At 73.6% G+C, this 50,767-nt stretch carries 47 protein-coding genes; 22 read left to right on the plus strand and 25 right to left on the minus strand.

All coding sequences use genetic code 11. The features are described 5' to 3' along the window. Positions 1-348: 348 nt before the first annotated feature. From ONA70_RS07685 to ONA70_RS07710, 6 genes are all read left to right on the plus strand, one after another. Positions 349-675 (plus strand): hypothetical protein, encoded by a 327-nt coding sequence (locus tag ONA70_RS07685; RefSeq protein WP_265005639.1) that lies wholly within the window; start codon positions 349-351, stop codon positions 673-675. A 255-nt stretch (positions 676-930) separates the two neighbouring features. Continuing rightward, positions 931-1,464 carry a hypothetical protein gene (locus tag ONA70_RS07690; RefSeq protein ID WP_265005640.1) on the plus strand — a complete coding sequence of 178 codons (534 nt, stop codon included), beginning with the start codon at positions 931-933 and terminating at the stop codon, positions 1,462-1,464. Between the two features lie 449 nt (positions 1,465-1,913). After that, entirely contained in the window at positions 1,914-2,201 is a 288-nt protein-coding gene (locus ONA70_RS07695; RefSeq protein ID WP_265005641.1) for a hypothetical protein, read from the plus strand. Further along, entirely contained in the window at positions 2,194-2,709 is a 516-nt protein-coding gene (locus ONA70_RS07700; protein WP_265005642.1) for an SMI1/KNR4 family protein, read from the plus strand. The genes ONA70_RS07695 and ONA70_RS07700 overlap by 8 nt, the downstream gene beginning before the upstream one ends. A 459-nt stretch (positions 2,710-3,168) precedes the next feature. Then, a complete protein-coding gene (locus ONA70_RS07705) occupies positions 3,169-5,010 on the plus strand; it encodes an AfsR/SARP family transcriptional regulator (protein WP_265005643.1) in 1,842 nt (613 codons plus the stop codon). A gap of 70 nt (positions 5,011-5,080) precedes the next feature. Further along, positions 5,081-5,767: an AMIN-like domain-containing (lipo)protein gene (locus tag ONA70_RS07710; RefSeq protein ID WP_265005644.1), complete on the plus strand. Its 687-nt coding sequence runs from the start codon at positions 5,081-5,083 to the stop codon at positions 5,765-5,767. Between the two features lie 51 nt (positions 5,768-5,818). Here ONA70_RS07710 and ONA70_RS07715 read toward each other — a convergent pair whose 3' ends face one another. From ONA70_RS07715 to ONA70_RS07735, 5 genes are all read right to left on the minus strand, one after another. After that, positions 5,819-6,094, minus strand: a complete 276-nt coding sequence (locus tag ONA70_RS07715; RefSeq protein ID WP_265005645.1) for a hypothetical protein — start codon at positions 6,092-6,094, stop codon at positions 5,819-5,821. Between the two features lie 47 nt (positions 6,095-6,141). Continuing rightward, positions 6,142-6,576, minus strand: coding sequence for a RusA family crossover junction endodeoxyribonuclease (locus ONA70_RS07720; protein ID WP_265005646.1), 435 nt, complete (start codon positions 6,574-6,576; stop codon positions 6,142-6,144). A 226-nt stretch (positions 6,577-6,802) separates the two neighbouring features. After that, on the minus strand, positions 6,803-7,504 hold the full coding sequence (locus ONA70_RS07725) for a VOC family protein (protein ID WP_265005647.1): 702 nt from the start codon (positions 7,502-7,504) through the stop codon (positions 6,803-6,805). Positions 7,505-8,078: 574 nt separating this feature from the next. After that, entirely contained in the window at positions 8,079-8,360 is a 282-nt protein-coding gene (tnpA, locus tag ONA70_RS07730) for an IS200/IS605 family transposase (RefSeq protein ID WP_406601162.1), read from the minus strand. Positions 8,361-8,564: 204 nt separating this feature from the next. Continuing rightward, positions 8,565-8,840 (minus strand): hypothetical protein, encoded by a 276-nt coding sequence (locus tag ONA70_RS07735; protein WP_265005648.1) that lies wholly within the window; start codon positions 8,838-8,840, stop codon positions 8,565-8,567. Here ONA70_RS07735 and ONA70_RS07740 point away from each other — a divergent pair. Further along, positions 8,721-9,032 carry a transposase gene (locus tag ONA70_RS07740; RefSeq protein WP_265005678.1) on the plus strand — a complete coding sequence of 104 codons (312 nt, stop codon included), beginning with the start codon at positions 8,721-8,723 and terminating at the stop codon, positions 9,030-9,032. The two genes, ONA70_RS07735 and ONA70_RS07740, sit on opposite strands and share 120 nt — an antisense overlap. A gap of 3 nt (positions 9,033-9,035) precedes the next feature. After that, positions 9,036-9,182, plus strand: coding sequence for a hypothetical protein (locus ONA70_RS07745; RefSeq protein ID WP_265005649.1), 147 nt, complete (start codon positions 9,036-9,038; stop codon positions 9,180-9,182). A 38-nt stretch (positions 9,183-9,220) separates the two neighbouring features. Here the strand turns inward: ONA70_RS07745 and ONA70_RS07750 are convergent, their stop codons facing one another. Genes ONA70_RS07750 through ONA70_RS07760 form a run of 3 tightly spaced genes read right to left on the minus strand, consistent with a single transcriptional unit; the run spans position 9,221 to position 12,857 of the window. Continuing rightward, the gene (locus ONA70_RS07750; protein ID WP_265005650.1) at positions 9,221-11,320 is read right to left on the minus strand and encodes a xanthine dehydrogenase family protein molybdopterin-binding subunit; all 2,100 of its coding nucleotides are present in this window, start codon (positions 11,318-11,320) and stop codon (positions 9,221-9,223) included. Beyond that, positions 11,317-12,309 carry an FAD binding domain-containing protein gene (locus ONA70_RS07755; RefSeq protein ID WP_265005651.1) on the minus strand — a complete coding sequence of 331 codons (993 nt, stop codon included), beginning with the start codon at positions 12,307-12,309 and terminating at the stop codon, positions 11,317-11,319. Before ONA70_RS07755 ends, ONA70_RS07750 begins: the two co-directional genes overlap by 4 nt. Next, positions 12,306-12,857 carry a 2Fe-2S iron-sulfur cluster-binding protein gene (locus tag ONA70_RS07760; protein ID WP_265005652.1) on the minus strand — a complete coding sequence of 184 codons (552 nt, stop codon included), beginning with the start codon at positions 12,855-12,857 and terminating at the stop codon, positions 12,306-12,308. The genes ONA70_RS07755 and ONA70_RS07760 overlap by 4 nt, the downstream gene beginning before the upstream one ends. Before the next feature lie 78 nt (positions 12,858-12,935). Here ONA70_RS07760 and ONA70_RS07765 point away from each other — a divergent pair, with 78 nt between their 5' ends. Continuing rightward, positions 12,936-14,036, plus strand: coding sequence for an XdhC family protein (locus tag ONA70_RS07765; RefSeq protein ID WP_265005653.1), 1,101 nt, complete (start codon positions 12,936-12,938; stop codon positions 14,034-14,036). Then, a complete protein-coding gene (locus ONA70_RS07770) occupies positions 14,033-14,611 on the plus strand; it encodes a nucleotidyltransferase family protein (RefSeq protein ID WP_265005654.1) in 579 nt (192 codons plus the stop codon). The genes ONA70_RS07765 and ONA70_RS07770 overlap by 4 nt, the downstream gene beginning before the upstream one ends. A gap of 58 nt (positions 14,612-14,669) precedes the next feature. Here the strand turns inward: ONA70_RS07770 and ONA70_RS07775 are convergent, their stop codons facing one another. Next, a complete protein-coding gene (locus ONA70_RS07775) occupies positions 14,670-16,052 on the minus strand; it encodes a DHA2 family efflux MFS transporter permease subunit (protein ID WP_265005655.1) in 1,383 nt (460 codons plus the stop codon). 221 nt (positions 16,053-16,273) lie between these two features. Between ONA70_RS07775 and ONA70_RS07780 the strand changes: the two genes are divergently transcribed. Beyond that, on the plus strand, positions 16,274-16,924 hold the full coding sequence (locus ONA70_RS07780) for a TetR/AcrR family transcriptional regulator (protein ID WP_265005656.1): 651 nt from the start codon (positions 16,274-16,276) through the stop codon (positions 16,922-16,924). A 71-nt stretch (positions 16,925-16,995) separates the two neighbouring features. Here ONA70_RS07780 and ONA70_RS07785 read toward each other — a convergent pair whose 3' ends face one another. Then, positions 16,996-18,126, minus strand: a complete 1,131-nt coding sequence (locus ONA70_RS07785; RefSeq protein WP_406601165.1) for a winged helix DNA-binding domain-containing protein — start codon at positions 18,124-18,126, stop codon at positions 16,996-16,998. A gap of 71 nt (positions 18,127-18,197) precedes the next feature. Continuing rightward, positions 18,198-18,929: a YsnF/AvaK domain-containing protein gene (locus ONA70_RS07790; protein ID WP_265005657.1), complete on the minus strand. Its 732-nt coding sequence runs from the start codon at positions 18,927-18,929 to the stop codon at positions 18,198-18,200. Positions 18,930-19,302: 373 nt separating this feature from the next. Between ONA70_RS07790 and wrbA the strand changes: the two genes are divergently transcribed. After that, the gene (gene wrbA / locus ONA70_RS07795; protein WP_265005658.1) at positions 19,303-19,920 is read left to right on the plus strand and encodes an NAD(P)H:quinone oxidoreductase; all 618 of its coding nucleotides are present in this window, start codon (positions 19,303-19,305) and stop codon (positions 19,918-19,920) included. A 64-nt stretch (positions 19,921-19,984) separates the two neighbouring features. Here the strand turns inward: wrbA and ONA70_RS07800 are convergent, their stop codons facing one another. Further along, a complete protein-coding gene (locus ONA70_RS07800; RefSeq protein WP_265005659.1) occupies positions 19,985-21,904 on the minus strand; it encodes a chorismate-binding protein in 1,920 nt (639 codons plus the stop codon). Positions 21,905-22,155: 251 nt separating this feature from the next. Here ONA70_RS07800 and ONA70_RS07805 point away from each other — a divergent pair, with 251 nt between their 5' ends. The 3 genes from ONA70_RS07805 (at position 22,156) to ONA70_RS07815 (ending at position 26,767) form a co-directional block, all read left to right on the plus strand. After that, a complete protein-coding gene (locus ONA70_RS07805) occupies positions 22,156-23,559 on the plus strand; it encodes an FGGY family carbohydrate kinase (RefSeq protein WP_265005660.1) in 1,404 nt (467 codons plus the stop codon). A 107-nt stretch (positions 23,560-23,666) separates the two neighbouring features. Further along, positions 23,667-26,348, plus strand: coding sequence for a sensor histidine kinase (locus ONA70_RS07810; protein ID WP_265005661.1), 2,682 nt, complete (start codon positions 23,667-23,669; stop codon positions 26,346-26,348). Next, positions 26,345-26,767, plus strand: coding sequence for a roadblock/LC7 domain-containing protein (locus ONA70_RS07815; protein WP_265005662.1), 423 nt, complete (start codon positions 26,345-26,347; stop codon positions 26,765-26,767). Before ONA70_RS07810 ends, ONA70_RS07815 begins: the two co-directional genes overlap by 4 nt. Before the next feature lie 43 nt (positions 26,768-26,810). Here ONA70_RS07815 and ONA70_RS07820 read toward each other — a convergent pair whose 3' ends face one another. Continuing rightward, positions 26,811-28,310: a GH1 family beta-glucosidase gene (locus ONA70_RS07820; protein WP_265005663.1), complete on the minus strand. Its 1,500-nt coding sequence runs from the start codon at positions 28,308-28,310 to the stop codon at positions 26,811-26,813. Positions 28,311-29,162: 852 nt separating this feature from the next. Between ONA70_RS07820 and ONA70_RS07825 the strand changes: the two genes are divergently transcribed. Then, positions 29,163-32,060: a glycoside hydrolase family 48 protein gene (locus tag ONA70_RS07825; protein WP_265005680.1), complete on the plus strand. Its 2,898-nt coding sequence runs from the start codon at positions 29,163-29,165 to the stop codon at positions 32,058-32,060. Positions 32,061-32,344: 284 nt separating this feature from the next. On the opposite strand, the gene ONA70_RS07830 is transcribed toward ONA70_RS07825, so the two are convergent. Continuing rightward, positions 32,345-33,028 carry a DUF3159 domain-containing protein gene (locus ONA70_RS07830; protein ID WP_265005664.1) on the minus strand — a complete coding sequence of 228 codons (684 nt, stop codon included), beginning with the start codon at positions 33,026-33,028 and terminating at the stop codon, positions 32,345-32,347. A gap of 97 nt (positions 33,029-33,125) precedes the next feature. On the opposite strand from ONA70_RS07830, the gene ONA70_RS07835 reads away from it, so the two are divergent. Then, the gene (locus tag ONA70_RS07835) at positions 33,126-34,013 is read left to right on the plus strand and encodes a phosphatase PAP2 family protein (protein ID WP_265005681.1); all 888 of its coding nucleotides are present in this window, start codon (positions 33,126-33,128) and stop codon (positions 34,011-34,013) included. Between the two features lies 1 nt (position 34,014). Here the strand turns inward: ONA70_RS07835 and ONA70_RS07840 are convergent, their stop codons facing one another. Further along, on the minus strand, positions 34,015-34,464 hold the full coding sequence (locus tag ONA70_RS07840; RefSeq protein ID WP_265005665.1) for a YbhB/YbcL family Raf kinase inhibitor-like protein: 450 nt from the start codon (positions 34,462-34,464) through the stop codon (positions 34,015-34,017). Positions 34,465-34,574: 110 nt separating this feature from the next. Here ONA70_RS07840 and ONA70_RS07845 point away from each other — a divergent pair, with 110 nt between their 5' ends. Beyond that, complete coding sequence (locus ONA70_RS07845) at positions 34,575-35,300, plus strand: maleylpyruvate isomerase N-terminal domain-containing protein (protein ID WP_265005666.1); 726 nt, start codon at positions 34,575-34,577, stop codon at positions 35,298-35,300. Between the two features lie 45 nt (positions 35,301-35,345). Here ONA70_RS07845 and ONA70_RS07850 read toward each other — a convergent pair whose 3' ends face one another. Beyond that, positions 35,346-36,182, minus strand: coding sequence for a DUF1028 domain-containing protein (locus ONA70_RS07850; protein ID WP_265005667.1), 837 nt, complete (start codon positions 36,180-36,182; stop codon positions 35,346-35,348). A gap of 424 nt (positions 36,183-36,606) precedes the next feature. Here ONA70_RS07850 and ONA70_RS07855 point away from each other — a divergent pair, with 424 nt between their 5' ends. Then, positions 36,607-37,584: an LLM class F420-dependent oxidoreductase gene (locus ONA70_RS07855; RefSeq protein ID WP_265005682.1), complete on the plus strand. Its 978-nt coding sequence runs from the start codon at positions 36,607-36,609 to the stop codon at positions 37,582-37,584. A gap of 1 nt (position 37,585) precedes the next feature. Then, positions 37,586-38,377 (plus strand): SDR family oxidoreductase, encoded by a 792-nt coding sequence (locus tag ONA70_RS07860; RefSeq protein ID WP_265005668.1) that lies wholly within the window; start codon positions 37,586-37,588, stop codon positions 38,375-38,377. Between the two features lie 44 nt (positions 38,378-38,421). Here the strand turns inward: ONA70_RS07860 and ONA70_RS07865 are convergent, their stop codons facing one another. Continuing rightward, positions 38,422-39,075, minus strand: a complete 654-nt coding sequence (locus ONA70_RS07865; protein ID WP_265005669.1) for a class I SAM-dependent methyltransferase — start codon at positions 39,073-39,075, stop codon at positions 38,422-38,424. A 162-nt stretch (positions 39,076-39,237) separates the two neighbouring features. Here ONA70_RS07865 and ONA70_RS07870 point away from each other — a divergent pair, with 162 nt between their 5' ends. Next, a complete protein-coding gene (locus ONA70_RS07870; RefSeq protein ID WP_265005683.1) occupies positions 39,238-40,137 on the plus strand; it encodes an aminoglycoside phosphotransferase family protein in 900 nt (299 codons plus the stop codon). 29 nt (positions 40,138-40,166) lie between these two features. On the opposite strand, the gene ONA70_RS07875 is transcribed toward ONA70_RS07870, so the two are convergent. The 8 genes from ONA70_RS07875 to ONA70_RS07910 all read right to left on the minus strand — a co-directional run bounded on the left by ONA70_RS07875 (position 40,167) and on the right by ONA70_RS07910 (position 49,673). Continuing rightward, the gene (locus tag ONA70_RS07875; protein WP_265005670.1) at positions 40,167-40,748 is read right to left on the minus strand and encodes a carboxymuconolactone decarboxylase family protein; all 582 of its coding nucleotides are present in this window, start codon (positions 40,746-40,748) and stop codon (positions 40,167-40,169) included. Beyond that, positions 40,748-41,074, minus strand: coding sequence for a carboxymuconolactone decarboxylase family protein (locus ONA70_RS07880; protein WP_265005671.1), 327 nt, complete (start codon positions 41,072-41,074; stop codon positions 40,748-40,750). Before ONA70_RS07880 ends, ONA70_RS07875 begins: the two co-directional genes overlap by 1 nt. 154 nt (positions 41,075-41,228) lie before the next feature. Then, positions 41,229-41,486, minus strand: a complete 258-nt coding sequence (locus ONA70_RS07885; protein WP_265005672.1) for a hypothetical protein — start codon at positions 41,484-41,486, stop codon at positions 41,229-41,231. A gap of 31 nt (positions 41,487-41,517) precedes the next feature. Further along, positions 41,518-43,866 carry a DUF3488 and transglutaminase-like domain-containing protein gene (locus ONA70_RS07890; RefSeq protein ID WP_406601163.1) on the minus strand — a complete coding sequence of 783 codons (2,349 nt, stop codon included), beginning with the start codon at positions 43,864-43,866 and terminating at the stop codon, positions 41,518-41,520. Further along, entirely contained in the window at positions 43,842-45,035 is a 1,194-nt protein-coding gene (locus tag ONA70_RS07895) for a DUF58 domain-containing protein (protein ID WP_265005673.1), read from the minus strand. The genes ONA70_RS07890 and ONA70_RS07895 overlap by 25 nt, the downstream gene beginning before the upstream one ends. Positions 45,036-45,045: 10 nt before the next feature. Then, a complete protein-coding gene (locus tag ONA70_RS07900) occupies positions 45,046-46,041 on the minus strand; it encodes an AAA family ATPase (RefSeq protein WP_265005674.1) in 996 nt (331 codons plus the stop codon). Positions 46,042-46,071: 30 nt separating this feature from the next. After that, positions 46,072-48,699 carry a fibronectin type III domain-containing protein gene (locus tag ONA70_RS07905; RefSeq protein WP_406601164.1) on the minus strand — a complete coding sequence of 876 codons (2,628 nt, stop codon included), beginning with the start codon at positions 48,697-48,699 and terminating at the stop codon, positions 46,072-46,074. 152 nt (positions 48,700-48,851) lie between these two features. Continuing rightward, a complete protein-coding gene (locus ONA70_RS07910) occupies positions 48,852-49,673 on the minus strand; it encodes a fibronectin type III domain-containing protein (RefSeq protein ID WP_265005675.1) in 822 nt (273 codons plus the stop codon). A 349-nt stretch (positions 49,674-50,022) separates the two neighbouring features. Between ONA70_RS07910 and ONA70_RS07915 the strand changes: the two genes are divergently transcribed. Further along, positions 50,023-50,421 (plus strand): hypothetical protein, encoded by a 399-nt coding sequence (locus ONA70_RS07915; protein WP_265005676.1) that lies wholly within the window; start codon positions 50,023-50,025, stop codon positions 50,419-50,421. Positions 50,422-50,767: the final 346 nt, after the last annotated feature.

The raw sequence follows: 50,767 nt of genomic DNA on the forward strand, positions 1-50,767 counted from the left end.
TGGCTCCGCGCTTCTGGTTCACAACGCCAGCTGCCCGGTTCCCGACCATGCGACCAAGTGCAAGTGCACCAGCGGCGGGACGTCAACCCCGGCGGTGAAGGAAGGGATCACGCAGCGATCGTGATGACCCATCCAGATCACCTACTGACGTCTACCTATGGTCCGGCAGGAAGGGACCAAGCGTCTGGACGCCAACCTGGCCTACCGGAAGGTACTGGCGAAGGATCTGAAGAATCTCCGTCAGATCGGAGAGAGGAGCTACGGCGATCCGGGCCACTTCAACAAGCAGATCAAGGAAATCTTGGGGTATTACAGAACAGACTATCCTGACCTGATGAAGAGGTAGATGTGACTGTCAGGGATGAGGTAACAGCCTTCGCTCGGCTGGGGCCGCTGCCCTCTGAGGACGACGACTCCGAGAGCGGGGACGAGGAGTTCGAGGAGAGAACCCGGCTGCTTCATGCCATCGAGTCGCCGGTCAGCGATGAGGAGGCCCAACTTTTGGCGAAGTGCTTCGGAGTCGACAACTGCTTCGGGCTGTCGTGGACTCTGCTGCACCTGGTGGAGTCGACACCCTCGCCGGTGGTGACTTCCGAGCCGGAACCAGGGGCCAACCCGTGGCTCGCCATGCTGTGGCAGCGGTATCAGAACAGCTTGAGTGATCAGGCGAACTGAGGCCTATGGATCGAGCAAGATGAGAACCCTGCCGGGATCTGTTCCCGGCGGGGTTCCTCGTTGTCAGGTCGTAGTCCTTTGAACAGGAGGAAGCATGGCCTCCGGCGTCTTCGAGCAGCCGGGCGGCGGGTTTGTGCTGTACTCGCAGGTCAGCGGAGCCGCGACGGCTGCCCGGACGCCGGCATGTGGGCCCAGGTCTATGCGGCAAGAGCATGGTCCACCCCTGGTGCCAGGATTGTCGGATTGGGTCGATCAGTGAGAACCCTGTGGGATCGCGAAGTGGCGGACGAGGCTGAGCTTGTCGGCCGGCTCTCTCCAGCGGCTCGGATGCAGCTGGCACGGCAGGTCGTCGACTGGACGATTGAGGCGTTGCCGAGCGATGCTCGGCAGCTCCTGGTCGGACGCCCAAGCGAGGTGGTCGGGGCCGCCATCAGCGATATCCGTGCCGTAGCCGACGGTGCGGAGCCGACGGAGGAGGCGGACGAGATCGAGGACGAACTCCTTGAGCTGTCCGACGAGGTCGAGTTGCGGCCGCTCTGGCAGCTCTTCAATGCTCTGTCGTACTGCATCGGGCTCGACCCATCCGAACTGGAGACAGCGACCACACAGGAAACGATGTCCGCCTGCTACGACGTCATTCGTGACTGTGAGGACCTGCCTGAGTTCCCTGTGGGCACTGACGAGGCAACGGTTCTGGCAGCGGAGCGAGCGAACGACAACTGCATGCGAGCCATCAACCAACAGAAGGAGCTGATCGCCGAGGCGCTACGTCGTGACGCCGGTCAGTAATCTCGACCTGGCCGTGGCATTGCGAGGTCGCCGAGATGGTTGCTGATGGTTATCACTCGCTCCGCGGTGGTTGCGGCCGGTCTTCGTAGTCCGGCACTACGTCGGGTTGTGCCGAGCGGGCGAGCGGGTCCTGCTCTGGGTGGTCTCCACGACTGGCCGACGCGACGACCTGGACCGCTACCACGGGACATGCACAGCGTGCTGGCTGATGAGGGTGTCGACCAGATCCGGGACAATGCTCGACATCACGGGCGCGAGCGCTTGCGCCTGCTGTATGCGTGCTATCGCCGCCCGAATCCGGGTACGGAGATGCCGGGTGGGCAGTGACGGAGCGGGTCTGGTTTCTCGGCAGGGGTGCGGCGGTTGGCGCTTTGCTGGTAGGCGGGAGGGGAGGACTGGATTGCTTCAGAGAACGGACCCCGTTGAGATCGCCGGGAGAACCGGCGGGGGTGCACGCCCGTCCCAAGGACTTCGGCCGGGCCCTGGACCTGTGGTGTTACCAGGCCCAGAAGGCGGGCTGGTCCGTGTCGGTTCTCGACCGGGACCGCGACACCGGCCGGGAGGGACGGTGCGGGATGGTCGAGGTCGAGGGTCTGCGGTACGAGATACGTTACGGCCCGCGGACTCGTACGATCCGGCTCGACGACAGCAGCGGGGTGGACGTGTATCGGCCCGCCTTCGCCTACGCGGTCTGGGCCGAGCCGGTCGTGCTCGAGGTCTTCCTGGTCGATGAGTAGCTCGTCGGGCGCCGGCAACCGCCCGGCTTCTCCGTTCGAGGAGGAGCCGTCGTCGTGGACCGGGCCACCGCTCACCGAGGACATGGTCCGTCGGGCGGAGGAGGCTCTCGGCGTTCGGTTGCCCGGGAGCTATCTGGAAGTGCTGTACCGGCAGAACGGTGGTGTGCTGAAGAAGACCTGCCATCCCACGAGCTTCCGGACGTCTTGGGCCGATGACCACTTCGCGGTGGACGTCATCATGGGCATCGGGTACGAGGAGGGGATCGACGTCCAGTCGGACTATCTGGTGGCCGAGTGGGGCTACCCGAACATCGGGGTGGTGTTCGGTGTGACGCCGGCGGCCGGCCCGGACACCGTGATGCTGGACTACTCGGCATGCGGCCCGGAGGGGGAACCCGCCGTCGCGTACGTCGGCGAGGACCGGGTGCCTCGCCGGGTGGCCGAGTCTTTCGGCGAGTTCCTCGCCGGTCTCGTCCCGTCCGAGGCGGATGAGGACCAAGACCGCTGAGCGCGGATTGCGCGCGTCTCCCGATGCGGGACGGCCGCATGATCGTCTGTTCGGCTGTGCGCTACCGATACGTAACGCCAGCTTCCGGAGGCCGACTGGATCACCACGGCAGCCATCCGGCAGGCGATGACGGACCGTAAGGGGTATCACGGGTACCCCTTCGGTCGCTTGGCGTGGATCTTCTTTCGCTGTGGACTGATCCGATCGCTGTCGAGCAGGTTTCGTGCGGAGACAGCGGGGTAGCAGGAGCGCGACGACGACCAGAAGGCGCGGCCGTCGAGGCGGTCACTCTCCGTCATGAGCCGCCGGGAGCGTTCCCCGCGGCGTTTCTGTTACCGTGACACGCCGTACGGTGATATTGATGTTCGTCACGCTTAACTGTCTGGTTTGTTCCTTGTTGACCGGGGAAGCGAGCACTTAGCCTGGGCCCGCTCGAGGTTCAACGGGGGAGCGAGCGTGATGGACCTGCAGATTCGGCTTCTCGGCACGGTGGAGCTGTGCGTCGACGACCAGATTGTCACGCCCGGCGCGGCCAAGCGACGGGCCGTCCTGGCCGCGCTGGCGATCGAGGCGAACCATTCGGTCACCCTGCCCCGGCTGGCCCAGATGGTCTGGTCGGACCACCCGCCGGCCTCCGCCGTGGCAAATCTACGTAGTCACGCCGCTGGGTTGCGCCGCACGCTGGGCGACCGGTTGGTCGCCCGGCCACAGGCATACGAACTGCGGCTCGCGCCGCACGAGCTGGACGTCACCGAATTCCAGCGGCTGGCCGGGGAGGGAAGGGCGCTGCTCGCCTCGGCCGACCCCGCCGGCGCCATCGAGACGCTGGCCGCCGCGTTGTCCAGGTGGCGCGGCCCGGCCGGCGACGGCCTGCCCCGCGGCACCGGGCTGGACAACCGGTGGGCCAGCCTCGACGAGCAGCGGCTGCAGGTCTTCGAGGAGTTGGCCGAGGCACGGCTGGCCGCCGGGGAGCACGCGCACCTGCTGTCCGAGCTGCGGGGGCACCTGGCCACCCACCCGCTGCGCGAGCGGGCGTGGGGGCAGCTGATGCTCGCCCTCTACCGGTGCGGGGACGTGCCGGCCGCGCTCACCGTCTTCCGGGACGCCCGGGCCGTCCTCGGCGAACAGCTCGGCCTTGAGCCCGGCGAGGAGTTGACCAATCTGCACCGGGCGATGCTGGACCGGGCCCCGGAGCTGTCGTACGCGCCGCTGGCCGTGCCGGTCGTCACCGCACCGGTCACGGTTGCCGAGGGGCGACCCGCGGTCGGTTGGGCGGTGCCCCGGGAACTGCCGGCGGATCCGGTCACCTACGTCGGGCGTACCCGGGAGACCGCCGACGTGGTGGCGACCGTGACCGCCGGGACGCCGGCCGCGGTGGTCGTGACCGGTGCCGCCGGCAGCGGCAAGACCAGTCTCGCGGTACGCGCCGGGCACGCCGTCTCCGCCGAGTTCCCGGACGGGCAGGTCTTCGTCGACCTCGGCTACCGGACCTCGGTGAAGGCGGGCGAGGTGCTGGCGCGGGTGCTGCGCGCACTCGGCGTGCCCGCCGCCGACGTCCCCGAGAACACCGACGAACGGGCCGGCTGGTTCCGCTCCCTGGTGGCGGGGCGCCGGCTGCTGCTGGTTGTCGACGGCGTGACCCGGGCAGCCCAGGTGCGCCCGCTGCTCCCGGCCGGCCCCGGCCCGGCGCTGATCGCGGTCGCCCAGCGCCACCTCGGCAGCCTGGATGGCGTACGCCGGGTGGCGCTGCGCCCGGTGGGGGTCGCGCAGGCCCGCGAGCTGCTGGCCGCGTTCGCCGGGCCGGAGCGGCTGGCCGCGGAGCCGTCCGCCACCGCCGAGCTGGTGCGGCTCTGCGGGGGCTCGGTGCTGGCGCTGCGGATCGCCGGCGCCCGGCTGGGTCAGCGGCCCGGCACGTCGGTGTCCACGCTGGTCGCCGAGCTGGGCGACGGGCGGGGCCGGCTGGACCTGTTGGCGTACGAGGATCTGTCCGTGCGGGCGAGCCTGGCCACCGGCGTGGCGGCGGTCCGCTCCGACGACGAGGTGGCCGGCCGGATGCTCGAACTGCTCGCCGCGCAGCCGGGCACGCCGGTGGAGACCGCCGCGACCCAGCTCGGGGTATCCCCGCAGCGGGTGCACCGCGCCTTGGACGACCTGGTCGACGCGCACCTGGCGCAGCAGGACGGCCACGGCGACTACCGGCTGCCGGCGCTGGTCCGGGACTACGCCGCGGAGCTGGCCGCGGTGGGGCAGGTCCCCACCCGGAAGCTAACCAACCGGCGGTTCGACCCGCTGGCGGCGTGAGCGCCCGGGCGGCTGCCGACCCGGGATGATCGGCTCTGGTGGGGGTGCGTCCACCGGGTGACACTGAGTCATGACACCTCAGCGCGTACCACTGCTCCTCGGCGTGGTCGTGCTGCTCGCGGCGGCCTGCACGACGACCGACCACGACGGCGCGACCACAGCGCCCTCGACGGCGCCCGCGCCCGGCGCGACCGCCGCCGCCACCACGCCCGCCACCGTCCCGGCCGCCACCACCGCCGCACCCGCGGCGGGGGACTGGCGGGCCACCTACGGGTGGGCGGTGCCCACCTCGCCGGCCCGGGTGCCGCACCCGGTCCCGGTGCCGGTCACCCCGGCGCCGGGGGAGCCGCTGCCCGTCCTGGTGCGGATCCAGGTCGGTGACCACCCCGCCGAGGGCTACAGCCGGATCACCTTCGCGTTCCGCGGCCCCACCCCCTCCTACCGGATCGGCTACGTCGCCCAGGTGGAGGCCGAGGGCAGCAGGGCCCCGGTGAGCCTGCCGGGGAACGCCTTCCTCGCCGTCCGCTTCGACCCGGCCCAGGCGCACGACAGCGCCGGCCGGAGCACGGTGAGCGCGCCGTCGCGGACCATCGGCTACCCGACGCTCCGCGGCTGGGCGCCCGCCGGGGACTTCGAGGGGTACGTCAGCTTCGGTCTCGGGGTGCAGACCTCGGGCGCGCGACTTCCGGTGCGGCTGGGCGAGTCGACCCGGCCGGACGGCACCCACGTGGTCTCGGTGGACGTGCCCCGGAGCTGACCGCACCGACCACGCCGACCGGATGGCCGTCGCGGTCGGCTACTTCCTGCCTCAGGAGACCTCGCCGCGGACGATCGCCACCGCCACCCGGCAGAACTCGTCCATGTCCGGATTGAATCCGGCGGCGATGTCCGGGTGCAGGCCGGCGCGCGTCTCGTCGAGCAGCCGACGGCAGACCTCCTCCACCGGTTCCCCCGCGTAGCTGGCGCGGACCCGTTCGGTTGCCGCCTGCAGGGCCGAGGTCAGCTGATCCTCCAGCGGGCCGCGCAGCTTCTGCTGCACGGGGTCGAGCCCGCTCGGGTCGAGCGTGACATGTGGCTCCGACATCGGGGCTCCCTCCTTCGGCGTCCGCGGTACCCCACCGCGGCCGTCGGTCAAACCACCGCCGCCGGTACGGCGGCCACCCGGACCTGGTACGAGAAGTCCTCCGCCGGTTCCTCGGCGTACGAGAGCCGGCGGATCTGCCGGTCGTCGCCGTAGAGGGCGACGTCGACCAGCACCCCGAGGTGGGCCAACCCGATGTTCGCCACCCGCTTCTTGTCCTGAAGCACGGCGCACACCCCGCCCAGCAGGGTGCTGGCGTCGGCGGTGCGGTGCCCGGGCGGGCAGCGCAGGGTCAGGTCCACCTCGACCGGCCCGTCCAGCGGGGTCCAGCCGGTGTGCTGGGCCGCTGTGCAGGCCGCCTGGAGCAGGGCACGGACCCTGGCCGCCTGGCGGTGTCCGGCGGCGAAGATGGACAGGGCCTCGGTCTTGACCGGGGGCAGGCCGCTCACCTCGAACGTCAGGGCGAGAGCGCGGGTGTCCTGCACGACGGCACCTCCTCGTTGGGCTCTGATCCTGCCCAACCGGTGGGACCGCAGAGGGACGTTCGCGCGAGAACCAACCGATCGGGCGGGCTGGGGTCGGCCGGAGGCGTATCGACGTCGACGGCGAACGCGCTGGCTGCGGAGCTGACCTGACGCTAGTCCACCGCGCGTACGCTGGGTAGCCTCGCGGCCCACCAGCTGGGACGGGCGGCGGGCCGGCCCAGCTCGCTCACTGTGCGGCGCGCGGGGCGAAGGCGCAGAACTCGTTGCCCTCCGGGTCGGCCAGCACCCACCACCGGGTCGCCTCGGTCGGCTCGGCGAGCAGGGTGGCCCCGGCGGCGATCAGCGCCCTGGCGTCCGGACCGGTCAGCTCGACGTCCCAGTGCACCCGGTTCTTCACCCGCTTGCGTTCGGGCACCGGGTCGAAGACCCAGCGGTCCCAGGGGAAGCCGCCCGCGCCGATCACCGAGGCGCCCTCGTCGGTGGTCTGCACCCGGCCGCCGACCACGCCGGCCCACCAGGTGGCCTGCGCGGTCGGGTCGGCGCTGTCGACGACCAGCTCGAAGACGCCGGGCCGCCGGCCCTCCCGAGGCGCGAACGCGCAGAACTGGTTGCCCTCCGGGTCGGCGAGCACCCACCAGCTGATCTCCGCGTCCGGCTCGCGGACCAGCCGCGCCCCGGCGGCCAGCAGCGCGTCCGGCTCCGGCCCGGCCAACCGCAGGTCCAGGTGGACCCGGGTCTTGCCGGTACGCGGCTCAGGCACCGTGTTCACCCAGATCGACTCGGCCTTCGAGGCGGCCGCGCGGGGGTCGATCCGGGTGTCGCCGTCGCCGGTGTCCACCAGTTCCCCGTCGAGGATGCCGGCCCAGAACCCGCCGAGCTGGAAGGCGTCGGTCGCGTCCATGCAGAGATCCTTGAAGCGCGCGATCATCCGCCCATCCTGCCGCCCCGGTCCGACACCCGCCGCCCCGGCGCTCCCGCGCCCGCCGCGCTCCCGCGCTCGACGCTCGCCCGGTATGTGCCCTTGTTCGCGGAAAGGGGGTACCTCGCGCGGAATGGCCGCTCTTTCTGTGAATCAGGGCACACAGCCGGGCACGTGGCGGGCCTCGGTGGCGGGCGCGTTGCGGGTGAGGGAGCAGGGCGGCCCGTTCGCGGCCTGGCGGAGCCCGTTTCGTGGTGACCGTGCGGTGATCGTGAGGTTTGGCAACGTTGCAGGCCGGGCACTGTGAGGCCCGCGAAACGCCCGGGGCGCGGGCGGCCCTGTGGCGGTCGGCGTCCCGACCGTCTCGCCGTGCGCCGGGCACGGGCGACTCCCCCGGCTCTCGCCGATGAGAGGGGGAGGGCGATGACGAGCGAACGGGCTGCGGACCGGCGGCGGCCATCCAGACGTGCGGCGGCAGCCGCCGCGCTGGCGTTGGTGGGGCCGTTGGCCGCCTGCCGGCGGCACGACGATCAACGTGGCCTAGCGAGGAATACCGCTCCGTCAGGGGCCGGGAGAAATCGCGTCACGAGCCGGGACGTTTCTGGTTTTCGATGTACTCACGGATGACGGCGAGGGGTGCGCCACCGCACGATCCGGCGAAGTACGACGGCGACCGCAGGTGGCCGTGCTTGGTGTGCGGGTTGATTCGGTCGGTGAATTCTTGCCGTAGGTAGTGCGCGGAGACGCCCTTGAGTCGGTTGGCCAGGGTTGTGATCGGCAGTTTCGGTGGGTAGTGGCTGAGTAAGCGGATGTGGTCGTGTTCGCCGTTGAACTCGCGCAGTTGCGCGCCGAGCTTGGCGCACACGTCGGCCGACCTGGTGCACCGCGACGGGAAGTGGTTCCTGTACGCCACCTGCGACATCCCGGATGTCGAGGTGAAAGCACCTGACGGGTTCCTCGGCGTCGATCTGGGCATCGCGAACATCGCCACTACCAACGACGGCACCCGACACAGCGGCAAGGGTTTGAACCGGGTCCGGCATCGTAGCCAGCGGTTGCGGGCCAAACTTCAGCGCATCGGCACCAAATCGGCCAAGCGGCTGTTGAAGGCCCGCCGGCGTAAGGAAGGCCGGTTCGCGGCCGACGTCAACCATTGCATCGCTAAGCAGATCGTGACGAGGCCGAACGCACCGGCCGCGGCATCGCCCTGGAGAACCTCACGGGCATCCGCGACCGGGTACGGCTCCGACGGCCCCAGCGGGTCACGCTGCACTCGTGGGCGTTCCACCAACTCGGCCAGTTCGTCGCCTACAAAGCGACCCGGGCCGGGATAGCGCTCGTTCACGTGGATCCGGCGTACACCTCGCAGGGCTGCTCCGCCTGCGGGCACATCGCCAAAGCCAACCGACCCAACCAGACCACCTTCCGATGCACGTCGTGCGGCCTCGCTGAGCACGCCGACGTCAACGCAGCCCGCAACATCGCCACACGCGGCGTTGCGGACTGGGCAGCCGTCAGCCTGCCGAACGCGGCGTGACCGATGCAGCCAGCACCGACCACGATCTGCAACCTCGACCCCTTCAGGGCCGAGAAGCTGACCCTGGAGAAGATCCACCTCTTCGACCCGTCGACGGGCCGGAACCTGACTCTGCACGAGGGGCGGTCGGCCGGGGCGCTCGCCGACTGACCGACGCAGTGAGGGGCCGGTGGCGCGCTGCCGGCCCCTCAGCGTGCCGGCAGGTGCTCCAGCAGCTTGTCCAGCCGGATGGGCAGGTCCCGGACCCGTACGCCGGTCGCGTGGTGCACCGCGTTGGCGACCGCCGCGGCGCTGCCCACGATGCCGATCTCACCGATCCCCTTCACCCCGGCCGGGTTCAGCTCCGGGTCCTCCTCCGGCAGCCAGTACGCCTCGATCCGCTCGACGTCGGCGCAGACGCTGACGTGGTAGGTGGCGAGGTCGTGGTTGACCCAGTCGCCGTACCGCTCGTCGAGCAGGCCCTCCTCGTGCAGCGCCATCGACAGTCCCATCGTCATGCCGCCGATGAGCTGGCTGCGGGCGGTGGTCGGGTTCACCACCCGGCCGGCGGCGAACATCCCCAGCATCCGGTCCAGCCGGACCTCGCCGGTGTCCGCGTCCACCCGCACCTGCGCGAAGTGGGCGCCGTACGCGTACCGGGCCAGCGGGCGCTGCCCCCGGATCTCGTCGGCGGTGCTCACCTCGACGGTCAGCCCCTCGGCGGGTACGACGCCGTCGCGGAGCCGCTGCCGTAGCTGTTCGCAGGCCCGGATCACCGCCCAGCTCCACGAGGCGGTGCCCATCGAGCCGCCGGCCACCCCCGCGGCCGGCAGGTCGCTGTCGCCCACCCGGATGGTGACCCGGTCGGCGGGTACCGCGAGGGCGTCGGCGGCCACCTGCCACAGCGCGGTGCGCGCGCCGGTGCCGATGTCGGTCGCGTTGATCCGTACCTCGAAGGTGCCGTCCGGCGCGGCGGTGGCCGCGGCGGCGGCGGCCCGGGCCCGTGCCGGGTAGCTGGACCCGGCCACTCCGGTGCCGATCAGCCACCGGCCGTCGTGTCGGGCCCCCGGCGTCGGGTCGCGGTCGGCCCAGCCGAACCGCCGGGCCCCCTCGCGTAGGCAGGCGACCAGGTTGCGGCTGCTGAACGGCTGCCCGCTGTCCGGGTCGACGGTCACGTCGTTGCGGACGCGCAGCTCGACCGGGTCGACGCCGCACGCCGTCGCCAGCTCGTCCAGTGCGGACTCCAGCGCGTACGCGCCCGGGCACTCGCCGGGCGCGCGCATCCAGAACGGGGTCGGCACGTCCAGCCGGACCAGCCGGTGGGTGGTACGCCGGTGGCGTCCGGCGTACATGCTGCGGGTGTAGACGGCGGTCTGCTCGGCGAACTCGTGCACGGTCGAGGTCTGGCTGATCGCGTCGTGGCACACCGCCTCGATCCGGCCGTCGGCGTCCGCGCCGAGCCGGACCCGTTGGATGGTCGGGGTGCGGTAGCCGATCGGGCCGAAGAGCTGCTGGCGGGTCAGGGCGAGCCGCACCGGCCGGTCCACGTGCCGGGCGGCGAGCGCGGCGAGCACCACGGGTGCCTTGGGGGCGCCCTTGCTGCCGAAGCCGCCGCCGACGTGCTCGGCGATCACCCGGACCGCCTCCGGGGGCAGCCCGAACAGCTGGGCCAGGGTGGCCTGCACCGGGGTCGAGCCCTGGGTGGAGTCGTGCGCCAGCAGCCGCCCGTCCCGCCAGTGGGCCGTGGTGGCGTGCGGCTCCATCGGGTTGTTGTGGTAGGCCGGGGTCCGGTAGGTGGCGTCCACCCGGACCTCGGCGGCCGCGTAGCCGGCGTCGAAGTCGCCGTCGGCGGTGTCCGGCGGATAGCCCGGGTTGACCGTGTCCGGCCGGTACAGGTCGGGGTGGTGCTCGGTGAGGACGGTGCTGTGCGGCTCGGCGTCGTAGTCGATCCGGACCAGTCGGGCTCCCTCGCGGGCCGCCTCGATCGTGTCCGCCACCACGACCGCGACGAACTCGCCCCGGTAGTGCACGGTCGGTTCCTGCAGCAGGAACAGGGTCTGGTCCACGCCGGGGGTGAGCCGGGGCGCGTTGCCGTGGTGCAGCACGGCCAACACGCCCGGTACGGCCAGCGCCGGGGCCGCGTCGATCCGGGTGATCCGTCCCCGGGTCGCCATCGCCGGCACCGCCCAGCCGTACGTCACGTCGTCAACCGGGTACTCGACGGCGTACCGGGCGGCGCCGGTGACCTTGTCGCGGCCCTCCAGGCGCGGATGTTCCCGGCCCACGGCGCCGACGGGTGGCGCGCTCACCGGGGCACCGCCGCGGCCAGTCCGGTCAACGCGCGGACGGTGAGGTTGCGGATCAGCGCCACCTTGAACCCGTTGTGCGGCAACGGGCGGGCCGCGGCGAGTTCGGCGTCCGCCGCGCGGGCGGCCAGTTCGGCGGTGAACGGTCGGCCGCGCAGCGCCTCCTCCGCCCGGTAGGCCCGCCACGGCCGGTGGGCGACCGCCCCGTACGCCAACCGGACGTCGCGGACGGTGTCCCCGTCCAGGTCGAGCGCGGCGGCCACCGAGCCGACCGCGAACGCGAACGTGGCCCGGTCGCGTGCCTTGAGATAGGTGCAGCGCCGCGCGAACGGCAACGGCGGGACCCGGACCGCGGTGATCAGCGCGCCGCGCGGGAGGTTGGTCTCCCGCTCGGGCTGCTCGCCGGGTGTGCGGTGCAACTCGGCCACGGGGATCTCCCGGGCGCCGCCCGGGTCGTACACCTCCAGCACGGCGTCGAGGGCGACCAGGGCGACCGCCAGGTCCGACGGGTGGGTGGCCACGCAGAATTCGGACCAGCCGAGGATGGCCAGGTCGCGGTTCTGCCCGTGGCGGGCCGCGCAGCCGGTGCCGGGCTCCCGCTTGTTGCACGCCTTGCCGGTGTCCTGGAAGTAGACGCAGCGGGTGCGTTGCAGCAGGTTCCCCGCCGTGGTGGCCATGTTGCGCAGCTGCCCGGAGGCGCCGGCGAGCAGCGCCCGGGACAGCAGCGGGTGGTCGCGGCGGACCGCCGGATGTGCGGCGAGGTCGCTGTTGCGGACGGTGGCCCCGACCCGCAGCCCGCCGTCGGGGAGGGTGTCCACCGTGTCCAGCGGCAGGCCGGTGACGTCCACCAGCAGGTCCGGTCGTTGCACCCCGAGCTTCATCAGGTCCACCAGGTTGGTCCCGCCACCGAGGTACGCGGCATCCGGTTCCGCGTCGAGCAGCGCGACCGCCTCCGCGACGTCGGCCGGCCGCTGGTAGCGGAACGCCCTCACCGCGCCGCCGCCGCGTCCCGGATCGCGGCCACGATGTTCGGGTACGCGGCGCAGCGGCACAGGTTGCCGCTCATCCGCTCCCGCACCTCCGCGTCGGTCAGTTCCACCGGCGCGGTCAGGTCCTCGGTCACCGCGCTGGGCCAGTCCCGGGCCACCTCGTCGAGCATCCCGCGGGCGGAGCAGAGCTGGCCGGGTGTGCAGTAGCCGCACTGGAACGCGTCCCGCGCGACGAAGGCCGCCTGGAGCGGGGAGAGGTCCTCCGGTCCGGCGAGCCCCTCGACGGTGACCACCGCCCGGCCGTCCAGGGTGACGGCCAGGATCAGGCAGCTCTTCACCCGCCGGCCGTCGAGCAGCACCGTGCAGGAGCCGCACTGCCCGTGGTCGCAGCCCTTCTTGCTGCCGATGAGGGCGAGCCGCTCGCGCAGGGCGTCCAGCAGGGTGGCCCGGTTGTCCAACGTCAGGTCGTGCCGGACGCCGTTGACGGTGAGGGCGACGGGGGACGACCGCCCGTCTTCTGCCGGTTTCCCGCTCTCCCGCCCGCTGCGCACCGCGTCAGATTACCGTTGACGGCGATATTCAAGGACAAATACGGGCAGAAGCCCTGGGCTGGCGATCGGTGGAGCGGCATGCGTGAGGTCCTGGCCGCGGCCCACGACTGGCGGCGGCGGAAGGTCCCCTTCGGCCTGGCGACCGTTGTGGGCAGCAGCGCGGGCAGCGCCACCGGCCCGGGTGACCTGCTCGCCGTCGACCCAACCGGCGACGTACGCGGGGGCATCCCCGCCGGCTGCGTCGAGTCTGCGGTGCTCGACGCGACGGCGGAGACCCTGCGCACCGGCCGGACCCGGCTGGCCCGGTACCCGGTGGGCGGGGACGGCCCGTGGCCGGCCCGGCCAGGCTGCGCCGGGACCGTCGAGGTGCTGCTGCGCCGGGTGACCGCGGACGGCCCCACGGCCCGCTCCCTCGCCGCGCTCGCCGGGCCCGACCCGGCCGCCGTGGCAACCGTGGTGGGCGGCCGGGCACCCTTCGCCGCCGAGCTGGTGATCCGGCGGGACCGGACCGAGGGCACCCTGGGCACCGCGGACCTGGACGCCTGGGCCGTGGACCGGGGGGCCGGTCTGTCGGCCGGCGCGGTGGTGCTGCGCCATGGCGAGCGTCCCGGCGTACGGGTGCTGTTCCAGGCGGCGCCGGCCGCGCCGCGGATGCTGCTGTTCGGTGCCACCGCCGTCGCCGCGGCGCTCGCCCGGATCGGGGCGGACCTCGGCTACCGGGTCGTCGCCTGCGACCCACGGCCCGCGTTCGCCACCGTCGCGCGGCTGCCTGACGCACACGAGGTGCACCGAGCCTGGCCGCACCGCCTGCTGGCCACGACCCCGGTCACCCCGGACACGGTGCTCTGCCTGCTCGGTCACGATCCCCGCTACGAGATCCGGCTGCTGCGTGTGGCGCTGTCCACCCCGGCCGGCTACGTCGGGGTGCTCGGCAGCCGCGCGGCGCACGAGGCGCGCCTCGCCCGGTTGCGCGCCGACGGGGTGCCCGAGGCCCAGTTGGCCCGGCTGCGTGCGCCCGCCGGGCTGGACCTCGGCGGACGCAGCCCGGTCGAGACGGCGCTGGCGATCGCCGCGGAGGCGGTGGCCTGGCGCCACGGCGGCAGCGGCTGGCCGTTGTCCGGCCTGGCCGGCCCGATTCACGCCGCCCGCCCGGCCGGCCTGTTCGCGGCGGCGCCGTGACCGTGGCCGGGCTGGTGCTCGCCGCCGGGGCGGGACGCCGGCTGGGCCGGCCGAAGGCTCTCGTCGAATGGGACGGCGAGCCGCTGGTCCGGCGCGCCGCCCGGCTGCTGCGCGTCGGCGGTTGCGACCCGGTGCACGTGGTGGTCGGCGCGGCCAGCGGCCGGCTTCCCCCGCTGCCCAGCGCCGTCCCGGTGGTCAACCCGCAGTGGCGGGACGGCCTCGGCAGTTCACTGCTGCGCGGCCTGGACTCACTGCCGGGCGTCGCCGACGCGGTCGTGGTGGTGCTCGTCGACCAGCCCTGGCTGACCCCGGCCGCGGTCCGCCGGGTCCGCGCGGCGTACGTCGCCGGCGCCGTCGTCGCGGTCGCCAGTTACGCCGGCCGGCCCGGCCATCCGGTCCTGCTCAGCCGCGTCACCTGGCCGCTGATCGCGCCGTACGCGACAGGGGACCGGGGTGCCCGCGACTTCCTGGGGGCGCGGGCCGACCTGGTGACTCCGGTGCTCTGCGACGGGTCACCGGCCGACGTGGACACGCCGGCCGACCTGGCCCGAGCCCAGGCGCCTCACGAGGTGTAGCAGCGGCGACGGACAGCGCCCCGGTAGCGCGGTTCGCGGCAGCGACGCGCCAAGGCGGCTATCCCTTGCCAGTGGGCCTTGATTTACCCGGGGCGGCGGGCAGCAGCAGGGCCGGGACGAACGCGAGTGTGGTGAAGGCCAGCGTCCACCAGAAGGTGTGCCCGTATGCGGCGGCCCGGGCGGCCGCGCCACCGTCGGCGGCCCCGGTGAGCCGGCGTTGCAGGATCACCACCAGGACGGCGGCACCGAACGACGCGCCGACCGTCTGGATGGTGGTGATGGCGCTGGTCGCCCGCGGGATCAGGCCGGGCGCCAAACCCTGGTACGCGGCGGCCATCACCGGCACGGTCGCGGCGGCGATGCCGATCCCCCAGACCAACAGGGCGACCGCGAGCAGCACCGGGTCGGAGTCCGGCCGCACCTGGGTGTACGCCGCCGTTCCGGCGACGGCGACGGTCAGGCCGACCAGCACGACCGGACGGGCACCGATCCGGTCGGTGAGCTTTCCGACGAACAGCAGACCGAGCATGGTGCCCACGCTCTGGGGCGCCAGCAGCAGGCCGGCCGACAGCGCGCTCTCGCCCCGTACCTGCTGGTAGTAGAGCGGTAGCAGGATCATCGCCCCGAAGATCGACATCCGGGACAGGAAGTTCAGCGCCGACGCCGCGGCGAACGCCCGGCTGGTGAACAGACGCAGGTCGAGGACCGGCGTGGTCCTGGCCCGCAGCGCGTGCACCCCGAAGGCGCCAAGCAGTGCCAGCCCGATCGCGAGGGCGATCAGGACCGGCGGAGCGGCGACCGAGCGTTGCACGCCGGCCCGGTACAGACCGTAGATCGTGACGGCGAGGCCCGGCGACAGCAGCGCCAGCCCGAGGACGTCGAGCGATCCGGCCGACGGCGCCTGTGCGGCGCGCGGAATCCCGCGCCAGGCCAGGAGCAGAGCGACGAGCCCGATCGGCAGGTTGACAAAGAAGATCCACCGCCAGTCCGCGGCGTCCACAATCAGGCCGCCGAGCAGGGGACCGGCGATCGGTGCGAGTTGTCCGGGAACGGCGACCATGCTCATCACTCGACCCCGGCGCGTCGGACCGGCCGCCTGGGCCAGGATCATCATTGCCAGCGGCACGATCATCCCGCCGCCGACGCCCTGCACCACCCGGAACGCGATCAGGCTGCCCACCGACCAGGCGGTGCCGCACAACGCCGAGCCGGCCAGGAAGACGGTGAGGGCCGTCAGCCACATTCGCCTGGTGCCGAAGCGTTCGACCGCCCAGGCGGTCAGCGGGATGACCATGGCGATGGTGAGCAGGTAACCGGTGCTGACCCACTGCACCGTCGCGACCGAGGTGCCCAGGTCGTCGGTCAGCCGGGCCAGCGCCACGCTGACCATCGTCATGTCGAGCATGGCGGTCAGCGCCCCCAGCACCACGATGGCGGCCAACCTGACCAGGGCGGAATCGAGCTGGGCAACCCCTGAATCGGAACCAGGCACTGTCGCGGGGTCGGGCCCAGCTGTGGAACCGGGACCGGGCCCGGCCGGTCTGCCTGCAGACTGCGCGGGATTCATGGCCGAAGAGGTCATATTTCGACACTACACCGTGCAGTGTAGATGCGTACACTGCACCGTGTTAGAAGCCATCCACTCCCGATGAGGAGCGCGCCATGCCCCGTCCGCCGGCCAACACCGACCGACCGCTGCGTCGGGGCTCTGCGGACAAGCGGGCCGCCATCGAGCGGGCCGCCTTGGCGGTGTTCGTCCGGGAGGGCTACGCGCGGGCCAGCGTCGACGCGATCGCCGCCGAGGCTGGGGTGTCCAAGCGGACCATCTACGACTACTACGGTGACAAAGAGCGGCTGTTCGTGCGCGTGCTGACGGACACCATCGAGGCCGCCGACGCCACCTTCGGCGCGCTGCTCGACCGGACCCTGCCGGCGGACGGTGACCTGCCCAGCGGCCTGCTCGCGTTCGGTCGTGAATTCGCCGCCGCCATCGCCCGATCGCCGGAGCGGGCCGCCGTGATGCGGCTGATGATCGCCGAAGCCCACCACTTCCCCACCCTGCTGCGGCAGTTGCGGGGAGCGGGCGCGACCCAACGGATGCTGGCCGCACGGCTCGCCAGCTTCGCCGACCGCGGGCTGCTGGACCTGCCCGACCCCCTGGAGGCGGCCGGCCACCTCGGAGCCCTAGTCAGCAACCCCGTCAGTCTCCGATCGCTGATCGGCGCCGACCTGGTCGACGAGGCCGAGCTCGAGCAGATCGTCACGAGCGGCGTACGGGTCTTCCTGCGCGCCTATCGTCCCGATCGCGACTGACCCGTTACCCAAGACCAGCCTCGACCTGCTTCCGACTGAACCGGACATCGCCTCCGGCCAGCGCGCCCGCCTCAGAGCCGCAGGGACAGGCCGAGGTAGCGGGCGTAGCCGGCCAGTGCCGACTCGACCCGGGAGCGCAGCGCGGCGTCGAACGGCACCAGCGGCTGCAGGGTCACCGTGACGGCGGACTTCCCGATCGTCCGCTTCCAGGTGCCGACCACCCGGCCGCCGCGTACCACGGTCGACTGGAACACCCCGTTGTTGCCGGGGACCACGGCGTTGGCGTGCGCCGGGTCGAGCATCAGGGTGCGGTCCTTGAAGCCGAGTAGGTATTCGTCGAAGCCGGGCAGCGTGTGCAGGTCGTCGACGGGCTCGCGGGGCGCGTCGAGCAGCGCGGCGTCGACCAGCGCCGCGGTGCCGTCCACCTCGACCGGGGCCAGGGCGTCGCCGGCCGCCGCGATGCCGCGCCGGGCGTCGGTGACGGTCAGCCCGGTCCACCGGGCCAGGTCGTGCGCGGTGACCGGGCCGTGGCTGCGCACGTAGCGCAGGGCGAGCAGGCCGAGGGCCTCGTCCCGGTCGGGCCGGTGCGGGTCGGGCACCCACTCGTCGAGCAGGGCGAACGTCTGTTCCTTGCCGACGTGTGGGGCGATGCAGGTGACGCCGCGCTGGCTCGCGTACCACAGCAGGTGGTAGCCGCGCTGCCCGCTGGTGTCCAGGCCGGCGGCGCCCAGCGTGGCCAGGCACTCGGCGCGGGTCAGCCGGCCACCGCCGGCCAGTGCGTCGCCGAGCACGTCGGCGGCCCGGTCGGCGTCGGCCTCGGTGAGGCCGAGTTGCGCCCGGCGGGCGGCGGCGCCGGCCAGGGTGCGCACCCCGGTCACCGCGAGCATCCAGTGGGCGTCGCGGGCGGGCACCAGGTGGACCGTGCCGCGCATCGGCCAGGTGCGCAGCGCCTCGCGTCGCTCCAGCGCCGCGCGCACGTCGGCGTGGGTGCGGCCGGGCAGCCGTACGCCGAGCGACCACTCGCCGCTCGCCACGTCCTGGGCCTGCATGGCGCCGAACCACTCCACCACGTCGGCCACCCCGGCGGGGCGGGCCACCGGGTGCGGGCGCAGCAGCAGGCTGGTCACGCGTAGCGCCAGCGCCTCGGCGCCGGTGAGCCGTACCGGCACGGCCGCCTCCCGTTGATCGTGGACGGCCAGCATAGGCGCCGGGGCCGACATGTCCCGGCCGGCGGCGACCGGGCGGGTGGGCCAGCGCCCACCCGCCCGGGGTGTCACCGGTCGCGGCGTGCCCGCTCCGGCACGTCCGCGTCGACGACTTCCCGACGGACCTGGGCGTGGGCCGGCTGCTCCTCGACGACCTCGTCCCGGGCCAGCCGGACCCGTTCGACCGGGACCCGCTCCTTGACCGCCACCGGCCGCTCCGCGTAGAGGAGCATCTCGTGCTGCTCCTCGCCGAGTTCGGCGCGGACGTCGGCGGGGTCGGTGATCGGCTCGTGGACGACGGTCACCTCGTCGTGCGCGACCGGCACGGTGGTCTGCACGTTCTCGGTCACCACGCGCTTGCGCAGCCGGGCCGTGCCGACCGGCTCACGGACGGTGTCGAACCGCGCCCGCTCCGCGGAGCGGACCACCTCCGGCGGACCGGTCGCCCGTCCTGGCGGCTCCGGCTGCCGGACCGCGCCCTGCCCGGGAAGCTGGTAATGCCGGTAGAGCTGGGTGAGCTGGTCGACGCCGAGGGGTTGGTCGCTGCCGCTCTCCACGGCGGGTGCGCCCCGCACGGTCGCCCGGTCGTACGGCAGCCGCACCCGGCCCTCCTGCAACCGGGCGGCGTGCAGCGGGGCCATCGACTCGGCCTGCGTCCCGGCGCCGGTCCGCACGCTGACCCAGGTGGGCTCGCCGGCGGCGTCGGCCCAGACCTGGCCCACGTTGCCGATGGTCGCGCCCGAGCGGTCCTGGACGTCCTGCCCGTACAGCGAACGGATCTGCTGTTCGGTGAGCCGCATGGTTCGTCCTTCCTCTCGCGGGTCACCGAGAGGATCCCCGCGGGCGTGGACGGCATGCCGGCCAAGTCGGGCGAATAGGAGGTGCAGGAGGAGAAGTCCCCTGATCGCGCTACGCCAGCCACGTCGCCGGCGGAGCGCGATCCCCCGTTCAGGTTCCCGGCGCGGGGCGGCGACCGCTACCGGCACCGGTGTGACCAGGATCCCCGGTGCCGGGATCACGGGCGTCCGCCCGGCCGGGAACTTGCGCAAATCTTGAGCCACGGCAAGTTATCGATCCTGGTGAGCCCCCGGCGGCCCGGGATCCCTGGGCGTTTGACGCCGCAACTAATGGGTAGTCGACCGAGCTGATCCGGAATCGAGGAGGAAACGTCTGATGGATGGCCAGGTCAAGGTCGCGGTGATCTACTACAGCGCGACCGGCATCACCTACCAGATGGCGCAGTCGGCCTGCGAGGCCGCCGGTGAGGCCGGGGCCGAGGTGCGCCTGCGCAAGGTGCGTGAGCTGGCGCCCGACGAGGCGATCCGCTCCAACTCCGGTTGGCAGGCCCACCGCCTGGAGACCCAGGACGTGATGGAGGCCCAGCCGGACGACCTGGCCTGGGCCGACGTCATCCTCTTCGGCGCGCCCACCCGGTACGGCATGGTCGCCGCGCAGCTCAAGCAGTTCATCGACACCACCGGGCCGCTGTGGGCCCAGGGCGTGCTGGCCAACAAGGTCTACAGCGGTTTCACCTCGACCGCCACCGCGCACGGCGGCCAGGAGGCGACGTTGCTGTCGCTCTACACGGTCTTCTACCACTGGGGCGGGATCGTGGTGACCCCCGGCTACACCGACCCCAGCCAGTTCGTCGCCGGCAACCCGTACGGCGCGTCGCACACCAGCAACAACGGGGAGATTCCGCCGGACCACGTGGCCCTGGGCGCGACCGCGTTGACCGCGAAGCGGGCGGTGGAGATCGGCGCCGCCCTGAAGCGGGGCATGGCCGGCTGACACCGGGCGACCGGTGGCCGGGCGGCGGCTCTCGACCCGCCCGGACCGCCGCAGGCCTTCCGCCCTACCCCCGCTCCGCCGACGCGTGCCCGGCCAGCGCCGGCCGGGCGAGCAGGTGCTCGAGCAGCTCCGCGAGCACCACCATCCCGTCCCGACTGAGCACCGACTCCGGGTGGAACTGCACGCCCGCGAAGCCGGACCCGCGCAGCGCGTGCACCGCGCCGTCCGCCGGGTCCCGGGACAGCTCCACCGGCCCGTACGGGGTGGCCAGCCGGTCCGCGTCGGCGCGGGCGGTGAAGCTGGAGTAGAAACCTACTCGACGGGTCACGCCGAACAGCCGCACGTCACGGGGCAGTCCCTGGTACGGCGCGTCCCGCCGGTGCAGCGGCAGCCCGAGCAGCCCGGCCAGCAGCTGGTGGCCGAGGCAGACGGCCAGGGTCGGCCGGCCGGCCGCGAGCAGCCGCGCCAGCAGCGCCCCCATCGTCGCCATCTTCGGTTCGGCCAGGTCGTTCGGGTCACCCGGGCCGGGGCCGACCACCACCAGGTCGTACCCGTCGACGTCGCCGGTGTGGTGCCAGTCGCGGCGGGCCACCGCCAGGCCGAGCGCGCGCAGCTGGTGGGCGAGCATCCCGGTGAAGGTGTCCTCGCCGTCCACGATCAGCGCCCGGCGGCCGGTCAGGCCGGGCAGGGCGGCCGCGCCCGGGGTGCGCTGGTCCAGCCAGAACCGGGCCAGCGGCGTGTTGCGGGCGGCGAGCGCGGCGCGTACCGCCGGGTCGTCGGCCAGCCGCGGCGCGGCGTCGGCGGCCGGCGGCGGGGCCTGCGGGGCGAGGCCGAACGCGGCCAGCACGCCGGCCGCCTTCGCGTGCGTCTCGGCCACCTCACCCTCGGCGGTGGAGTTCCGGACCAGGGTCGCCCCGACCGGCACCCGCAGCTCGCCGCCGGGGGAGAGTTCGGCGGTCCGGATCAGGATCGGCGCGTCGAGGGTCTGCCGGCCCTCGGCGTCGCGCCCGAGCAGGGCGAGCACGCCGGCGTAGTAGCGACGGCCGGTCCGCTCGTGCCGGGCGATCACCCGACAGGCGTTCTCCATCGGGCTGCCGGTGACGGTAGGGGCGAACATGGTCTCCCGCAGCACCTCCCGGACGTCCCGCGAGCCCCGCCCGGCGAGCAGGTACTCGGTGTGCGCGAGGTGCGCCATCTCCTTGAGGTACGGCCCGACCACCTGGCCGCCGTGCTCGGCGACGGTCGCCATCATCTTCAGCTCCTCGTCGAGCACCATGTACAGCTCCTCCACCTCCTTCGGGTCGTGGAGGAAGCGCAGCAGCTCGTCCCGATCGGCCGCCGCGCCGGCGTGCCGGAAGGTGCCGCTGATCGGGTTCATCATGACCAGGCCGTCGTCGACGCTGACGTGCCGTTCCGGGCTGGCCCCGACCAGGATGCGGCTGCCGGTGTGCACGACGAACGTCCAGTACGCCCCGCGCTCGCCGAGCAGCAGCCGGCGCAGCGCGGCCAGGGCCGCCACCAGGGGCGCGCCCTGCACGGTGGCCCGCAGGGTGCGGTGGATGACGAAGTTGGCGCCGGCCCCGTGGCCGATCTCCTCGGCGAGCACCCGGCCGACCGTGGTCGCGTACTCGGCGTCGCTGATGTCGAAGGCCGCGTTCCGGGTCACCACCGGCTCGTCGGGCAGGGCGGCCACCACCTCGTCGAGCGGGATCCGCCGGTGCTCGGCGATCACCAGGCACTCCAGCGGCGTGTCGTCGTCCACGCAGGCGAACCCGCGTTCGGCGATCTGCCGGTACGGCACCAGGGCCAGGGTGCGCGGCCCGGGACCGCCCCCGGGCAGCGGGAGGTCGGCGAGCCGCTCGGCCGTGCGTACCGTGCCGGTGAACAGCTCCAGGTGGTCGGCGCCCGCGCGGCGGACGAGCGCGAACGGGCCGGGGTCGACACCGGCGGCGACGGCGGCGAGCGGATCGGTCGGGCGGGTCATCGGGTCTCCTCGGTGGCCGGTGGCCGCCGGCGGGGCGACCCGGTGAGCCGGGGAGAGACCGGCGGCCGCCTCGTCGGGCGGCCGCGTCGGGAAGCTACGCGCGGGGGTGGGCCGCCGGGTCGGCGGGCCACCAGCTGGACAGGTGCGCGGGCATGGCGATCACTGTACGCGACCGCGTGGCCCCCGGGAACCCGATCGCCGCGCCCGGTCTTGGCTTCGGCGCCGCCTCCGGCGGGTAGGTTCAGTTGGCGATGAACATCCTCGCTCTCGACCTCGGCACCTCGTCCGTACGCGGACTGGTGCTGGACGCGGACGCCACGCCGCGGCCCGGCGCGCTGGCCCGCCGGAAGGTGCGCCTGACCACGGGCGAGGACGGCACCGGCACCCTGGACGGCCCCACCTACCTGGCCTGCCTGGTCGACTGCCTGGACGAACTGGCCACCGGCGGGCACCTGCGCGACGTGGCGCTGGTCACGGCCTCGGCGCAGTGGCACTCGCTGCTGCCCTTGGGCGTCGACGGCGAGCCGCTCGGGCCGGTGCTGACCTGGCTGGACACCCGCCCGCAGCCGCTGCCCGGCGCCCGCGGCCCGGTCGACCCCGAGGCGTTCCACCACCGCACCGGCACCTGGTGTCACCGCGCCTACTGGTCGGTGCGGCTGCCCTGGCTGCAGGAGCGGGTCGCCGCCCCGGTCGGCCGGTTCGTCGGGCTGGTCGAGTACGTGCTGGGTGCGCTGCTTGACGAGGTGCCGATGTCCGTGTCGATGGCCTCCGGCACCGGGCTGCTGGACCTGCGCCGGCTGGAGTGGGACGTCGAGGCGTGCGAGCTGGCCGGCGTACGCCCCGAGGACCTGCCGGCGCTGGCCCCGCGGGAGTGGCACGGCCGGCTCCGCCCCGAGCACGCCCGGCGCTGGCCGCAGTTGGCCGAGGCCCGGTGGGCCGCCCCGGTCGGCGACGGCGCGGCCTCCAACGTCGGCTCCGGCTGCGTCGACCCGACCCGGGCCGCGGTGACCGTCGGCACCTCCGCCGCGGTACGCCTGATCCAGGCGGTTCCCGCCGGGGCCGAACTGCCGCCCCTGCCCGGCGAGGTCTGGCGCTACCGGGTCGACCACGAGCACGTGGTGACCGGCGCGGCGTACTCCAGCGGGGGGAACCTGTACGCCTGGGCCGCCCGGACACTGCGGCTGCCCGAGGGCGCCGCGCTGGAGGCGGCGCTGTCGCGGACCTCCCGGAACCGGCAGGTGCGGGCCAATCCGCGGTTCGGCGGCGACCGGCCGCCCGGCGTCGCGCCGGCCGGCTCCGGTGAGGTGCGCGGGTTGAGCTTCGGCACCACCTCCGTGGACCTGCTCGCCGGGCTGATGACCGGCCTGTGCCGGCTGGTCGCCGGCGATCTGGCCGTGCTGGAGTCCGGCGTGGACGGCCCGACCGAGGTGGTGCTGGGCGGCGGCGCGATGGCCGCGTCCGCCTGGTGGCGCGGCGCGTTCGCCGAGGCGCTGGCCCCGCGGGCCGTGCGTTTCCAGCGCAATCCGGAGGTCGGTGCGACCGGCGCGGCACTGGTGGCGACGGGACGGATCGCCGAGGCGGCCCATCTTGGCGGTATCGGCCGGACGGACGAGCCGGCCGCGCCGAACACCGTAGGCGCGGACCGGCCGCGCTGACCTTCCTGGTCGCGGGGCCAAACAGCCCGTTGACACAGCCCGAGGGCCTGATTGGATGGACTCCGCTCCCCGTCCGGCGGAGTCGACTGGGGACCGAGGAGGCAACGGTGGGCGCAGGTCCCGACCCGGCCGCGCGGCCGCCCCGCGGCGCGTCCGAGGGGCGGCGGGCCGTGCCCCGGCGGCGTTCGGCCCTGCGGCTGCGGGACTGGCGGATCAGCACCAAGCTCGCCACCGTGCTGGTCATCCCGTCGCTCGCCTTCCTGCTGCTGGCCGGTGTGCAGACCCGGGGACTGGTGGGCCAGACCACCGCGCTGAGCGACTTCGCCGAGCAGGTCGGCATCGGCCGGGAGATCACCGCCGTCGTGGACCGGCTCCAGCAGGAGCGCGACCGCGCCGCGGGGGAGTTGGCCGCGCTACGTCGGGCCGGCGGCGGCGCCGAACGGGACGCGGCGATCGCCGCGCTCCAGCCGTTGGAGGCCGCGTCCGACCAGGCGATGACCGAGCTGCGCGACGCGGCCGAGCCGCTCGCCGACGCCACTGCCTCCTGGCGGGTCGCCTACGCCGAGGCCCTGGAGGCGTACGACCAGGTCGTCTACATCCGTGCCACGATCCCGCCGGCGGTGCTCAGCAGCGAGACCATCCTGAGCAACTACCACCGGGCGATCGCCACGCTGCTGGACCTGCTGGCCGAGCCGTCGCCCGGCGACGACCAGCGGGCGCTCACCGACGCCGTGCTCCGCTATGTGCAGCTGTCCCGGGTCAAGGAGCTTTCGTCCCGGATCCGGGCCGAGCTCTACGCGGCCGCCCGGGCCGGCCGGTACGACGCCGACGACCAGGCCACCCTGACCGACCTGCGGGCACAGCAGCTCACCGCGTTGGGCGCGTTCCGGGTCGCGGCGACCACCGAGCAGATCCGCCGCTACGACCAGACGTCGCTGGACCCGGCGTTCGTGTCGGCCACCAAACTCGAGGAGCAGACCCTCCCCGACGACATCGCGCAGCCGGCGCTGCTGCCCGCGCCACAGTGGTGGGCGGCCAGCGATCAGCGGCAGGAGCTGCTGCGCCAGCTGGAGCGCGAGGTCGTCGACGACGCCGTACGCCGGGCCGACGACGCCAGCGCGCAGCAGTTGCGCGACACGCTGCTGGTGGTCGGCGGCATCCTGGCGGTGCTCCTGGTCGCCGTGCTGATCTCGCTGCTGGTCGGCCGTTCCCTGGCCCGGTCGATGCGCCTGCTGCGCGGCCAGGCGTTGCGGATCGCCCAGGTCGAGCTGCCGCTCACCCTCGACCGGCTGCGCGCGGTGAACCGTCCGGTCGGCGCGATCGAGGTGCCACCGGCGGTCATCAGCTCCCATGACGAGCTCGGCGAGCTGGCCGAGGCGTTCGTGGCGGTGCACCGCAGCGCCGTCGACGTCGCGGTCGAACAGGCGCTGATGCGGCGCAACGTCAACGCCATGTTCGTCAACCTGGCCCGACGCAGCCAGGTGCTGGTCGAGCGGCAGCTGGAACTGCTCGACGAGCTGGAACGCGAGGAGAGCGACCCGGACCAGCTGGACAACCTGTTCAAGCTCGACCACCTCGCCGCGCGCATGCGGCGCAACGACGAGAGCCTGCTGGTGCTCGCCGGCACCGAGTCCAGCCGGCGGTGGAGCCGGCCGGTCGGCCTGGGCGCGGTGCTGCTCGCGGCGAGCGCCGAGATCGAGCAGTACCAGCGGGTGCGCCACGAGTCGCGGTCCGACCTGTACGTGGTCGGGCACGCGGTCGGCGACCTGGTGCACCTCTTCGCCGAGCTGCTGGAGAATGCCACGGCGTTCTCCCGCCCGGACACCGTCGTACGGGTCAGGGCGCGAGCCGAGGGCGCCGGCGCGGTGGTGGAGATGATTGATCAGGGGCTCGGGATGAGCCCGGCCGCGCTGTCGGAGGCGAATGCGGTGCTGGCCGAGCCGCCGGCGGCCGACGTGGCGGCCTCCGAGCGGATGGGTCTGTTCGTGGTCAGCCATCTGGGCGCGCGGCACGGGGTGCGGGTGGGGCTGCGGGGTGGCCAGGAGGGGCTGGTGGCGGTCGTCGGTCTCCCCGCCGAGCTGCTGGCGGCCGCCCCGACCGAGCTGGACCAGCCGGCCGCCCCGCGGATGCTGACCAGCCAGGTGGCGGCGGCCTCCCGGGCCGCGATGTCGCCGTTCACGGCGTCGACGCGCGAGCTGCCGGTGGCGGGGCGACGCCCGGGTGCCTCGGCCGGCGGGCAGCGGGTGACGGCCCGGGCCGAGCTGCCGTCCGGCTGGCACCGGTCGGAGGCGGCCGGTCCGCCCCGGGAGCCGGCCGCGCCCGCGCTCGCCGGACCCGTACCGGGCGTGCCCGCCGGGTATCCGCCGAGCGTGCCGGCCGGGCCCGGTTACGCGGGGCCGGTGCCCGCCGGCTCGCCGCCGGCCGTGCCCCGGCAGCACCGCCCACCGGTCCGCGCCGAGAGCGTGCTGACCCCGTCCGCGCCGGCCGGTGGCGGCTGGTTCTCCCGGCAGGGCCCGTCGTCGGCGGTGCTGGGTGTGACGCCGTCGCCGGCCGCGACGCCGGTCACGGCCGGGACGAACGAGCGGGGCCTGCCGGTACGCGTACCGATGGCCCAGCTCGCCGCGGTCACGGACAACGCGCGCCCGGCCGGTCCGGCGCCGCGCCATGAGCCGGATCCGGACGCGGTCGGCGGCATGCTTTCGCGCTTCTACCGCGGGGTACGCCGGGCGGAGGCCGAGGAAACCAGAGAGATGTACCTGCCGCGCAGCGAAGGAGGACGACGACAGTGACGACGTTGAGCCAGGAGGCCCGAGACCTCAGCTGGCTGGTGAACGCGTTCGCGGAGCGGGTGCCCGGGGTGGCGCACGCCGTGGTGGTCTCCTCCGACGGCCTGCTGGTGGCGATCTCCGCCCACCTGCCCCGGGACAACGCGGACAAGCTGGCGGCGGTGACCTCCGGCCTGATGAGCATCACCGCGGGCGCCGCGCAGATGTTCGACGGGGACGTCGTCAAGCAGACGGTGGTCGAGATGGGGCGGGGCTACTTCCTGGTGATGCAGATCCGGGACGGCTCGATCCTGGCCACCCTGGCCGCGGCCGAGGCCGACATCGGTGTGGTCGGCTACGAGATGGCGCGGCTGGCGAAGCAGGCCGGTGAGATGCTCACCCCGGCGTTGCGGGCGGAGCTGCAGCAGGCGCTGCCCCGCTGAGCCGGTCGCGGCCCGGCCGGCGCCGCCGGCCGGGCCGCGACGCCTACAGCCCGTTGTTGCGGATCACCGTCCGGTACCAGTGCGCGCTGCGCTTGAGTATCCGGCGCTGCGTCGGGTAGTCCACGTAGACCAGACCCCAGCGCTGCTCGTAGCCCTCGGCCCACTCGAAGTTGTCCAGCAGCGACCAGACGTGGTAGCTCTCCAGCGGCACCCCGTCGCGGATCGCGCGGTGGGCGGCGGCGAAGTGGTCGCGGAGGAAGTCGATCCGGCCGCTGTCGTCGACGGTGCCGTCGGCGGCCAGCCGGTCCGGGCAGGGCAGCCCGTTCTCGGTGACGGTGAGTGGGATGCGGCCGTAGTCGCGGGTGACCCGGGTCAGGATGTCGTACAGCCCCTCGGGGTAGATCTGCTGCCAGTCGGCTTCCGAGGTGGGCCACCTGCGTACCGTGTCGCCCTGCCCGGTGACGTAGATGGGCGTGTAGTACTGGACCGCGAGCAGGTCGACCGGGGTGGAGATGACGGCCAGGTCGCCGTCGCGGACGCCCCGGACCATGCGGCTGTCCGGCCCCAGGTCGGCCAGCACGTCCTCCGGGTACGCGCCCTTGAGGATCGAGTCGAGGTAGAGGCGGTTCTCGTAGCCGTCGTAGAGCCGGGTGGCGGTGGCGGCCTCGGCGGTGTCGTCGGCGGGGTAGCAGGGGTGCAGGTTCAGCGCGGGGCCGATCCGGCCCGGCGCGCCGGTGGCGCGCAGCGCGCGGACGGCGAGGCCGTGGGCGAGTTGGAGGTGGTGGGCGACCAGGTACGCGGCGTCCGGGTCCTGCCGGCCCGGCGCGTGGTGTCCGCCGAGGTAGCCGTTCTGCACCACGGTCTTCGGCTCGTTGATGGTGAGCCAGACCGGCACCTGGTCCCCGAGGGCGTGGAACATCAGGTCGGCGTACTCGCCGAAGCGTTCGGCGGTGTCCCGGTTCTCCCAGCCGCCGTCGTCCTGCAGGGCCTGGGGGAGGTCCCAGTGGAACAGGGTGGCCATCGGCGCGATGCCCCGTTCGTGCAGCCCGTCGACGAGGCGGCGGTAGAAGTCCAGGCCGCGTTGGTTGGGCTTGCCGGAGCCGTCGGCCTGGACGCGGGGCCAGGAGATCGAGAACCGGTAGCTGCGCAGGCCCAGGTCGCGCATGAGGTCGAGGTCCTGGGCGTACCGGTGGTAGTGGTCGGCGGCGACGTCGCCGGTGTCCCCGTTGCGGGTGCGGCCGGGGGTGTGGCTGAAGGTGTCCCAGACGGATTCGCCCCGGCCGTCCTCCTTGGCCGCGCCCTCGATCTGGTAGGCGGAGGTGGCCGCGCCCCAGCCGAAGTCGGGCGGAAAGCGCAGCGGCCCGTGCGGGGAGTCCTCGCTGTCGGGGGCGGTGTCCGGTGTGTCGTCGCAGCCGGCGACGGCGGTGGAGCTGGCGGCGATCCCCGCCGCGACGGGGCCGGCGAGTCCGGCGCGGGCCGCGCCCGCGGCGGTCGCGGACGCGGCGGCACGACGGAGCAGGCGCCGTCGGGTGAGTAGCGACATCGATGTTCTCCTCGGAGTGACTGGCCGCCCGACGGCCGGGAGCGCTCCCAGCATAGGCCGGACGCGGCTGGCCGCGTTCGGCGGGCGCGCCGGTGCGTGCGCGCGGCCCGGCCGATCGGGCGGCCCGGGATTGGTGGGCGGGTTGTCGCTCGGGGGCGGGGCGAGCGGCGAGGGGTGGGCAGAAAGCGAAGGAGGCCGGCCGGGAGGCGGTCGCGCCTGTCCCGTCGGCCTCTTTTCCCGTCGACAACGGGGGTTTAGTGTGGGGACGGGGGAGGGCAACCCCCGTCCCCACCTGTGATGCACACACGCACGAGTGGAATTGGCGTCCTGCCGTGCGTGTCGCGCGGGAGCCGGGCCACGCGAGTGGCTCTGGTTCCACCTCCCTCCATGTCGGTGGGTGATGGCTGGCGGCGGCGTCCGGGCTGGCCCGCCGTCAGCCTGGGGGCTGGGACGTCGGGCACAGGGGTGTCCCCGACGATCTTGTACGTATATATCCGTCGATGGAAGCGCTCCCATCGATGATGCTTGTGACTGTAACGCCCGTCACCCGTTTGTCAAAGCCCCTGAACGAGATCGAAACATCGAGCTGCCTGTCCGCCCTGCCCGTTGTGATGGGAGCGCTTCCATGGCAGACTCTCAATTCACCGCGACGCGGAGCCAGCTCGCGCGAGCGTGGGTCGCCGAGGGCACCCGGGAATCCCGGTGCGGCACCCGATCCCCCGGCACGGCCGGGTCGACCACCTTCCCGGGCGCCTCCGTCCCCCCGCGTACGTCCTGCCGACGCGTGGGAGGCGCCCCGCCGGGGCCTGCGGTCCCGGCCCGGTCCGAGGAGACACCGCGCACATGAGACTCATGGCCAGACGTCGCCGAACGGCGATGTTCGTCGCCACCGCCCTCGCCATCGGCGGGGTGGCCCTGCCCGCCGGCGCCGCCCAGGCCGCGCCCGCCTGCGATGTCCAGTACGTGACCAGCGACTGGCCCAACGGCTTCACCGCCACCGTCACCATCAAGAACCTCGGCGACGCGCTCAACAGTTGGTCGCTGAAGTTCGCCTTCCCGAACAGCGGTCAGAAGGTGACCCAGGGCTGGTCGGCCCTGTGGAGCCAGTCCGGCAACCAGGTCACCGCGACCAACGAGTCGTACAACGGCAGCATGCCCACCGGCTCCTCCACCACGATCGGGTTCAACGGCTCCTTCACCGACAGCAACCCGAAGCCGACCGCGTTCACCCTCAACGGGGTCGCCTGCAACGGCGCGCCGGCCAACCAGCCGCCGGCGGTCTCCCTCAGCGTGCCGCCCGGGCCGTTCGCGGCACCCGCCGACGTCCCGCTGACCGCCACCGCCAGCGACCCGGACGGCACGATCACCAAGGTCGAGTTCTACCGCAACGGCCTGCTGGTCAACACCGACACCACCGCCCCCTACCAGTACGACCTGCTAGGCCTGCCCGCCGGCAGCTACACCGTGCAGGCCAAGGCGTACGACAACGCCAACGCCACCGCGATCTCCGAGAAGTCCTTCACGGTGAACCCGGCGACCGGCCCGCAGCTGGTGGCCACCCCGTCGGCGGTGAGCGTCAACGAGGGCGGCGCCGCCACGGTGAGGTACACCCTCAGCGCCGCACCGACCGCCAACGTCCCGGTGACCCTCGCCGTCACCGGCGACCCGGACATCACCGTGTCGCCGACCACGCTGACCCTCACCCCGAGCAACTGGAACACCGGGGTGACCGCCACCGCCGCGGCCGCCGAGGACGCCGACACCGTCGGCGGCACCGCCACCATCACCGCCTCGGCGAGCGGCTACGCGCCCCTCGCGGTGACCGCCACCGAGATCGACAACGACGTTCCGGGCGGGGACAACGCCTACCTCAAGAAGTTCCTCGACCAGTACGGCAAGATCAAGAACTCGGGCTACTTCAGCCCTGAGGGCGTGCCGTACCACTCGATCGAGACGCTGATCGTCGAGGCGCCCGACTACGGCCACGAGACCACGTCGGAGGCGTTCAGCTTCTGGCTCTGGCTGGAGGCGCAGTACGGCCGGGTCACCCAGAACTGGAGCCCGTTCAACAACGCCTGGACGGTGATGGAAAAGTACATCATCCCGTCCCACGCCGACCAGGCAACGGCCGGCGCCCCGGGCACCCCCCAGTACGCCGCCGAGTACAACCAGCCCAGCCAGTACCCGTCCCAGCTGCAGCCCAACGTGCCGGTCGGCCAGGACCCGCTCCGCTCTGAGCTGCAGTCCACCTACGGCACCGGCGACATCTACGGCATGCAGTGGCTGCTCGACGTCGACAACCGGTACGGCTACGGCCGCTGCGGCGACGGCACCACCCGCCCGGCCTACATCAACACCTTCCAGCGCGGCCCCCAGGAGTCGGTGTGGGAGACCGTGCCGCAGCCGACCTGCGACACGTTCAAGCACGGCGGCCAGTACGGCTACCTCGACCTGTTCATCAAGGAGGCCAACGCCCCGGCCAAGCAGTGGAAGTACACCGACGCCCCGGACGCCGACGCCCGGGCCGTGCAGGCCGCGTACTGGGCGCTGACCTGGGCCAAGGCCCAGGGCAAGGCGGCCGACGTGGCGGCCACCGTGGCCAAGGCCGCCAAGATGGGCGACTACCTGCGCTACGCGCTGTTCGACAAGTACTTCAAGAAGATCGGCAACTGCGTCGGCCCGTCCACCTGCCCCGCCGGCAGCGGCCGCGACTCGGCGCACTACCTGCTCTCCTGGTACTACGCCTGGGGCGGCGCGTACGACACGTCGCAGAACTGGTCGTGGCGCATCGGCTCCAGCCACAACCACTTCGGCTACCAGAACCCGCTCGCGGCCTGGGCGCTGACCAACGTGCCGGAGCTCAAGCCCCAGTCGCCGACCGCGGTCGCCGACTGGCAGAAGAGCTTCGACCGGCAGCTGGAGTTCTACACCTGGCTCCAGTCTGCCGAGGGCGGCATCGCCGGCGGCGCCACCAACAGCTGGGACGGCAGCTACTCCCAGCCGCCGGCCGGCACCGCCACCTTCTACGGCATGTTCTACGACGTCGCCCCGGTCTACCGGGACCCGCCGTCCAACCAGTGGTTCGGCATGCAGGCCTGGTCGATGCAGCGCATCGCCGAGCTGTACCTACAGACCGGCAACACCAAGGCCAAGGCGCTGCTGGACAAGTGGGTGCCGTGGGCCGTCGCCAACACCACGCTGGGCACCAACTGGGCGATCCCGTCGGACATGAAGTGGACCGGCCAGCCCAACAACTGGGACCCGGCCAACCCCCAGCCGAACACCAACCTGCACGTCGAGATCACGGCGAAGGGCCAGGACGTCGGCGTCGCCGCCGCCTACGCCCGAACCCTGATCGCGTACGCCGCCAAGTCCGGCAACGCCGCGGCGAAGACCACCGCGAAGGGCCTGCTGGACGCGCTGTCGGCGGCCGCGGACACCAAGGGCGTCTCGACGCCGGAGAAGCGCGGCGACTACCAGCGCTTCGACGACGTCTACAACGCTGCCGACGGGCAGGGCCTCTACATCCCCGCCGGCTGGACCGGGAAGATGCCCAACGGCGACGCCATCGCCGCCGGCAAGAGCTTCCTGGACATCCGGTCGTTCTACAAGAACGACCCGGACTGGCCGAAGGTGCAGGCGTACCTCAACGGCGGAGCCGAGCCGGTCTTCACCTACCACCGGTTCTGGGCGCAGGCGGACGTCGCCATGGCGTACGCCGACTACGGCACCTACTTCCCGCAGGGATGAGGTGACGAGTCCGTCGCGGGCGGGTGGCTCCCGCCCGCGACGGACGTCGACCGGGCGCAGGGGGAACGCAGCGCCCGGTCGGCGGACGGCCTGATTCCCACGGTCGGGCCGGGTGGACCGGCCGTCCGGCCGACGCAGCGGACGGACCGGCCCACCACTTCCGCCCGGAGTCGAACTTGCCGCGAAAACACGCGAAAATCCCGCCCTCCGGGGATCACACGACGGGCGGGAACGGAGTAACGTACATCACCAAGAGAGGCCGCTCCCCCCGTGGCGGCCTCTCTTCATGTTCCCACCGGGCTGTCCGCATCGGACGGCACAGCCGGATGCCGCAGCCCCGGATGGCCCGGCGGCAGCGAACGCCGGATCACCAGCCAGCTCACCGCCAGCGCGGCCGCCACCAGCGGCCAGGTCAACACGACCCGGGCGACCACCAACGAGAGCACCTGGCCGCCGAGCCAGAGCGGCACGAACACCGCCAGCCGCAGCAGGTAGGTCGCGGCCCACACCCAACTGGCCCGCGCGTACGCCCGCAGCAGCGCCGGGTCACGGCGCCAGCGGCCGCGCTGCCCGAGCGCCGCGCCGACCACCACGCCCAGCAGCGGCCAGCGGATCACGATGCTGACCGCCCAGGCGAGCCCGCTGGCCGCGTTGGAGGCCAACTGCAACAGGAAGAAGTCGGTGGCCCGCCCGGTCCGCAGCGCGATCAGCGCGGCCACGCACACCGCGAGCAGCCCGATCAGCACCGAGCGCGGCCGGTCCCCCCGACGCAGCCGCCAGCCCGCCACCGCCGCCCCGGCCGCCACCGCGGCGACTACGCCGCCCCACAACCCGGCGACCAGCCAGCCGACGGCGAACGCCACCGGCGGCACGGTCGCGTCGACCGCCCCGCGCCGGCCACCGAGCACGTCCGCAAGGGACTCCGGCCGGTCCCGCGACGGCCGCTCCCGCTCCGGTGTGCTGGTCATCCCCGCCCCCTCAACCTGCCTGTCCTCACGCTACGGGACGGCCCCGGTTCCCCGACGAGCGGCGAGCCCCGGTGGCCGTTACCGTGTGCGAGTGCGGGTGCGCGTGCGGGAGACGGCGAGGGGTTGGACGGCGGTCTGGCTGGTCCTGCTGGCCCTGGCCCAGGCGGCCGTGTTGCTGCTGGTGTGGCGGTTCGCCGTGCACACCCGGCTCGGTCAGTGGCTCGACACGGTCGCCTTGACCGGCAACCGGATCGGGCAGGACCGCATCGACGGGCCGGTAGGCCGGATCCTCAACGCCATGTCGGTGGTGTCCCTGTTGGTGGCGACCGCGATGGTCGGCTTCATCGCGCTGATCCGGGGCCGCAAGGCGCTCGCCGTCACCGCCACCCTGCTGGTCGTCGGCGCGAACGCGAGCACCCAGTTCCTCAAGTACTACCTGATCCGCCCCGACTTCGGTATCGACCCTGAGCGGGCGGCGGCCGGCAACAGCCTGCCCAGCGGGCACACCGCCGTGGCCGCCTCGGTGGCGATCGCGCTGATCCTGGTGCTGCCCGACAAGCTGCGGGTGCTCGGCGCGTACCTCGGCACCGGCTACGCGGCCGCCGCCGGGGTGGCCACCCTGTCCGCCGGCTGGCACCGGCCCAGCGACGCCGTCGCCGCGTACCTCGTCGTCGGCGGCTGGGCGGCCGTCGGCGGCCTGGGGCTCCTGTTCTTCCAGCGGGACCGGGCGAAGATCTCCACCAAGGACGCGCACCACGTGGCCGCCGCCCTGCTCGGCGCGACCGGCCTGGTCGCGCTCGTCGCGTCCGGGCTCGCCCTCGCCTGGCTGTCCGGCCGCTCCGGCACCCCCGCCGACGAACTCACCCGCCGTCCACTGTTCATCGGGTACGCGGGCAGCGCGGCCGGCATCGTCGGCACGATGGCCCTGGTGGCCGCGCTGGTCCTCGCGGTGGTGCACCGCCTGGTGCCCCGACACCAAGGCTGAGTCACCGGTAGTACGTGCCGACCATCGTGCCGCTGGCGAACTCGCGGTCGGTGAGCGCGCGGTGCACGTCGACGGCCTGCGGCGCCTCCGGCAGGTCGAGCGAGCGCTCCAGGGCATAGAGGCGGAAGAAGTACCGGTGCGGGTCCGCGTGCCGCGGCGGATTCGGGCCGCCCCACCCGGTGGTGCCGAAGTCGTTGGGCCACTCCTGGCCGCCTTCCGGCACACCGCCCTCAGCCACCCCACGGGACTGCGGCGAGATGCCGGTCACCAGCCAGTGCAGGAACGGGTTCTTCCCGGCGTCCGGGTCCTCGACGATCAGGACCAGCTCGGTGGCCTCGGGTACCGGGGACCACTCCAGGGGTGGCGAGACGTTCCCGCCCTCCTGCGAGAAGCGTCCCGGGATCATGTCATGGTCGTTGAACGCGGTACTGCGCAGCATGATGCCGGCCATCGTTGCGCCCCTCCTCTCCTCGACCACCGGCGCGTACCCGGCCGACGGGCCGCGAAACGGTGCTGGCAGGCTGGCCGGGCACCACGGCACGGACCGGACGGGGAGAGCGGATGGACACGGTACGCGCGGCGTTCCGCGACGAGTGCGAGCGGCTGGAGCAGGTGCTGCGCGGCCTGACCGAGGCCGACCTGGACCGGCCCACGCCCTGCCCGCCCTGGGCGGTACGGGACCTGCTCGCACACGTGCGCACCGGCGCGGGGCGGCTGGTCGACATGCTCGCCGCGCCGGCCCCCGACCGGGCCGAGGTGGACGCCGCCGGCTACTTCGGGCGCGCCAAGTTCACCCCGGAGGTGGACCGGGACCGGATCGACAGCGCCCGGCGGGCGGCACGCGGGCCGGCCGGCGTACCCGGGCTGGCGGACGGGTTCGCGGAGGCCTGGCGGGCCGCCGACGCGGCGGTCGCCGCGCAGCCGTCGGGGCGGCTGGTCCGCACCCGGCACGGCGACGCGATGACGCTGACAGAGTTCCTGCGTACCCGGGTGATGGAGGTCGGGGTGCACGGCCTGGACCTGGCCGACGCGCTGGACCGGCGGCCGTGGCTGACCCCGACGGCGGCGCAGGTGGTGGCGGACCTGTTGGTCCACGGCCGGTCGTTGCCGCCCGGCGGCTCCAGGTCGTGGCGCGGCGCCAGACGCGCCGAGCTGGAGTTGCCGCCCGGCCTCGGCTGGGACGCGGTGACGCTGGTCCGCAAGGCCACCGGCCGGTCCGCGCTCACCGACCGTGAGCGAGCGGTGCTCGCGGATGCGGACTTCCGCTGGCTGTCCTTCGCCCCCTGACCGGCCCGGACTCGGCCCCGCGCGCGATACGGCGCGGCGGTGCGGTCAGCCGGCGGTGCGGCGCAGGTGGTCCAGGACGATCGCGTCGATCCGGCCGGCCACGATCCGCTCCTCCAGGTTCTCCACCCCCGCCCAGGACGCGAGCGCGTCGTCCAGGCCGGCCGCGCCGACCGGGTGGCCGGCGGCGGCCAGCAGCGCGGCGACCTCCTCGGCGAGCGGGCCGGTGAGGTCCCGCAGGGTGGCCGGGTCCGGCTTGCCGAAGAGCATGGTGTGGATGTCGAGCAGGCGGCCCAGCTCGGTGACCGGGTCGGGGTGGTCGTCGACCCGCAGGTCCACAAGTTCGTCGCCGGTGCCGGCGTAGCCGCCGCGCCGCTGCACCACCAGCAGGCCGGCGCTCTGTCGGCCCCGCCGGTCGCCGCCGGCCCGGTCGCCGGCGTGCAGCGCGGCCAGCAGCCGCTGCGGGAAGGGCAGCTCGACGCCGGCCAGCCAGGCGTCGCGGACCGCGTCGATGACGTGTGGACCGGCCAGGATGTTGCCCTGCGCGGCCCAGCCGTCGCCGGCCTGCCCGCCGGCCCACGGGTGGCAGCGCGGCCCGGTCCAGGTGGTCCCCTCGCCGGTCGCCCCGACCACGCCGAGCTGCCGGTCGTCCCGCCCGGGGTCGGCCGCGACCAAACCGGCCACCACGCCCGCCGCAGCCACCCCGCTGCGCAGCAGCGCCAGCCCCTGCGTCCGGTAGGCCAGGTTGACGTGCGCCTGGGTGGCCACCGCGCCCACCTCGGCCTCGGCCGCCGGAACCAGTGCGCCGGCGGCGAGGAACTTGCTGGCCACGGCGACGCCGTGCAGGCGGCCGTCGGCGGATCGGGCGACGATCGAGAAGGTCACCGGCGGATGGTAGCGCCGGAACCCGCGCGGTGGCGTCCCTCGAGTCGGTGGCTCAGAACGGTGGGGCGGCGGGCTCGGGCGGGCGGCCCCAGGCGCGGCGGGCGTCGGCGACCGCCACGCCGAGCAGCACCAGCCCAGGTCCTCGAAGGCGCGGGCGCCGATCCGGGTGAGCGCGAAGACGTACACCAGGTCGAAGAACAGTTCCAGGAAAGTCGCCCGGCCCCCCTCGTTGGCCGGCAGCAGGATGGCCGGTCGGGGGTCTCACGGTCGCCTCCCGCACTCGGTCCGGGCCAGCTGGCAGTCGTAACACTCTTTCCGGGCGTGTCGGTAGGTATCTCGCGTATCGCCCCCGTCCGGGCCGAACCGGATCTTGCTCGGGGCGACGGCGAGCGGGCACGATCGACCGGTGACGAACCAATGGGGCATCACCGTTCCGCTGAGCGGCGTCACCCTCACCGACCACGCCGCCGTCTACGCCGCCCTCGACCGGGCCGGCTTCACCGACGTCTGGTCCTCCGAGGTCGCCGGCACCGACGCCTTCACCCCCCTCGCCCTCGCCGCCGCCTGGCAGCCCCGGCTGCGCCTCGGCACCGCGATCACCCCGGTCTTCACCCGGGGACCCGGACTGCTCGCGATGAGCGCCGCCGCGCTCGCCGAAGCCGCCCCCGGCCGCTTCGCGCTCGGCATCGGCGCCTCCTCCCCGGTGCTGGTGCGGGACTGGAACGCCACCCCCTTCGACGAGCCGTTCAAGCGGACCCGCGACATGCTGCGCTTCCTGCGCGCCGCACTGCGCGGGGACACCGTCGACGAGGCGTACGACACCTTCACCGTCCGCCGGTTCACCCTGGAACGCCCACCGGCCGTGCCCCCGCCGCTGCTGCTGGCCGCGCTGCGCCCCGGGATGCTACGGCTGGCCGCCACCGAGGCCGACGGCGTCATCCTCAACTGGCTCGCCGCCGACGACGTACCCACCGCCCTCACCGAGCTGGGAGAGCGCCGCCCCGGCTTCGAGGTCACCGCGCGGATCTTCGTCTGCCCCACCGAGGACGCCGCGCACGCCCGGGCGCTCGGCCGGCGGCTGATCACCGGCTACCTCACCGTGCCCGCGTACGCGGCCTTCCACCGCTGGCTCGGTCGGGACACGCTGCTCGGCCCGATGTGGGAGGCCTGGGCGGCCGGCGACCGGCGCGGCGCCTCGGCGGCCGTGCCGGACGAGGTGGTCGACGCGCTGGTGCTGCACGGCTCACCCGAGCAGTGCGTCGCCCAGGTCCGCCGGTACGCCGACAACGGCGTGGACGTACCCGTGCTGGCGCTGCTGCCCACCCCGGAACTGGCCACCGGCGGTGCGGCGGCGCTGGCCGCGCTGATCCCCCGGCTCGGGCCCGGCGGGGAAGGGAACTGAGGTGAACCTGACCGATCGGGTGGCCGTGATCACGGGCGGCGCGGGCGGCATCGGCTCCGCGCTCGGCCGCCGGTTCGCCGCCGAGGGTGCCGCCGTGGTCGTCCTCGCCGACCTCGACGCCGACCGGGCCCGGGCGGTCGCCGAGCAGATCGGGCCGGTCGCGCACGGCGTCGGCCTGGACGTCACCGACGAGGCGCAGGTCCACGCCCTGGTCGACGAGACCGAGCGAACGTACGGACGGATCGACCTGTTCTGCGCCAACGCCGGGGTGGCCACCGGCGGGGGAGTGGAGGTCCCCGACGCCGACTGGGAGCGGGCCTGGCAGGTCAACGTGATGGCCCACGTGCACACCGCCCGGGCGGCGCTGCCGGCGATGCTGCGGCGCGGCCAGGGCTACCTGCTCTTCACGTGCTCGGCGGCCGGTGTGCTGACGGCGGTGGGCGACGCCCCGTACACCGCCACCAAACACGCGGCGGTCGGCTTCGCCGAGTGGCTCGCCATCACCTACCGGGACGCGGGCATCCGGGTCAGCGCACTCTGCCCGCAGGGTGTGGACACCCCGATGCTCGCCGACGGGCTCGCCGCCGGGCACCTCGGCGCCCGCGTGATCGCCGCCTCCGGCGCGGTGCTCACCCCCGACCAGGTCGCCGACGCCACCATCGCCGGACTGGCCGAGGAGCGGTTCCTCATCCTCCCGCACCCGGAGGTCGCCACCTACGCCCGCCGCCGCGCGGAGGACCCGGACGGCTGGCAGGCCGGGCTGCGCAAACTGGTCCGCAAGCTGCGCGGCTGACCACGGCGGGGTCCGGCACGTGCCCTACCGGCGGCGCCGGCGGGTCAGGTGTCGAGGGCTCGGACGGTGCGGAGCAGGAAGCCGGGCAGGACGAGCTGCTGGTCGCCCGTCTCCGCGGCCACGTGGATCTGCTCGATCCGCGTGTCGATCCACTCCGGCTCGGCGAAGCCCGCGCGGAGCATCTCTTCCGTCACACCCCAGCCCTGGCCCGCCTCCCACGACACTGCCAGTACGAAGACGGTCCCGCCCGGCGCGGCGAGGCCCGGCAGCAGCGCGAGGTAGTCGTTCTCCTCGCCACGGCCGCGCCGGTGGAGGCTGTGCAGCAGGCCGGAGTCGAACACCGAGTCGAACGGCGCCGACGGCAACGACAGATCGGTGGCGTCCTGGACCTCGAAGTGCACCGTCAGGCCCTCGGCAGCGGCCTTGGCGCGGGCCATGTCGATCGCCACGCGCGAGACGTCCACCGCTGTTACGTCGTAGCCGCGGCGGGCCAGGGCGAGCGCGAGATCACCCGTGCCGCAGCCGACGTCGAGCACCTTCGGGCCCTTCACACCGGCATCGAGCACCCGCGCGAGTGCCGGCTGCGGTCCACCGATGTCCCACGGGGGCCCGCCGGAGTCGGCAGTGGAGCGGTAGATGTCGTCGTAGTCGATGTCATAGAGCCCGTCGCCATCGACCTCGACGTTGCGTGCGGTCACCGCCCACCCCCTGGACAGCCGTTTCGCCGGCATGAACGCCCGGGTGCGATCCTACGTCCCGGTTGGTGAAGCAGGCTGCCGCCTCAGTGTCCAAGAAGCGCGGGGCGACCCGGTATCCAGTTGCGGCCGAAGATCACGTTGCGGGATGCTGCCGGCGTGCAGATGCATGCCAACCAGCTGACCGTGCCGGTCGACACGGTGCGTACGTTGGTCGACGAGCAGTTCCCCCAGTGGCGGAACCTGCCCATCAGGCACGTCCCGTCGGACGGGACCGTCAACGCCATCTTCCGCATCGGCGACCGGCTCGCAGCCCGGTTCCCGTTGGAGCTTCGGGACGTCGAACCGACGCGGCGCTGGCTGGAGGCGGAGGCGGACGCAGCTCGCGAGTTGGTGGGCCGTACCCGCTTCCGGACGCCGGAGCCGGTCGCGCTCGGCGAGCCCGGGGTCGGCTATCCACTTCCGTGGTCCGTGCAGACGTGGCTGCCGGGCGTCGTGGCGACCGACGAGGATCCGGCCGGATCAGTCGCGTTCGCGCACGACCTGGCCGAGTTCATCTCCGAGGTGCGCGCCATCGACACGGGTGGCCGGACGTTCAGCGGCGGCGGCCGCGGCGGCGATCTCCAATCCCACGACGCGTGGATGGACACCTGTTTCGGCAACAGCGAACGTCTTCTGGACGTTCCACGCCTGCGCGGAATGTGGGCAGTCCTGCGGAGCCTGCCCCGTAGCGCGGCCGACGACGTGATGAACCACGGTGACCTCATCCCCGGCAACGTGCTCGTGTCCGACGGGCGCCTGGCCGGGATCCTGGACGTCGGTGGCCTGGGGCCGGCTGACCCTGCCCTGGATCTCGTGGGTGCCTGGCATCTGCTCGACGCGGGGCCGCGGCAGGCGCTTCGTGCGGATCTCGGCTGCGACGACCTCGAATGGGAGCGCGGCAAGGCGTGGGCGTTCGTGCAGGCGATGGGGGTCGTCTGGTACTACGTCGAGAGCAACCCGACCATGAGCCGGATGGGTCAGCGCACCCTGGCCCGCATCCTGGCGGACGAACCATCCGACTGAGTCGGCGCTCCTTGTGATCCTCGAACGCGCTATCGGTAGCCGCGTTTGAGCAGGTACTGGGCTCCTGCCTCGAAGCCCTCGGGGCTCAGCACCTCGAAGCCGAAGGCGTCGCCGAGCCGGCTGGTCGTGTTGAACGCGACGCAGACCGCCAGCGCGTCCTTGACCTGCTCGCGTGAGACGCCGGCGGACAGCACGTCGCGCATGTCCTCGGGGCTGAGCTTTCCTTCGGCGGTCAGCTTGCCGAGCATCCGCAGCGTCGCCCGCAGCGGCTCCTCCACGGGGGCCGATTCCAGGTCGGCCAGCACCGCCGCGACCATTGGCCCGTCCTGGTATGCCCGTCGAGCGGTCGCGGTGTGCGCGGCCACGCAGAACGCCGACTCGTTCACCTTGGACACGTAGGCCGCCATCAGCTCCCGGTCGCCTACTGACCAGGCGGACGGCCCGCGCATCGCCTCGTGGGTGAACTCCTTTGCCCGGGCACCGTAGAAGTCGGGCCGATAGAAGACGAGCTTGGCCGCGTCTGGTACCGGGTGCCCGGAGAACAGCCGGATGAGCGTGAACAGCAGCTTGGTCGTGGGGCGGTAGCCGTGGTTGAGGATGTCGAGGCGCATTATCCGGCCTCCCCGTTGGCGGTTGCTTCGGCCAGGGCCGCCAGTCCCGCTTCGTACAGCCGGGCGGACTGGCCGACCGCAGCGCATATCACCAGCTCGAATAGCTGATCCTCGCTGAAGCCCGACGCCTTTGCCGCGGCGAAGTCCGCCTCGGTGATTTGCGCCGGCCTCGTGGCGACCTTGCCGATCAGCGTGTCCAACGGTGGGGAGAGGGCGTCGTTGCCGAAGGCACGGGCTCGCTGCTCCGCGGGCGCCCTGCCCTCTCCGTTCAGGATGCGATCCACGAGCGCTCGGTGCGCTGCTCGTTTCTTGTCCTCGTCCGCCATGGCGTCATCCGCCTCCTCTACAGCTCGGCTGTCTGCCCTCTAGGTATAAGACGAACGGCGCGCCGCCGAACACGACACGCGGCCGAAGAAAGGCAGCGGGATGACGGCCCGCGGTGAACTGCGAACGGGCGGTCCTCGTCCTGGCGGGCCGGTGTCAGTTGACGTCGCTCGGTGGACCGCCGGAGAAGGTGCCCCAGTTCTCGCGCGGGTGGGCGCTGTCGGTTCCGGACAGGCCGGGGCCGGCGCGGCGGGCGCTCCGGCGCAGCCCTTGCGCCGCCTGTCGAGCTGCGGCGAGCTTCTCCTCCCGGGTCAGCTCGCGGCCGGATCGGGTACGCACGCGCCACCGCCAGCCGGCGGTGACCAGGAGCGCGACGGTGAGGGTGGCGATGCTCGCCCAGATAAGTGTGGGCATGTTCCCGACGGTAGGGCGGGTGGGCAAGCCGTCAGCGGCGCCAGCGCAGTGGACCGGGGTGCACCGTCCAGAGCAGCCGCCGCCACCACGGGCGGGCGGCGCGCAGCGCGCAGACGTACCCGCCGGCCAGGGCCGCCGCCCGGTCGGCCTGCGCCGGCGTCGTGATGCCCGGCGCGAACGCCACCTGGTTGAGCAGGCCGGCCAACTCGTCGACCGCACCGTCCGGGGCCTCGGTGGCGGGCCCCGGCCCGGAAGCCTGGGTGGTGCGGGCGTTGGTCAGCGTACGGGCGGCCTGCGCGGCCACCTCGGCCGCGGCCAGGTCGTCGCCGGCGGGGTGGCCGGACAGGCGTAGCGCGTCGGTCAGCTCCCGCCAGGCGCCGGTGATGCGTTGGCCGGGGTCGCCTCGTTCGAGGCGGGCCCGGGTCAGGTTGCGACGCAGTACGGCCAGGGTCAGCAGTACCAGCCCGGCCAGCAGCAGCAGGCCGCCGGCGCCGCCGCCGACCAGCACCGAGGTGCCGAGCCCGCGCCTCACGGCCGGGGCGGGTGCGGCCGCGGCCGGTGGCGTGGCGGTGGGTTCCGTGGTGGGCGCCGGGACTTCCGACGGGGGTGGGGCGTCGGGGGTGGGGCGGAAGTCCTCCTCGACCGGGCGGGGTTCCTCGTTCGGCCGTGGCATCGGGTCGAACGGCACCCAGCCGAGGCCGTCGAAGAGCACCTCCGGCCAGGCGTACGCGTCGGCGGCGCGGACCGGGCCGTCGCCCTTGGGTTCGAAGCCGACCACCACGCGGGTGGGCAGGCCGGTGAGCCGGCCCAGCACGGCGAACGCCGCCGCGAACTGCTCGGAGGTGCCTCGCTGGCCGCCGCCGTTGCGGGGCCCGAAGAGGAAGAACGCCAGGTTCGGGTACGCGTGGCCGCTCGGGGCGTCCGCGGTCACCCGGTAGTGCTCGGCGAGGAAGTTTCCGATGGCGGTGGCCCGGGCGTAGGGGGCGCCGTTCTCCTCGGCGAGTTGGCTGGCGAGCCGACGCAGCTGCTCGGGTGCCCCGTCGGCGACCCGCAGCACCCGGGCGACCGCGTCGCCGGCCGGTACGTTCGCCGTGGCGAGCAGGTTCGTGTCGGGTCGTTCCCGCACCGAGGTGACCGTGTACCGCAGCCCCGGAGCCAGTCCCTCCGGGCGGATCAGTGTCCCGGTCGCCGGGTCGTACGCCACTCGCGCGCCGGTGACCTCGCGGGGGGTGGGTACGGCGGGCAGCAGCCGTCCGGTCAGGTCGGCGATGGTGATCTGTTGGCGGACAGTGTCGGCGGTGGCGCCGGGTGCGGGGTCGGTGGCGGGGAGGATGCGTCCGGCGTTGCGGTACGTGGCGCCGACCCGCCAGGTCACCCCGTCGTAGTCGCTGAGCACGGCGAGCCGGATCCGGGGCGTGTCCTGCGGTGTCCCGCCCGTCTCGGTCCGGACGTCGAGGAGCTGCTGGTCGGGGTTCAGCGCCCAGCCGGAGATCCGGATCAGGGGGTTCTCGTCCAGCGACTCCACCTGCGGTGGTTCGACGTACCGGCGGGGGTCGACCGGCCGGTCGTGCACCTGGGCGGCGACGACGGGGGCGAGCAGGGCGGCGAGTGCCACCACCACGGCGACGCCGGCCGCGCCGGCGGCGAGCAGCCGTAGCCGCACCGCCGCGCGTACCGCCGGGGCCAGGCCGGCCGTCGGATCGGCGGAGGCCGGCCGGTCGGCGGGTCCGGACGGCACCGCCAGGCCGGCGGCGGCGACCGCGGCGAACAGCACCGTCGGCGCGATCGCCGGGTCCGCGTTCGGGCCGACCACGTAGACCGCGCCCGCGTAGAGCAGCACCGGTGGCAGGTAGCCGAGCAGCACCCGGCCGGTGCGCAGCGCCACTTCGGCGGCGGTCAGCCCGGCCAGCCAGGTGGCTACCAGCGGCACCAGCACGGTGTCCGGTGCCGGCTCGACCGGGATCATCGCGGTGAGCAGCCGGGGGATCGCGTTGCGGGCGGCGTCCGCGGCCACGTCGCCCAGGCTGCCGGGCAGCGCGGCGTGGTCGGCGGCCAGCTTCAGCGACAGCGCCGTCCATCCGGCCAGGCCGGCCATCGACAGCGGCGCCACCAGCCAGGACGGCAGCCGCCGGGCGGCCACGCTGACCAGTACCGAGCCGACCGCGGCGCCGACCATGAGGCGGGTCAGCAGCGGCCCGGCGTAGACCCGGCCGAGCACCACGCCGGTCAGGGCGAGCATGAGGATCAGGGCGAGCGGCACCGGTACGACCCGCAGCACCCGCCCGAGCGGGCCGCCGCCCGCCTCCGGTGTGGGGGTGTCGGGGGTGCCGGTGTCGGTCGGTGCCGGCGACAGGGTCACCACCGGCGGATCCCGTCCCACTCGGCGGCGAACTCGGCGCCGTCGGCGGCGTCGACCACGGTCAGCCCCGCCGCGCCGGCCGGCGTCGGCTCGGTCGCGCCGAACACGCCCACCACCACCGACGGGTACGGGCCGCGCAGGGCGGTCACGTGTCCCAGGTCGGCGCGGGCGCCGGGGCCGGTGAGGAAGACCAGGGTGTCGCCGAGGCGTTCCTGCCGCAGCCGGCTCATCGCGGTACGCAGCACGTCCGGTCCGTCCTCGGTCAGCTCCACCGCGGCGAGCCGGTCCAGTGGGCCTTGCGCCGCGTCCAGGTCGGCGCCGCGCCGCGACCCGTCGCCGGCCTCGGCCCGGTCCTGCGGTGCGGGGACGACCAGCAGCAGGCTCGCCGGCAGGTCCTCCCGGGCCGCGGCGGCCACCACCGACGCGGCCGCCTCGCACCCGGACTCGAACGACTCGGCCACCCCGTCCACCCGGTCCGGGTGGGCGGTCGCCCGGTTGTCCAGCACCACCACGAGGCGGGGCAGGCTGGTGTCCACGTTCTCCCGCACCATCAGCTCGCCCACCCGGGCGCTGGTGCGCCAGTGCACCCGGCGCAGTTCGTCGCCGACCACGTACTCGCGCAGCGAGTCGAAGGTGATCGAGCCGTGCGGGACGCGGTCGGTCCGCCCGTCCAGGCTGCGCCCGGCCCCGGTCGGCACCGCCGTCAGCGGGTGGATGCGCGGGTGCACCCAGACCGGCACCCGGTCGCCGTACGAGCGGGCCAGCGCGACCAGCCCCAGCGGGTCACGGCGGGTCACCCGCAGCGGCCCGACCGGCACCACGCCCCGGCGGTGCGTCGGCACGTCGTAGCGGACCTCGGTGTCGTGGCCGGGACGCAGCCGCAGCAGCGGGACCGGGACGAGCCGGCCGGCGCAGCGGTCCTCGGCGACCAGGTTCGCCGCCCGCAGCCGCCCGGTGTTGCGCACGGTCAGTGTCATGGCGGCCGGCTCGCCGCGGGCCACCCAGTCCGGGTCGGCCAGCCGGTCCACCGTCAGCCGGGGCCGCCAAGCGGCACTGACCAGGGCGTATCCGACGGCGACGGCAGCGGCCGCGCCGAGCACGGTCAGCTCCGGGTACGCGTACCGGAAGCCGACGCCGAGCAGGACGACGGCGGCGACGAGCAGCCCGATGCCCCGGGCGGTGATCCCCATGCCGGTGCCGTCAGCCGTACACCGGGGCCGGTTGGCCCGACGGCAGCGGCACCGGCACCGAGGCGACCGCCTGGCGCAGCACCTCGGCGGCGGTGATCCCGCGCACCTGGGCGTCGGGGGTGAGCAGCAGCCGGTGCGCGAAGACCGGCTCGGTGAGGGTCTTCAGGTCCTCCGGCATGATCCAGCCGCGCCCGTCGATCAGCGCGTACGCGCAGGCCGCCCGGGTCAGCGCGATGACGCCGCGGGGGCTGACGCCGACCCGTACCTGCGGGTGGTTGCGGGTGGCCGCGGCCAGCCGCACCGCGTACGCGTAGAGCGGCTCGGCGATGTGCACCCGCCGGGCCATCCGCACCATCTCCCCGACGGTGGCGGTGTCGGTGACCGCGGTGAGCGAGTCGGGGGAGCGGACCGTGGCGCCGCGCAGCACCTCCACCTCGACGGACTCGTCCGGGTAGCCGACGGAGAGCTTCACCAGGAACCGGTCGAGCTGGGCCTCGGGCAGCCGGTAGGTGCCGTCCATCTCCACCGGGTTCTGGGTGGCCACCACCAGGAACGGCTGCGGCACCGGGTGTCGTACGCCGTCCACGGTGACGGTCCGCTCCTCCATCACCTCCAGCAGCGCCGACTGGGTCTTCGGCGACGCCCGGTTGATCTCGTCGGCGATGACGATGTTGGCGAAGACCGGCCCCGGGTGGAACTCGAAGCCGCGGGTGGCCTGGTTGAAGATGGTCACCCCGGACACGTCGGAGGGGAGCAGGTCCGGGGTGAACTGGATACGCCGCCACTTGCCCTTCACTGTCGCCGCGATGGCCCGGGCCAGGGTGGTCTTGCCCACCCCGGGCACGTCCTCGAGCAGGACGTGCCCCTGGGCGAACAGCGCGGTCAGCGCCAGCCGGACCACCTGCGGCTTGCCCAGCACGACCGCGTTGACGTTCTCGGCCAGCCGGGCGGCGAGAGCGGCGAAGCCCTGCACCTCCGGCTGGGTGAGCGGTTCGTGGGTGTTCACGTGCGCGGTGCTCCTCGACTGAATGGCGCGTCAGCAGGTGGGCAGGACGTTGATGTTGTCGCCGCCCTCCAGGTTCAGCCACGCCCACGGGACGTAGTTCTTCCCGGCGTACTCGACCTGCACCCACCAGGTGCTGCGCTTGTCGTTGTTGTAGATGTAGGCGTAGACCTCTTCGCCCTGCTTCTTGCAGTACGCCCGCAGCCGGGTGCCGGGCTTCGCCCAGCCGACCTGCTTCGAGTTGACCTGCTGCGGGATCGAGAAGATCTCGTTGCCGTTGCGGCCGGACACGTCGGCGTTGCAGTACGTCGCCTCCGGCCCCGAGGAGCCGTTGTTGCAGGTGGCGATGCCGAACACCGGGTCCGTCGACTGGTCGCGGGTGGCGGTGCCCTTGCCGGCCGCGTTGGTCGCGGTCACCGTCACCGTGTACGGCGTGCCCGGCGTCAGCCCGGTCACCCGCAGGCTGGAGCAGCTGCCGCTGACGGTGTTCCCGCCGGTGGCCGCCGAGCAGCTGGCGTTGCCGCCGCCGGCGTCCACGGTGAACGACACCGTCACCGAGGTGGCGTTCGCCGACGAGCCGGTCACGGTGACCCGCGGCGCGGCGACCGTGCGGGCGGTGGTGCTGGCCTCCGGGCCGGCACCGGCCTCGTTGACCGCCTTCACCTTCACCGTGACGTTCTGCCCGTTACCGAGCCCGCCGACCGTGGTCCGGGTGTCGGTCACCTCGCTGGTCTTGCCGGCCACGTCCACCAGGTACTTGGTGACCGGGCGGCCGTTCTCCACCGCCGGCGCCCACTGCACCGCGACCGTGCCCGGCTGGTCGGCCACCGTGGACGCCTTCAGCTCGGTCGGCGCGGCGGGCGCGGTGAACGGCACCACCGTGTTGCTCACCGGCGACGCCTTGGAACCGGCGCCCTTGTCGCTGACCGAGATGACGGTGAACGCGTACTGGGTGCCGTACTCCAGCTGGCCGGCCGGCACCACCAGCTCGGTCTTCGCCGACTCCCCGGCCGGGGCGGTGGCGCCCGCCGAGGTGGCGGTCACCGCGTACCGGGCGATGGTGTTGCCCTGGCCGTTGGCCGCCGGCCACTTCACCAGCACCGTGCCGTCCGGCCGCGCCTGCGCGGTCACGCTGGCCGGCGGGTCCGGCACCGCCGCGGTCGGCACGACCGGGTTGCTCCTGCGGGCCGGCCCGTCGCCCTTGGCGTTGACCGCGTGCACCGCGAACGTATACGACTCGCCGTTGGTCAGCCCGGTGATCTCCACCGCGCGCTGGTTCGCGCCCACCTCGTGGCGCTGACCGGCGCCCTCCACCACGTACTTGGTGATCGCGGCGCCGTTGGCGGCGGCCGGCTGCCAACTCACCCGCGCCGACGCGTTACCGGCGGCGGCGGTCACCCGGCGCGGCGCGCCGGGCTTGCCCACCTTCGGCTTCTTCGGCGGGGGCGGCGGCAGCGGCGCCGGCGGCGGGTCACCGCCGAGCACGTCGTTGGCGTACTTGTTGACGTCACGGACCTGGTTCTTGTCATCCACCACCTGCGCGGTGGACGAGTTCGGCGGGTTGATGAACAGGTGGTTCTCGCGGACCTCCAGCTCCATCGGCCCGGGCCGGGCCGCCCCCTTGATGGTGTCCACCAGCTGCCCGTTGCCGTCGAACGAGTACACGGTGCCGGTGTCCTCGTCAGCGACGTAGAACCGGCCCGCCCAAGCCACCGCCGGGCTGAGCCGGTCACCCGCGCCGGGGACGGTGAACTGCCGCACGTCGGTGCCGTCGTGCACCACGTGCACCTTCCGCTCGCCCGGCACCGTCACCGGCACCTGTGGGCCGCTGGTGCGCACCGGCAGGCTGCCCGGCGCGGAGATGGCGAGGTCGGCCCGCTTCGTCCGGCCGCCCTGCACGGTCACCAGCGAGGCGGACGTGCGGTCCAGCACCGCGACACCGTCGTCCAGGGTGGACACCACCAGCTCGTGGCTCGGCTGGGCCACCTCGTACGTCTCCACCTGCTTCGGGCTCAACCCGGCGGCCGGCGCGTCACCCGGCTTCTTCGGCAACGTGCCCGCCGTCACCGCCGACACCGTGCCCTCGCTCGGCACCGCGATCCACAACCGGCCCGCCCCGTCGAACGCGCCGCCGGTGATGCCCGGCGGATAGCGCACCGGCTCACCCACCGGCGTCAGCGCACGCGGGTCGAGCTGCCGCACGATGCCCTGCACCGCGTCGACCACGAACGCCGAATCCTCGTGCAACGCCACACTCACCCCGAACCCGGGAGCGGTCGGCGTGGTCGCGGTGATCTGCAACGTGGCCAGGTCCAGCGAGCTGACCTGACCGGTGTTCAGATCACGCAGGATCAGCAGCCGGTCGGTCTGGGCCACCTGCATCTGGTGCCGGCGCGCGCCCGGCACCTCCATCCGGGTGTCCACCCGCGCGGTGACCCCGTTGACCCGGGCCATCTCGCTGCGGGTGGTGCTCCACAGCCAGGAGGAGGCGTCGTAGTTCGCCACCGCGTTGTCGGCGGCGCCCAGCCCGAGCACCGTCAACCCCATCGCGGCCAGCAGCGCGGCCACGGTGCCGATGGTGACCAGTCCGCCCCGCATCCGCCGGGAACGGGTACGGGGCGCTTCCGCCCCGGCGCTCGTGACGTCCTCGATGGTTGCCACTGCCGGCTGCCTCCCCAGGTCGGTGGGGGAGACGCCGACGCGCGTCGTCGACCCTCCCCAGAGCCGGGAGCCATCATAGGGGCCGGCCGACAATCGGGTAACCCGCACCGTCACCGCTGTGGACACCCAGCGTGTCGCCGCAGGACGACCGGTCAGTTCGCCGCCGAGCCCCGCTCCCGGTCGGTGCAGACCTGACCCGAGGTGGCGTAGGTGTCCGTCGAGTAGACCGCCAGCACGGTGAAGCAGTAGTCCAGCTTCGGGCTCAACCCGTTCACCGTGTACTTCGTCGTCCCCGGGTCCACCGTGGCCATCACACCCAGCTTCTGCCCCGCCCGGCCACCGGCCACCACGAACGGCACCCCGCCGTTGCTCGGGTCCGTCCAGGTCACCGTGATCGTGGTGCTGTCGTCCCGCAACTTCAGGTCACCCGGCGGCGGGCCGCTCACCTTCGGCTTCACCCCACCCGTCGCGGCCGTCGGCCCCGGATCCGGCGCCGCGTCGCGGTTGAGCACCACCGCGCCCACGCCCACCGCCGCCACCACCGCGACCACCGCGGCGCCGACCGCCACGGCCACCGCCCGGTTGCGGCCGCGCGGCTCCGGCTCCTCCTCGGCCACCGGGTACGCGGGCGGCTGGTGGAACGGCGCCGGCACCGCCGGCCACGCCCCCTGCTCCGGGTACGCCTGCGGCCCGGGTGCCGGGTGCTCCGACTCCGGGAACTCCAGCAGCTCGTCATAGACGGGCAGCGCCCGCGGCTTGTCGTCCTCCGGCTCCGCCGGCCTCGGCATCGTCGGGTCGACCGGCCCCCGGTCCGCCTCGTCGTCCTTCTCCGCGGTCGGCTCCGGGCTGGCGCCCGCGTCGGCCGGCCGGTCGACCGGCTGCGGCGGCCCCACGCTGCTCCACGGCGGCGCGGTCAGCCCCCACGGCGGCACCGGCGACGCGCTCACCGGCGCGGCAGCGGACGGCCCGCTCACCGGCGGCCCACCGACCGGCGGGTACGCCGGGCCCGGCGGTCCGCTGACCGGTGGATACGCCGGTGTCGGCGGTCCGCTGACCGGCGGCTGCGTCGGAGGCGCACTCACCGCCGGGTAGGCCGGGGCTGGTGGCCCGCTGACCGATGGGTAGGCCGGTGTCGGCGGTCCGCTGACCGGCGGCTGCGTCGGAGGCGCACTCACCGCCGGGTCCGCCGGGACTGGTGGCCCGCTGACCGGTGGATACGCCGGTGTCGGCGGTCCGCTCACCAGCGGCGCGCTGACCGGCGGCACCTGGACCGGCGGATCGCTCTGCGGCGGCACGCTCCCCGGTGGTGGGCTGAAGGGGCCGTTGCTCGGCGGTGCGCTGAACGGCGCGCTGCTCACGGGCGGCGAACTGGCCGGCGGCGCCAGAAATGGAGCACCGCTGACCGGCGACGAGTTGACCGGAGGTCCGCTCACGGGCGGCGCGCTGACAGGAGCCGGGCCCGCGGGCGGTCCGCTCACGGGCGTCTCACTGACCGGCGCGGCGCCGAGCGGCTCGGCGGTGACCGGCGCGGCACTCGCCGGTGGACCGCTCATCTGCGCGACCTGCGGGTCGGCGGAGGTGGCCGACCCGTCGGCGCGTTCCATCTCCTCCTTCAGCAGCGGACCGAGTTGCTGGACCTGGATCGTCGGATTGTCCCAGCCCGGCGCCTGCGAAGCGCCGTCGGCCGACACCGACCGGCGCGCGTCGGCCTCTTCCGCCTGAGCGGGCTGGCCGCCCGCACGTGGGGGCGGCGCGACCGGACCCGGCGCGGGCACAGCCGGCGGCGCGGAGACCGGTGGCGCCGGCGGCGCCGAGGTGGGCGCAGCCGGCGGCGCTGAGGTGGGCGCGGTCGGTGGCGGCCCGGACGCCGGCGCCGGGTTTGGCGCCGGCGGTACCGGGATGACCGGGGGCGGCGGAAGGGTACGGCCGGCCGGTGGCGCGGAGGTGTGCACCGGCATCCGAGGCGCCGGCGGCGCGCCGGCTCCACCCGGCACCCCGGACGCCGGAACCGGGATCACCGGAGCCGGAGGCAGCGGAACGGCCGATACGGGTGCGACCGGCGGCGGTA

It is taken from the genome of Micromonospora yasonensis, assembly GCF_026013475.1.
Taxonomy (GTDB): domain Bacteria; phylum Actinomycetota; class Actinomycetes; order Mycobacteriales; family Micromonosporaceae; genus Micromonospora; species Micromonospora yasonensis.

Bases quoted from the DNA above. Each gene is read 5' to 3' on its own strand.
- ONA70_RS07700 (WP_265005642.1), top strand. From the start codon at position 2,194: ATGAGTAGCTCGTCGGGCGCCGGCAACCGCCCGGCTTCTCCGTTCGAG.
- ONA70_RS07705 (WP_265005643.1), top strand. From the start codon at position 3,169: ATGGACCTGCAGATTCGGCTTCTCGGCACGGTGGAGCTGTGCGTCGAC.
- ONA70_RS07710 (WP_265005644.1), top strand. From the start codon at position 5,081: ATGACACCTCAGCGCGTACCACTGCTCCTCGGCGTGGTCGTGCTGCTC.
- ONA70_RS07715 (WP_265005645.1), bottom strand. From the start codon at position 6,094: ATGTCGGAGCCACATGTCACGCTCGACCCGAGCGGGCTCGACCCCGTG.
- ONA70_RS07725 (WP_265005647.1), bottom strand. From the start codon at position 7,504: ATGATCGCGCGCTTCAAGGATCTCTGCATGGACGCGACCGACGCCTTC.
- ONA70_RS07745 (WP_265005649.1), top strand. From the start codon at position 9,036: ATGCAGCCAGCACCGACCACGATCTGCAACCTCGACCCCTTCAGGGCC.
- ONA70_RS07765 (WP_265005653.1), top strand. From the start codon at position 12,936: ATGCGTGAGGTCCTGGCCGCGGCCCACGACTGGCGGCGGCGGAAGGTC.
- ONA70_RS07780 (WP_265005656.1), top strand. From the start codon at position 16,274: ATGCCCCGTCCGCCGGCCAACACCGACCGACCGCTGCGTCGGGGCTCT.
- ONA70_RS07785 (WP_406601165.1), bottom strand. From the start codon at position 18,126: ATGCTGGCCGTCCACGATCAACGGGAGGCGGCCGTGCCGGTACGGCTC.
- ONA70_RS07790 (WP_265005657.1), bottom strand. From the start codon at position 18,929: ATGCGGCTCACCGAACAGCAGATCCGTTCGCTGTACGGGCAGGACGTC.
- wrbA (WP_265005658.1), top strand. From the start codon at position 19,303: ATGGATGGCCAGGTCAAGGTCGCGGTGATCTACTACAGCGCGACCGGC.
- ONA70_RS07800 (WP_265005659.1), bottom strand. From the start codon at position 21,904: ATGACCCGCCCGACCGATCCGCTCGCCGCCGTCGCCGCCGGTGTCGAC.
- ONA70_RS07805 (WP_265005660.1), top strand. From the start codon at position 22,156: ATGAACATCCTCGCTCTCGACCTCGGCACCTCGTCCGTACGCGGACTG.
- ONA70_RS07820 (WP_265005663.1), bottom strand. From the start codon at position 28,310: ATGTCGCTACTCACCCGACGGCGCCTGCTCCGTCGTGCCGCCGCGTCC.
- ONA70_RS07825 (WP_265005680.1), top strand. From the start codon at position 29,163: ATGGCCAGACGTCGCCGAACGGCGATGTTCGTCGCCACCGCCCTCGCC.
- ONA70_RS07830 (WP_265005664.1), bottom strand. From the start codon at position 33,028: ATGACCAGCACACCGGAGCGGGAGCGGCCGTCGCGGGACCGGCCGGAG.
- ONA70_RS07840 (WP_265005665.1), bottom strand. From the start codon at position 34,464: ATGGCCGGCATCATGCTGCGCAGTACCGCGTTCAACGACCATGACATG.
- ONA70_RS07845 (WP_265005666.1), top strand. From the start codon at position 34,575: ATGGACACGGTACGCGCGGCGTTCCGCGACGAGTGCGAGCGGCTGGAG.
- ONA70_RS07870 (WP_265005683.1), top strand. From the start codon at position 39,238: ATGCATGCCAACCAGCTGACCGTGCCGGTCGACACGGTGCGTACGTTG.
- ONA70_RS07875 (WP_265005670.1), bottom strand. From the start codon at position 40,748: ATGCGCCTCGACATCCTCAACCACGGCTACCGCCCCACGACCAAGCTG.
- ONA70_RS07880 (WP_265005671.1), bottom strand. From the start codon at position 41,074: ATGGCGGACGAGGACAAGAAACGAGCAGCGCACCGAGCGCTCGTGGAT.
- ONA70_RS07885 (WP_265005672.1), bottom strand. From the start codon at position 41,486: ATGCCCACACTTATCTGGGCGAGCATCGCCACCCTCACCGTCGCGCTC.
- ONA70_RS07895 (WP_265005673.1), bottom strand. From the start codon at position 45,035: ATGGGGATCACCGCCCGGGGCATCGGGCTGCTCGTCGCCGCCGTCGTC.